Origin of the sequence: Altererythrobacter sp. (assembly GCF_050299635.1) — a bacterium.
Taxonomy (GTDB): Bacteria; Pseudomonadota; Alphaproteobacteria; order Sphingomonadales; family Sphingomonadaceae; genus Erythrobacter.
Genome location: NZ_JBNKWF010000003.1, coordinates 25,237 through 79,908 on the forward strand (window position 1 = coordinate 25,237; position 54,672 = coordinate 79,908).

The window sequence follows — 54,672 nt, forward strand, 5'->3', positions numbered from 1 at the left end:
CGGCTGGCGGAGAGGGCGCAACGCCTCGCGCAATAGGCCGCCCTTGCAAAGAAAAAGGGCCGGCCCATTCGGGCCAGCCCCCAGTTTCTTTCGTGAAAACAGGGCGTGATCAGTTGCCCTGGGATGCTTGTGCCTCAGCAACATCCTGTTCGTCAAAAGGAATGACCTTGATTTCCACACGGCGGTTGAGCGGCTCGTTCACATTGTCGCCGGTCTGAACGCGGAGTTGCGTCTCGCCGAAGCCCTGCCAACGCAGGCGTGCAGATGAAACGCCACGCGAAATCAGGTAGTTGGCAACCGATTGCGCGCGCCGCTCGGACAATTGCTGGTTGAACGATGCCGAACCGACCGTGTCGGTGTGGCCATAGACGTCAACGATCGAGTTGGGATATTTCACCAGGCTGTTCGCGACGGCATCGAGCGCATTCTGGAAATCGGGGCTGATCGAAGCGCTGCCGGTGGCGAAGGTCACATCGGGCAGGTTGACCAGGAATGCGTCGCCGCCATCGACTTCGGTTACATCGACGCCCGAACCTTCGGTCTGCTCTTTGATTTCCTTGATCTGCTGATCCATCTTGTAGCCGACATAGCCGCCAGCGGCTGCGCCGCCGACCGCACCGATGATGCGGCCTGTCTTGCCGCCGATCGCTCCGCCCAGAAGGCCGCCCAGCACGGCACCGCCAACGCCACCCATCGCGGTGCGTGATACCTTTCTTTCGCCGGTGTTGGGGTCGGTGACGCAAGCACTGGTGCCCATCAGTGAAACGGCGGCAACGCTTGCTAGCAAAATGCGGGGTTTTCTCATTCCGGTGTCCTCCTAGGAGTGATCGGACGAAGGGGGTTCGCCCTGTTCATTGGGAAACGAATTCCTGCGTCTCCCAGTCTCAACCAATAGCGCAAGCCTATGTTCCGCCGCAATGAACTTGGATTGCAGTGCCCGATATTCGCCTGCCGAGCTGAATGGCATGTGACTGGCGCGGCTGCACGATTGTGTGCTTGAAAGCTGGCACGGCAGCGCAATTGTGCTAGCGGTTGCCGGGTGACACCATTTCCCTGGACAGATCTGTTCATCATCGCCGGGCTGATCGTGCTCAACGGCGTGTTCGCCATGTCGGAACTTGCGATCGTATCGGCCAGGACTGCGCGGCTGCGGACGGCGCGCGACAAGGGCTCGGCCAGCGCAAGGATTGCACTCGCGCTGGCTGCGGATCCGGGCAAATTCCTTTCGACAGTGCAGATCGGAATTACGCTGATCGGGATCATTGCCGGCGCCTATTCGGGCGCCAGCCTTGGCGGTCCGGTGGGCGAGCGGCTGGCGCTGCTTGGCGTTCCGGCCAGAATGGCGGGCGATTTCGGGTTCGGAACTGTAATCGCGCTCACGACCTATCTCAGCCTGGTGGTGGGCGAACTGGTCCCGAAACAGCTTGCCTTGCGGGCCGCGGTCCCGATTGCGCTGGTCATGGCGCGGCCAATGGCGATCCTTGCCCGCATTGCGGCGCCGCTGGTGTGGCTTCTCGACACCTCCTCGGGCGCGCTAATTCGCCTGTTTGGCGTGCGTCCGGGCGGCCAGTCGAATGTTACCGCCGAAGAGCTGCACATGATCTTTGCCGAAGCCACCCGTTCCGGCGTGATCGAAGCCGAGCAGCACCAGATCCTGGCGGGTGTCGTCCGCCTGGCCGAACGGCCCGTGCGCGAACTGATGACGCCGCGGACCGAGATCGACTGGGTCGACGTCAATGCCAGCGAGGACGAGATCAGAGCGGCGATCGAGAGCAGCCCGCATTCGCTGCTGCCGGTGGCGGATGGTTCGCCCGATACCGTGCTGGGCGTCATCAAGGTTCGCGAGGTACTGGCTCTGTTGGTGGCGGGCAGGCCCGTCTCGCTCACGCAATTGATGCGCAAGGCAGAAGTCGTGCCCGATCAGCTTGACGCGATGGACGCGCTGCGCGTGCTCCAGCAGTCCGAGATTGCCATGGCAGTGGTGCATGACGAATATGGCCATCTCGACGGGATCGTCACGCCGGTCGATCTGCTGACCGCAATCGTTGGTGAATTCGTCAGCGATCAGGACGAACGCGAGGGGCCACAGATCGTCGAGCGCTCCGATGGCAGCCTGCTGGTTTCCGGTGCTCTGTCCGCTGATGCGCTGGCAGACAGGCTAGGCTTTGAATATGCGGAAGACCGCGAATTCGGCACAGCGGCGGGCTATGCATTGTCGGTGTTCAAGAAGCTCCCGATCGAAGGCGAGAGCTTCACTGACCAGGGCTGGCGATTTGAAGTGGTCGACATGGACCGGCGGCGGATCGATAAGTTGTTGGTGAGTAGAGAGTCTTGATCTACGCACGCCCTCCGGCGTGCGATTTCCTCGCTCACGCGACCTGAGGGTCGCATCGCTGCGGGCGCGCAGTCGCGCTTGCGGGCCTTTGGCCCGTTACATTCGCCATAAATTATCGCTGATCCGGTCCGCGACTAGCGGATCGCAAGGCCGACTGGCCGTCGCGGCAACTGCCGAGAAGCCAAGCGCGCCGGATGGCGCGCGCCCGGCGTTTGAGAGTCTAAGACAAATTAGCCTGGAATTACTGCCTGCGCCGCTTGCCCGTCACCTTCAGGTGCTGCGATGATGTCGCGCGTCACGCTGCCCTTGGCGACGACGCTGGTATCCGGATCGCCCACGCTTGAGCGGATGCCGGGAGCGGCACTACCTGCACGATCGAGCGCGCTCGTTTCCACATCGCTGCGCGGGGCGGGGCCGCCGAACAATGCGTCGAGAGCCTGCTCCTGCGCAGTGCCTTCACTGGGACGCGGGGCGCCGGGTGCGGGCGGGACGAGGTTGAAATCGGGCGGAACCACCAGTGGAGCCTGCCGCTGCACGGCGAATTCGTCAGGCCGTTCGCGGTTGAGAATGCCTCCGCTGCCGCAGCCTGCCAGCATGGCACTGGTGGCAAGGATGATGGCGGTCGAAGTCAGTTTACGCATAGCTCAGCTCTCCGCCGGCTGCTGCGCCGGCTGTTCATGGTCGCCGCCCTTTTCGCGCACGAAGAAGGAACGGGCAAGGATAATCACCACGCCGATGGTGATAGCGGCATCGGCCACATTGAAAATGAGGAAAGGGCGGAAATCCCCGATATGGAAATCGGCATAGTCGATGACATAGCCCAGGCCAAAGCGATCTAGGATATTGCCCAGCGCGCCGCCCAGGATCATCGCCAGGCCCAGAATATCGGGCAGTGTCTTCTCGCGGAACATCCACACCAGCACGACCAGCGCGATCATGGCCGTCACTGCCACCAGCAGCCAGCGCATCTCCATTGAAGTCGCTTGCAGCATCCCCAGCGAGACGCCGAAGTTCTCGGTATAGCGCAGGTCGAAGAATGGCAGCAGTTCGATCACGCCCACTTCGCGCAGGCGCAATGGAGCGATCACCAGCCATTTCACGAACTGGTCCAGTCCGAACACCAGCGCGGCGAAAGCCAGGCCGATAATCCGGTTGCGGGTGACCAGCGCATTCATGCGGTGGCATCCAACGTTTCGACCACGCCTTCGCAACGTGCGCAGAGTGCGCCGTCTTCCGAAACCTCGGGAAGCAGGCGCCAGCAACGGCCGCATTTGTGGTCTGTGGACTTGGCAACGATCACCTCGCCGCCTTGCCCGCGCGTGACTGACGCGGTGATGAACAGTTCGGCCAGATCTGCGTCGCTGAAACCTTCGGGCACTGCATCGGCGGGCACAATCACTTCGGCTTCAAGGCTGGAGCGAATGGTCTTTTCGCGGCGCAGCGGCTCGATCGCTTCGTTTACGCGTTCGCGCAATTCGCGCAGCTTGGCCCAGCGTGCACCGTCGGCATTGACGCCGGGCACCGAAGGCCATTCGAGCAGATGCACGCTGCCGCCCTGTTCGCCATCCTCGGGATAGCGCGTGTTCCACACTTCCTCAGCCGTATAGACCAGCACCGGCGCGGCATAGCGCACCAGCGCGTGGAACAGCAGGTCGAGCACAGTACGATAGGCGTTGCGCTTCGCATCGTCCGGCCCGTCGCAATAGAGGCAGTCCTTGCGGATATCGAAATAGAAGGCCGAAAGGTCCTCGTTGCAGAAATCGACCAGCAGCCGCGTGTAGGCGTTGAAGTCGAAATCATCGACCGCCTTGCGCAGCTTGCCGTCGAGATCGGCCAGCAGTGCGAGGACATAGACCTCCAGCTCGGGAATCTCCGCCGCATCGCTCATGTCGCCGACGAAACCGTCGAGCGCACCGAGCAGATAGCGGAAGGTATTGCGCAAGCGGCGGTACTGATCGCCCACGCCCTTCAGGATCTCGTCGCCGATGCGGTGATCCTCGGTGAAATCGACCGACAGCGCCCACAGCCGGATGATGTCCGCGCCGTACTGTTCCATCACCTTGAGCGGATCGACCGTATTGCCCAGGCTCTTGGACATCTTCTTGCCCGCGGCATCCATTGTGAAGCCGTGGGTGAAGACTGCCTTGTAAGGCGCATGGCCGCGCGTGGCGCAGCTTTCCAGCAGCGATGACTGGAACCAGCCGCGATGCTGGTCGGTGCCTTCGAGATAGAGATCGGCTGGCGGGCCTGCATGGTCATCGGGCCGGGTCAGTTCGGGCCAACGCCCGCTTTCGAGAACGAAGGCATGGGTCGAACCCGAATCGAACCAGACGTCGAGAATGTCACTGACCATCTCGTAATCGTCCGGATTATGGTCCGGGCCGAGGAATTCCGCCTTGCGCGCATCTTCCCAGGCATCGACGCCTTCCGCGCTGATGGCCGCGACGATCCGTGCGTTGACTTCGGGGTCCTGCAGATAGGAACCGTCGGGCCGCACGAACAGGGTGATCGGCACGCCCCAGGCGCGCTGGCGCGAGAGCACCCAGTCGGGCCGCCCTTCGACCATCGAACCGATGCGGTTGCGGCCCTTTTCGGGCACGAAGCGCGTTTCGGAGATGGCATTGAGCGCGCGCTGGCGCAGCGTCGAATGGTCCTGGCTGACGAAAGGCGCGACCGCTGCGCCGAGCGGATTGCCGGGCGCGACCTCGAAATCGCCCGTGTCGATTACCTTGTCCATCGGCACGAACCATTGTGGGGTGCAGCGGAAGATCACCTTGGCTTTCGAGCGCCAGCTATGTGGATAGCTATGTTGATAATCTGCGGATGCGCTGAGGAGAGCGCCCGCTCCATTTAGCCATCCGCAGATTGGTCCCTCAGGCGAGTTAAAGGGCTTGTTAATGACACTGCGGCGAAGCTCGTTACCATCGTTGTCAACGCAGTGGCTGCCAAGCCAAGCCCAATCATCGCGATAGCGCCCGTCGTCCATCAATGCGAAAACTGGCTCTATGCCATATTGCTTGCACAGTTCGAAATCGTCCTCGCCATGGTCAGGAGCCATATGGACGAGGCCGGTACCGCTGTCTGTGGTGACGAAATCGCCCGGCAGGAAAGGGCGCGGACGCTGGAAAAACTCGATATTTGCAATTTGCGATTCTGACCAATTTATGGCGGCCATCTTCCATACAGTTGGATCAAAATTCGAGGTTAACTCAATCCAAGCGCTCAAGAACTTCGCCATCGGATGAGCGGCTACGGTGCCGGCGAATTCTGCCCCTCGCCCTTCCCAAATTGTATGATACTCGGCCGAAGGCGCGCCATGAGTGAACGCCTTCTCACGCTCGAAAAACGCCTCAACAAGATTTTTCGCGAGCAGTATTCTAAATGGGCGATCCCGGACGTGATCGTTGCTCCCTGACCCTCCAGACGGTTCATCTAATTTCGTTTTTCCAGCCCGCAGGTATTCAACCAGAACATACTCAACATCCGGCCCATAGGCGAGCGCCTGGTTCACCGGGATCGTCCACGGCGTCGTCGTCCAAATCACCGCATGCGCGCCAACCAGTTCAGGGATCGGACTTTCGGTGATCTCGAACGCCACATCGATCTGCGTCGAGGTGATGTCCTCATATTCAACCTCGGCCTCGGCCAGCGCGGTCTTTTCGACCGGGCTCCACATCACCGGCTTGGCGCCGCGATAGAGATTGCCCGCCTCGACGAATTTCATCAGCTCTGCGACGATGGTGCCTTCGGCCTGCGAATCCATTGTCAGATAGGGCTTGTCCCAATTGCCCAGCACGCCCAGCCGCTTGATCTGTTCGCGCTGCACATCAACCCAATGCTGCGCATAGGCGCGGCATTCGGCGCGGAATTCCTTTGCCGGAACCTCGTCCTTGTTGAGCTTCTTCTTGCGGTACTGCTCCTCGACCTTCCATTCGATCGGCAGGCCGTGGCAATCCCAGCCGGGAACGTAAGGCGCATCCTTGCCCAGCAGGTTCTGCGTGCGGCAGACCATGTCCTTGAGGATATGGTTGAGCGCGTGCCCGATATGCATATCGCCATTGGCGTAGGGCGGGCCGTCATGCAGGATGAACTTCTCGCGGCCTTCGCGCGCTTCGCGCTGCCTGGCGTAGAGGTTAATCTCTTCCCAGCGCGCCAGAATGCCCGGTTCCTTCTGCGGAAGGCCGGCTTTCATGGGGAAGTCGGTCTTCGGCAGGAAGACCGTGTCCCGATAATCTCTTTGAGTGTTGTCGCGCTGTTCAGACATAGGGGAGGGCGCTTAGAAGCCTGCGTGCCTCGGCGCAATCCTTCTCGATTCTGTCGATCAGCGCTTCGAGGCTGTCGAACTTCGCTTCGGGCCGCAGGAAGTGGTGGAAGGACACTTCGATCTCCTGCCCGTAGAGGTCGCCAGAAAAGTCGAAGAAATAGGGTTCGAGCAGTTCCTTGGGCGGTTCGAACTGAGGGCGCACGCCCAGATTGGCCGCTCCTTTCAGCTCCTGACCGGTGGCGAGAATGCGGCCGGTCACGGCATAGACGCCGTATCTGGGGCGCAGATATTTGTCGATTGCGAGATTGGCGGTGGGATAGCCGATGTCGCGCCCACGCTTGTCGCCATGCTCCACGATGCCGCGGATGGCGAAGGGGCGGGAGAGCAGGCGCGCCGCCTCTTGCGGGTCGCCTTCGCGCAAGGCGTCGCGGATGCGGCTGGAGGAGATGACGCCATCGCCATCTTCAACCGCATGGACCACCCGGCTGGCGAGGCCGAGTTCCTCGCCGAGCGATTGCAGCAGATCGACATTGCCAGCAGCGCCCTTGCCGAAGGTGAAATCGCCGCCCGTCACGACGCCATGCGCGGCGAAGCGCTTGACCAGGATCTCGCGGATGAAATCTTCCGCGCTGGTACCAGCCAGCTCGCCATCGAAATGGAACACCAGCATCGCTGTGGCCCCGGCGGCGATGTAGAGTTCCTGCCGCTGTTCCAGCGTGGTCAGGCGGAATGGCGGCACGTCGGGGCGGAAGAAGCGCACCGGATGCGGATCGAAGGTCGCTATGATCGAAGGTCGCCCTTCCTCATGGGCCCAGCGGATCGCTTCGCCTGCGACGGCCTGATGCCCGCGATGGAATCCGTCGAAATTGCCCAGCGCGATCACCGCGCCATGCAGCGCCTCGGGCATGTCCTCGCGATGATCGAGCCAGCGCATCAGCCCTCATCCTCGCCCGCACGGCGATAGGTGACGAAGGAATAGGCGGGCAGGCCGCCCTCCGCTGCCACGTCCTCGCGCGCTTCCACTTCCCATTCGCTGCCGAGCACCGGCATGAAGGTATCGCCTTCATAGTCGGCATGGACATGGGTCAGTTCGATACGCTGGGCGTGATCCATCAGCACGTCATAGATCGCCGCGCCGCCGACCACCGCGATCTCGCCGGTCTCGTTGCCTTCGCGCGCCATCGCCAGCGCTTCCTCGACCGAGCGCGCAACCTCGGCCCCGGTCGAATCCCAGCGCTCGCGCCGGGTCAGCACGATATGGCGGCGGCCCGGCAGCGGCGAGGGAAAGCTCTCGAACGTCTTGCGGCCCATGATCATGGGTTTGCCCATGGTCAGCGCCTTGAACCGCTTGAGATCGGCGGGGATATGCCAGGGCAGCGTGCCGTCCTTGCCGATCACGCCGTTGCTGGCACGAGCATAGATCATGAAGATCTCGTGCATCGTCAGCGTTCGAGGCGCGTCACATGGCCCATCTTGCGGCCTTCACGCGCCTCGCTCTTGCCATAGACATGCACATGGCAATGCGGATCGGAGAGGATCGATGGGCTTTCGAAGATCTGCTCACCGATAAGATTGGTCATCGCGGCGTGCTTTGCCGCCATGCCGCAATCGCCCAGGGGCAAGCCGCAGATCGCGCGAATGTGGTTCTCGAACTGGCTCGTATCCGCCCCTTCGATGGTCCAATGGCCCGAATTGTGCACGCGCGGCGCCATTTCGTTGAAGACCGGGCCGTCTGCCGTGGCGAAGAACTCCAGCGTCAGCACGCCGACATAGTTCAGCGCTTCGGCAACCTTGCGTGCCAGCCTGCGCGCCTTGTCCACATGCGGTGCAACGTGATCGGACGCGGGGACAGACGACTTGATGAGGATGCCGCCTTCGTGGCGGTTTTCGGGGCTGTCCCAGAAGCGGATCTCGCCATCCAGGCCGCGCAGCAGGATCACGGAGAACTCCGCGTCGAATGGTACGTAGCCTTCATAGACGCAAGACCGGCCGGGGAAGCGGACGCTTTCCAGATCGCGGTCCGATTTGAGGCGCCACTGGCCCTTGCCGTCATAGCCTTCGCGGCAGGTCTTGAGGATGCCCGGCGTGCCGATCCGCTCAACCGCCTGCCGGAACTCGCTTTCCGAATCGACCGGGGCATAGGGGGCGGGCGTGCCGCCCAGCCCTTCGACGAAGCGCTTTTCCTTCAGCCGGTCCTGCGCGACCTCGAGTGCACGCGGGTCAGGGTGCAGCAACTGCGGCGGGATCATCTCGACTGCGGACAGCGGAACGTTTTCGAACTCCCAGGTCACCACATCGCATTTGGAAGCAAAGGCGGAGAGCGCGGGCTTGTCACCCCAGCCGTTCTCGAAGAAGTCGTGGCAGACGTCGGCGGCGACATTCTCGCCCGCAGGGGCATAGCCGATGCAGCGATAGCCCAGCTGGGCCGCCGCCATGGCCATCATCCGGCCAAGCTGCCCCCCGCCAAGGATGCCGATGGTTGAACCGGGCTTGATTACAGGTCCTTGCATCAGTCGGTCGGATGCTCCGCAACGGCGGCGCTGCGGGCAGCGCGCCAATCCTGCAGCCGCTCGGACAAGTCTTCGTCCTGCAGCGCCAATATGCTGGCTGCGAGCAGCCCGGCATTGGTCGCGCCGGCTTCGCCAATGGCCAGCGTCCCGGTGGGTACGCCGGCGGGCATTTGCACGATCGAAAGCAGGCTATCGAGGCCTGACAGCGCTTTTGACTGCACCGGTACGCCCAGAACGGGCAGATGCGTCATCGCCGCGATCATGCCCGGCAGATGCGCCGCGCCGCCCGCGCCCGCGATGATGACATCGAAGCCTTCGCCTTCCGCGCCCTTGGCGAATGCGCTCATCCGGTCGGGCGTGCGATGGGCGGAGACGATCCGCGCTTCATGCTCGACCTCGAGCTCTTCCAGCACCTTCGCCGCGCATTTCATGGTCGGCCAGTCCGACTGGCTGCCCATCACGATCGCTACCCTGCCTCCCATCTTCGCCTCGCCCTTCTCAGCTGTCCTTGAGGTAATAGCGCTCGCCCGGCACCATTGCGTCATCGAAGTCATAGATGATCGGCTGGCCTGTGGGAATTTCCAGCCCGGTGATGTCCTCATCCGAGATATTGGAGAGATGCTTCACAAGCGCCCGCAGGCTGTTGCCATGGGCGGAGATGATGACCGTCTCGCCGCTCGACAAGGCCGGAAGGATATCGCTTTCCCAATAGGGCAGCACACGCTCGATCGTCAGCTTGAGGCTTTCAGTCCGGGGAACATCGACGCCCGCATAGCGCGGGTCGGAGGACAGATCGTAGGGGCTGCCCGCGTCAAGCTCGGGCGGCGGGACGTCGAAACTGCGGCGCCAGATATGCACCTGTTCATCGCCATGCTTGTCGCGCGTTTCCTGCTTGTCGAGCCCGGTCAGCCCGCCATAGTGCCGCTCGTTGAGACGGTAGTCCTTGGTCTCGGGGATCCACAGCCGGCCTGCCGCATGCAGCGCCAGATGCAGCGTGCGGATTGCGCGGGTCTGGACCGAGGTGAAGGCGAGCGTCGGCAGCACGCCCTTGTCCTTCATCAGCACGCCGGCCGCCTTGGCTTCCTCGATCCCCTTCTCGGTCAGGTCGACATCCCACCAGCCGGTGAAGCGGTTTTCGAGATTCCACTGGCTCTGGCCGTGGCGAACGAGGATCAGCTTGGGCATTTCGTCTCCGTTTGGCCGGGAGGGGGAGAGGTTGGCGCTCCACCTGCCTCGGCCCCTGCATCAGCGGGCGCATATTGAGCGCGCTTCGTTAGCTATCGCCGCGCCCCTTGGGAAGGGCTTCTCCACGCGAATCGTCGTCTGTTTGCGAGGCCGCGCGTGCTTGCGCCTTCCGGCGGCGCAGATTCTCGCGCAGTTTTGCCGCCAATCTCTCTTCGCGCGACATATTGTTGCTGCTTTCTTCAGACATGCGAAACGCCTTGCCGCTAAAGCCCGTGCGGCTCAAGTGTCGCTTGACATTGCGCGCCTGCGCGACAATAGGCGCGCCACCCGATGAGGCGCTGCTGTAGCTCAGTGGTAGAGCGCACCCTTGGTAAGGGTGAGGTCGGGAGTTCAATCCTCCCCAGCAGCACCAGTTTTCATAACAGGAAACAGTCCGGGGGGACTGTTTTCGATGAAAACTCCCGAGCGCAAGCGAAGGGCAGACAGCAGAAATTCTGTCCGGGGGACAGAAATGGCTGAAAACTCCCAACCGCAAGGGCGGGAGGCGGCACGCACTTCGCATCGGTTTGTCACCAAACTCCCGAGCGCAAGCGAAGGGCAGACAGCTACGCCTCGCCCAGATCCTCGGGCCGGTTCACATTGCGCAGCGGTGGATCGAGCGGGACTTCGCGCGCACCCGCTTCATCGACGAATTCGTAAATCCGCCTGCCGCCTGCCTGCAGGAAGCTGTCGAGCGCCGTACCCAGTTTTGCGGGCCATAGCCCCACGACCTGTTGCCCCGTGACGATCGCGGCACCCTCACCCGAAAGTTGTCCGGCCAGATCATGCGGCAGATTGGGCACGTCGCATGGAGCGGCGAGCACGGCGTCAAATCCATGATCTTGCGCATGATGCAGCGCTGCATTGAGCCCGCCCAGCGGCCCCATGTCCGGACCGGGGCGATCCGGGATGCAGGTAAATCCGGCTTCCTCCCGCCCGCACACCACGATGGCTTCGCATTGCGCGGCGAGCGAAGCGGCAACCCGGTCGATCAGCCGTTCGCCCTCGAAAAGCGCCTGCGCCTTGTCGCTGCCGAAGCGGCGTGCTTGCCCTCCAGCCAGTATAGCCCCGAGAATGCGCATGTTTTTGGCCAAGCGTCGGTTCTCCTGTTTGGCCGTGCTGTGCCCATTTCCGCTTGCTTCGGCAAGTTGTGCTGGCCATGTTTCACAAATGGAGGATGAGACTGAACCAGCGGTTCCGGCCGCACAAGACGATGCACTGACAAATCTGCATCCCAATCATGTGAAGGCCCTGCGCCTCAAGACCATGATCGTCGCTGCCCCTTTTCTGCTGGGCGCGTTGATTTTGGAGGGGGCGAGCGTCTTGCCGCCGGGTCTGATTCTCGGGCCGGTCGCACTGCTCGCGCTCATGGCAGTGCTGCGGCTCCCGCTGCGCCGCCATCTGGCGCGTGGCTATGCCATGGATGCGGACCGGCTTCGCGTAGTACGCGGCATTCTTTTCCGTTCTGACACAGTGGTGCCTTTCGGCCGGGTCCAGCATATCGATGTCAACCAGGGGCCGATCGAACGTTACTACGGCATCGCCACGCTCACCCTGCATACCGCCGGCGTACATAATGCCGCGGTCGACCTGCCGGGGCTGGAGCAGGGATTGGCGCGGGACATGCGCGAGGAGATCAGGGCGCACATCCGGCGCGAGACGCTGTGAGCGAATCCATGCCAACTGGGGATGGCAAGGTGATGCGGCTCGATCCGCGCAGCTTCATCGTCCGTGCGCTCAACATGCTGGGAAGGCTCGGCATTCCCATTGCGATCGGTATCTTCACCGTTTTCGACAAGGGGAAGATGCAGGGGCTGGCCTATCTTGCCCCCTTGGTGCTGGCGGTGATCGGATTCAATCTGGCCGTGGCCTATCTCGGCTGGCGCAAATTCACCTATCTGGTCGGGGCGAACGACATCCGCGTTGAAAGCGGGATCGTATCGCGCGCAGCAAGGTCGGTGCCTTACGAACGCATCCAGGACGTCAGCCTCGAGCAAAAGCTGCTGCCGCGCCTGTTCGGCCTGGTCGAAGTCAAGTTCGAGACCGGTTCGGGCGCGGGGGAGGATCTCAAGCTCGCCTATCTTGCCGAGACGGAAGGGGAGCGATTGCGAGAGCTGGTGCGCGAGCGGCGCGAAGACGATGCCCTGCTCGCCTCGCCGGCTGACACGAATGACGAAGGCGAAGCTCCACTCGCCCCGGCCGAAGCATCGACGGTGCTGTTCGCCATGTCGCCGCAGCGCTTGCTCAAATATGGCTTGTTCGAGTTTTCGCTGGCCATTGTCGCTGTTGTCTTCGGCCTGACGCAGCAGTTCGACTTCCTTCTGCCATTCGACATATGGGATTTCGAAGCCTGGCAAGGGCAATTGGCAGGCCGGGGTGCCTGGCTGGCCAGCCTCGGGTTTGCGGTGCAGGTCATGGGCGGCATTCTGGCGGCGCTGTTCCTGCTGGTCGCGGGCTTTGGCACCGGCATCATCCGGACCTTCACCCGCGAATGGGGATTCCTGCTGGAGAAGACCGCGCGTGGTTTTCGCCGTCGGCGCGGCATGTTCACCCGTACCGACGTGGTGATGCCGCTGCACCGCGTGCAGGCGGTCGAAATCGGGACCCGTTTCCTGCGTTATCGTTTTGGATGGCACGGGCTCAAATTCGTCAGCCTGGCGCAGGATGCAGGTTCATCGAGCCATGTGGTCGCGCCTTTCGCGCAAATGGAAGAGATCGATCCGATCATCCGCGCGGCAGGATTCGAATTGCCGGGCGAGCAACTCGAATGGCAGCGGGCGAGCACGCGCTATCGCACGGACAGCATCGTGTTGAGCGCCTCGTTCTTCCTGCTGGTTGCGCTTGTCGTCGCGATCGTGGCGCCAGTACCTTTTGCGCTGATCCCCCTGGCACTGGCGGCATTCTCGACAGCGGCTGACCTTTATGCGTGGAGCTTCAGGCGTCACGCGCTCAGCCAGGCGCAACTGTTCTCGACCCGCGGGCTGCTCGCGCCGACGACCCAGATCGCCAATCGGGTAAAATTGCAGTCGGTCGAGATCGTGCAGGGGCCGATCGCGCAGCGGCGCGGCTATGCCACGCTTCATCTGGGGTTGGCAGGCGGGAGCTTCTCGATCTCCGGTATCCCGTTGGAGCGTGCGCGCCAGCTACGCGAAGCGGCGCTTGCGAGTATTGCGCAAACCGACTTCTCCAAACTCGATTGAGGCTTGCTCCGGCTTGCGCCGCTGCGTGGGGACATTACAGGCGGTAGCGACATGGCGAACCGCGTACCCTTCCTTTCCGATAATGCCGCGCGCGTGCATCCGCGCGTCTGGGCCGCTCTGCAAGCTGCCGACGAAGTCGATGCACCCTATGATGGCGATGCGCTGAGCCAGGCGCTCGATGATCGCTTCTCCGAACTGTTCGGGCGCGAATGTGCAGCGCTGTGGGTGGCGACCGGTACGGCGGCGAACTGTCTCGCGCTCGCAACAATGGTCCAGCCGCATGGCGGCGTCGTATGCCATGAGGAAGCGCATATCGAGATGGACGAGTGCGGCGCGCCGGGCTTCTTCCTGCATGGAGCCAAGCTGCTGCTGGGGCAGGGCGATGGAGCAAAGCTGACACCCGAGGCTATCCGCGCGGTGATCGACCCGATCCGCGACGATGTGCATCAGGTGCAGCCACACGCGATCTCGCTTACACAGGCGAGCGAATATGGGCGCTGTTATCGGCCAGATGAGTTAACCGCAATCGGCGCGCTGGCGAAGGAACGCGGACTGGGCCTGCATGTGGATGGCGCTCGCTTCGGCAATGCGGTCGCTTTCCTCGAATGCTCTCCATCGGACGCCGTTGGCACTGCCGATGCGCTGAGCTTCGGCTGCGTAAAGAACGGGGCGATGAATGCGGAAGCGATTCTCTTCTTCGATCCCGATCTGGCGGATGTTGCGCGCTATCGCCGCAAGCGCGCGGGCCATTTGCAGAGCAAGGGGCGTTTCCTCGCTGCGCAGCTCATGGCCATGCTTGATGAGCACTTGTGGCTGGACAATGCGCTCGCTGCCAATGCCGCCGCTTCGGCCATAGCGACCGGTGCTGGCGAGCGACTGCTGCATCCGGTCGAAGCCAATGAAGTGTTCCTGCGCTCCACGGTCAATGAGCGCGCTGCGCTGCGCGATCAGGGCTTCGACTTCTACGATTGGGGCGAGGACGCCGCCCGCTTCGTTGCCGCATGGGATACGCCGATTGAAGCGGCGCGGGCGCTCGGCCGGGCCGTGGCCGGGCTGTGAGCGAGCATCGATGAACGTCGAAGTGTCGCCGCATGCGTTGCTGCGTCCGGCGATCGCCATTCCCTTCCTGCTGGTTGCCGCGATCTGGGGTTCGACCTGGTATGTCATCACCGGGCAGATCGATGGAGTGCCTGCGCATTGGTCGGTCGCCTGGCGTTTCACGCTGGCGACGCCTGCGATGTTCCTGCTGGCGCTGGCGATGCGGCGTTCGCTGTTCATGCCGCGCCGCGCGCATCGCCTGGCGATGGCGATGGGGCTGATGCAATTCTGCGGCAATTACAATTTCGTCTATCTGTCGGAGCTGTACCTGACATCGGGCGTCGTCGCATTGATGATCGGGATGATGTTCGTGCCCAATGCCGTGCTGGGCCGCGCCTTGCTGGGGCAGCGGGTTACGCCTCGCTTTTTTGCCGGCAGCGCGGTGGCGCTGGCGGGAATCGCCTTGCTGCTGGTCAATGAAGCGCAGGTGGAGCCGCTCGGCGGCAATGTCCTCTTCGGCGTTGCGCTGGCGTTGCTGGCGATGCTCTCGGCATCCTTCGCCAATGTCATTCAGGCGGGGCCGGCCGGGCAAGGCACTTCGCTGGTCAGCCTGCTCGCCTGGTCGATGCTCTATGGAACGCTAGCCGATTACGGTATCGCCTTTGCCTTGGCGGGGCCGCCCGTCCTGCCCAACGATCCGCATTACTGGGCGGGGATCGGCTGGCTGGCGCTGGCCGGATCGGTGGTGACCTTCCCGCTCTATTACAATCTCGTACGCCAGCTAGGTGCAGGCCGCGCCGCCTATAACGGAGTGCTGGTGGTGGTGATCGCCATGTTCATCTCTACTCTGCTGGAAGGCTATCGCTGGACGCCGCTGGCGATTGCGGGCGGGCTGTTAGCGATGCTCGGTATGATTCTGGCGCTGAGAGCGCGGGAAGTTAAGAGCAGCTAGATCAATCCCGCCAAACCCACTTTGTAGGTCGGGTAGCGGGGCCGCCAGCCAAACACGCGTTTCGCCTTGCCGTTGGCGACACGCCGGTTCTCCAGATAGAAAGCCCGAGCCATTGGGGAGAGATCGGCCTCGTCCAGGCTCTCGAGCGGTGGTGGCGTGACGCCAAGCAGGCGGCAGGCTTCCTCGATCACGGCATTGTTGCTTGCGGGTAGGTCGTCGGCGAGATTGTAGGCGCCGGGCGGCGCATCATGTTTCATCGCCGCGGTCACGCCCGAAACGATATCGTCGACATGAACGCGGCTGAAGACCTGGCCGGGCAGATCGATCCGCCGCGCCTTGCCTTTTCGGACACGGTCGAGCGCGCTTCGGCCCGGCCCGTAGATTCCAGGCAAGCGGAACAGGCGCGCGCCCAGTTCCAGCCATTGCGCGTCCGCTTGCGCCCGCGCCGATCTGCGCCCGGTGCCGGTCGGTGCGCTTTCGTCGGCCCAGGCACCCCTTGTGTCCCCATAGACGCCCGTAGAGGAAAGATAGGCGAGCCACTTCCCACCGAGCGCGCCTCCATAGCGTTCCAGCACCGGGTCTGCCCCACTGTCTCGATCCGGCGGGACGGAGGAGAGCACGTGGTTCGCGCAGCTCAAAGCCGCACGAACCGCACTTTCATCCGCGAAATCGATATTGCCTGCGCTTCCAGTTGCGTCGATCCGCCACCCACGCATCTCGAGTGCCTCGGCGATCCGGCTGGCCGAATATCCCAGGCCGAAAATGAACACTTGCGCCATCCGTTACGTTCTAATCGTTGGACCCCGGGGAAAATCAACCTAAATCGGATCGCATGGACATTGCATCGAAATCGACCACCCCCGAAGGCGACCCCCAACCTGCCGACGCCGCGCCTGCGCCGCATGAACCCCAGATCATCCACCGTTCGGATTACACGCCCTTTCCCTGGCTGGTCCCGGAGATCGCGCTCGATTTCGATCTCGGTCTCGATGCGACTCGCGTGGTCGCGCGGCTCACCGTTACTCGCAATGGTCGAGCCGCGCCGGCTGACAGGATCAGGCTCAATGGTGACGGGCAGGAGCCGCTCTCGGTCAAGCTGGATGGCGAGATGGTCAATAGCTGGGCGATGGACGGGCATGATCTGATCCTGCCGCTTTCCGCCGATGCGCATGAGATTGAAATCGTGACGCAGATCGATCCCAGCGCAAACACGCAGCTCGAAGGGCTCTATGCTTCTAACGGGATGCTGTGCACGCAATGCGAGGCGGAGGGGTTCCGCCGCATCACATTCTTCCCCGACCGGCCCGATGTTCTGTCGGTCTATTCCGTGACAATGCGCGGGCCGAAAGCGCAGTTTCCGATATTGCTGTGCAACGGCAATGAAGTGGCGAGTGGGGAGGATGAAGACGGCACCTGTTGGGCCGAATGGCACGACCCCTGGCCCAAGCCCTGCTATCTCTTTGCGCTGGTCGCCGGTGACCTGGTGGCGAACAGCGGTACATTTACGACAATGGGTGGACGCGATGTCACGCTCAACATCTGGGTGCGCGCAGAAGACTTGCCGCGCACCGACCATGCGCTCGAATCGCTGCGCAAATCGATGAAATGGGACGAGGAGACCTTCGGCCGCGAATACGATCTCGACCTCTACAACATTGTCGCTGTCAGCGATTTCAACATGGGGGCGATGGAGAACAAGGGCCTCAACGTCTTCAATACCAAATATGTGCTGGCCGATCCCGACACGGCGACCGATGCCGATTTCGACGCCATCGAAGGCGTGATCGCGCACGAATATTTTCATAATTGGTCGGGCAACCGCGTGACTTGCCGCGACTGGTTCCAGCTGAGCCTGAAAGAAGGTTTCACCGTGCTGCGCGACCAGCTCTTCAGCCAGGACATGCAGGGCGAGGCGGTCAAGCGGATCGAGGATGTGCGCATCCTGCGCGCAGCGCAATTCCCCGAAGATTCGGGCCCGCTGGCACACCCGATCCGGCCGGACAGCTACCGGGAGATCTCCAACTTCTACACCGCCACGGTCTATAACAAGGGCGCGGAAGTGATCCGCATGATGCGGGTGCTGGCCAATTTCGGATCGGATAGCGACCGCTTCCGGCAAGGCACCGACCTCTATTTCGAACGACACGATGGCGAAGCGGCGACGTGCGAGGACTTCGTCAGCGCGATCGAAGACGGGGCAGGGATTGATCTCAAGCAGTTCCGCTTGTGGTACAGCCAGGCGGGCACCCCGAAAGTGCATGTGAGGACGGCGCACGAAGGCGACACGGTCACTCTCACGCTGAGCCAGCATGTTCCCACGACGCCCGGCCAGGCTGACAAACAGCCGATGGTGATTCCCCTGAAAATTGCGCTGTTCGATCGCGAAGCCGGCACGCATGGGGGCGAATCGCTGATCGTGCTCGACGAGACTGAAAAGAGCTTCAGCTTCAATGGATATGCGGCAAAGCCCGTGCTTTCGATCAACCGCGGCTTTACCGCTCCGGTCACGATCATACGCGACGCCAGCCGCGAAGACCTGGTGCTGCTCGCCGCACATGATGACGATCCATTCGCGCGCTATGAAGCGATGCAGGAACTGGTGGTCGGCCATCTGGTCGCAGCGGCCATGGGTACGCTCGGCGATGGCGAGCGCGCCGCTGGTGAAGATGCGATCGCCACAGCCATGGGAGCCGTGCTCGAAGACTCTCAGCTTGAGGATTCGATGCGGGGCGAGCTGATGATGCTGCCGAGCCAGAATTACCTGATGGAGCAGATCGAACGGGCGGATCCCGGCGCAGTCCATGCGGAGCGCGAAGGTTTGAAAGTCATCCTTGGCACGCGGCTGGCCGATGCCTTCCACGCGCTCTATGACCGCGTCGAGAAAGTGCCATTCGCAGGCGAAGGCGCGCGCGGCGCGCGCAAGGTCAAGACGCAGGTGCTGGCCTATGCTGCCGCGAGCGATCCGCTCAAGGCGGTCGAACTGGCTGCGCTCCAGTATGACAATGCCGACAACATGACCGACCGGCAGGGCGCGCTGATGGCGCTATGCGGCCTCGACAGTGCAGAGCGGACAGGGCGGTTGATCGACTTCTATAACCGCTATCAGGGCAATGCGCTGGTGATTGACAAGTGGTTCACGCTGCAGGCGCTTTCGCTCCACCCCAATGCGCTGGAGCATGTGAAGGCGCTGGCCGGGCACCCCGATTTCACGCTCAAGAACCCCAACCGGGTGCGCGCGCTCTATATGGCCTTCGCTGGCAATCCGCATGCTTTCCACGATCCAAGCGGGGAAGGCTACCGGATGCTTGCCGATCTGATCCTGGCGCTCGACCCGGTCAATCCGCAGACCGCGGCCCGATTCGTGCCCTCGCTGGGCCGCTGGCGCCGGATCGAACCGGCCCGCTCGGCACTGATGCGGGCGGAGCTGGAACGCATTGCCAATGCGCCGAAGCTGTCGCGCGATACATATGAGCAGGTGGCGCGCAGCCTCGATGGCTGATCCTGCTTTTGATATTGCGCGCAGCAATGTGCTGGGATCCGTGCCGCATGGTTTCTTCGGCCACTCGGGCGGGCGCTACCAGTTCGGTTTTGGCGGCGAGGGCGATGAAGGCTCAATTCGTGCGGCGCGAGCAAGTGCTGCCTGCGCGATCCTGCCGGGCGGAGTTCTGGTCGCTCCGCATCAGGTTCACTCGCCAGATGTGCTGGCAATTGTCGAGCCATGGAGCGATACCGCGGTCGGCAGGCCGGTGGCCGATGCGCTGGTGAGCGATCGCCCCGGCATGGTGCTGGGCATCGTCACGGCGGATTGTGCGCCCGTCCTCTTCGCAGACAGCAAGGCGGGCGTGGTGGGCGCGGCGCATGCGGGTTGGCGCGGAGCACATGGCGGCGTGCTGGAAAACACCATCGCCGCGATGGAGGTGCTTGGGGCAGAACCTGCGAATATCGCTGTAGCCATCGGCCCCACCATCGCTCAGGCGAGCTATGAAGTTGACGAGGGATTTCGCAAGGCTTTCACCAGGCAAGAGGCGCGATTCTTCGCGCCGGGCCGTGCCGATCATTGGCAGTTCGACCTGCCAGCCTATGTCGCAAACCGTTTGCGACAGGCTGGAATCAACCAGATCGAGGATCTGGCGCTCGATACTTACTCTCTGGAACGGCGCTATTATTCGTTCCGGCGGGCCACTCATCGCGGTGAGCCGAACTATGGCAGGCAGTTGAGCCTGATAGGACTGCGTTAGTTCTGCGCAGTTCCGACCGAAAACACGGTTGGCTTTGGCGGTCTTTGCGTCTATCAGCGCGCCCAAACCAGGCGTCGGGTGGCTTTCTGCCGCTTTTCCTGGTGAGCTGCTGCGGGGGCTCCAGCTGGATCCTCGCGACAGAATGGGACCGTTCTTTGCCCCTGCCTTTCGGCAATTCGGGGCGTTTGGCTTGAGCAAGGTTGAGGCTGATGGCTGAATCTACTGGCACCGCAACACCCGACCAGATCGCCGATCACGGCGATGACGGGGTGCGGCGGCGCGACTTCATCAATATTGCTGCGATCAGCGCCGCCGGCGTTGGCGGACTGGCGACGATCTATCCGCTGGTCAGCCAGATGGCGCCTTCGGCTGACGTGCTGGCCGAAAGCAGCACTGAAGTGGACATTTCGGCGATCGAGCCGGGACAGGCGATCAAGGCCGTGTTCCGCAAGCAGCCGCTGTTCGTTCGTCGCCTGACGGCAACCGAGATCGAAGAAGCGAATGCAGTCGATGTCGATACGCTGCGCGACCCGCAGACCCTGACCGAACGGACCAAGGAAGGGCATGAAGACATGCTCATCACCATGGGCGTCTGCACTCACCTGGGCTGCGTTCCGCTGGGCGCCGGCGAAGGCGAGGTCAAGGGCGAGTTTGGCGGCTATTTCTGCCCCTGCCACGGTTCGCACTATGATACCGCGGCCCGCATTCGCAAGGGGCCGGCGCCGAAGAACCTTGAAGTTCCCGAATATGAATTCACGTCCGACACGGTTATCCAAGTCGGCTGATTGCTGAGAGACATTCCATGAGCTTTGCCTGGGCACGCCAGTACGAACCGCAAAACGGGTTCATGAAGTGGATGGACGAGAAGCTACCGCTTCCGCGTCTCGTCTACAATGCAGTCGGTGCCGGATATCCGGTGCCGCGCAACCTCAATTACATGTGGAACTTTGGCGTGTTGGCCGGGTTCTTCCTGGTCTTGCAGATCGTCACCGGGATCATCCTGGCGATGCATTACGCATCGGACTCGACGATCGCATTTGCCAAGGTCGAACACATCATGCGCGATGTGAACTGGGGCTGGCTGATGCGTTATGCGCATGCCAACGGCGCCAGCTTCTTCTTCATCGTGATCTACCTGCACATCTTCCGCGGCTTCTTCTACAGTTCGTACAAGGCCCCGCGCGAGATGATCTGGCTGCTGGGCGTCGTGATCTTCCTGCTGATGATGGCGACCGCCTTCATGGGCTATGTCCTTCCCTGGGGCCAGATGAGCTTCTGGGGCGCCAAGGTCATCACCGGCCTGTTTGGCGCGATCCCACTGATTGGCGAGCCACTGCAGATCTGGTTGCTGGGCGGTTTTGCCCCTGACGATGCGGCGCTCAACCGCTTCTTCAGCCTGCACTACCTGCTGCCCTTCGTGATCGCGGCAGTGGTCATCCTGCACATCTGGGCGCTGCACATCCCTGGCTCCTCGAACCCGACGGGCGTGGAAGTGAAGAGCGAGAGCGACACCGTTCCGTTCCATCCCTATTACACCGCCAAGGACGGTTTCGGGCTGGGCGTGGTGCTGCTGTTCTTCGCCGCCATGGTGTTCTTCATGCCCAATTCGCTGGGCCACCCGGACAACTATATCGAAGCGAACCCGCTCTCGACCCCGGCGCATATCGTGCCTGAATGGTATTTCTGGCCGTTCTACGCGATCCTGCGCGCTTTCACGTCGGACTTCATCCTGCCGGCGAAGCTGTGGGGCGTGCTGGCCATGTTCAGCGCGATCCTGGTGTGGTTCATCCTGCCCTGGCTGGACAAGAGCCCGGTACGCAGCGGCCACTATCGTCCGCTGTTCCGCAAGTTCTTCTGGTTCGGCCTGATCCCGGCGATGGCGGTGCTGTTCTATTGCGGCGGCGCCCCGGCGGAAGAGCCCTTCGTGATGCTCAGCCAGATCGCCACGGCATATTACTTCCTGCATTTCCTGGTGATCCTGCCGATCGTCAGCCAGATCGAGAAGCCGCAGCCGCTGCCCTATTCGATTACCGAAGCCGTACTCGGCAAGGACGAGAAGGCGCAACTGGGCGCAAGTGCGGAGAGCGCGGCCTGAGGGCCGGGCGCAAGAGGACGAAAGAAAGATAGCGCAATGATCCGTCTTATCAGCATTGTTATCGGTCTCGGCTTCACGCTCGTCGTGCTGATCGCCTTCGGCACCGGCCTCGCCAACGTGATTTCGGATGGCCAGTTCAAGGAAGCGACGGTCGAGTCCGTATTCCACGAACATGCCCATGGCCCTGAAGGCGGCTTCAGCTTCGAAGGCGCTCTGGGTACCTGGGACAAGCAGCAGCTCCAGCGCGGCTACCAGGTTTACAAGGAAGTCTGCTCGGCCTGTCACAGCCTGAATTATGTCGCGATCCGCGACCTGGGGCAGCTTGGCTATTCCGAAGCGCAGGTTAAGGCGGAAGCGGCCAGCTGGCAGGTTCCCGGCATTGATCCGGCTACCGGCGAGGCCACCACGCGCCCCGGTCTTCCGACCGATCACTTCCCTTCGCCCTATCCGAACAATGTTGCTGCCGCTGCGGCCAACAACAATGCGGTTCCGCCCGATCTCTCGCTGATAACCAAGGCGCGTCACAACGGCCCGAACTATGTTTATTCTCTGCTGACGGGCTTCGAAGAACAGCCGGCCGAATTGCTCGAGCAGTTCCCTGATGCGAAGACCCCTGCGGGCCTGTATTTCAATCCCTATTTCGCCAACCTCAACCTGGCGATGGCGCCGCCGCTGAACAGCGACGGACAGGTAACCTACGCAGAAGGCAATCCGGAACCGACCATCAGCCAGATGTCGGCTGACGTTGCGGCATTCCTGACCTGGACCGCCGAACCCAAGCTGGTGAAGCGCAAGCAGACCGGCTGGGCCGTTCTGGGCTTCCTGCTGTTCGCGACGGTGCTGGCCTATCTGTCCAAGATTCAGGTCTGGTCATCGCTCAAGAAGCGCGACGACGACTGATCCATCGCGCCGATTGCCAAACAAGTGCAACGCCCCTCCATCCACGTGATGCGAGGGGCGTTTTGCTTTTGGGAAAAGAGATATGACGCCTGAAGAACTTCGCTCCCTGATCCGTACCGTTCCCGATTTTCCGCAGCCGGGCATCCAGTTCCGCGACATCACCACGTTGATCGGCCATCCTCAGGGCTTTGCGGCATCTGTGCGTCATCTGGCGGATGCGGCCCGTTCGGTAGGGGCAGAGGCAATCGCGGGGATGGAAGCGCGCGGGTTCATATTCGGGGCGGCGGTCGCTTGCGAACTCGACCTCGGCTTCGTTCCGGTGCGCAAGCCGGGCAAGCTGCCGGTTCCTTCGATCGGGGTGGACTACGCGTTGGAATATGGTTCGGACCGGCTGGAGATCGACCCAGGGGCGGTAGCGAGTGGCGAGAGAGTGGTGATCGTGGATGATCTCATCGCCACCGGTGGCACGGCGCTGGCAGCGGCAGAATTGCTGCGGCGGGCAGGGGCGAGCGTGGATTATGCGCTGTTCGTGATCGACCTGCCGGATCTGGGCGGCGCGCAGAAATTGCGCAATGCCGGGGTCAACGTCCGCACGCTGATCGCCTTCGAAGGCGATTGATCGGGGCATTTCGGCCGGCCGCGAGGGAAAGAATCCCCTTGAGGAGCATTGCCTTGAATGAACGGAGAGGCGAGACTGCCCCGCAGATGTTGACCGGCAAATGATGGAATCGCAGGCTCTTGTAATCGCCGTGATCGGCGTGCTGGGGATCGGTGCGCAATGGCTGGCCTGGCGCACCGGATGGCCGGCGATCGTGTTGATGCTGACTGCCGGGTTCCTGGCGGGCCCGATCACCGGCTTCATCCATCCGGAACAGGCGTTTGGCGATTTGCTTGAACCGATGATCGGTATCGGCGTGGCGCTTATCCTGTTCGAAGGGGGGCTGAGCCTCGACCTGCGCGAGCTCCGGCATTCGGGGGGCGCGGTGATCAGGCTCGCGACGATCGGCGTGCTGGTTGGCTGGGCGCTCGGCTCGCTCGCCGGGTTCTACATAGCGGGGCTCGTCTGGCCGGTCGCGGTGCTGTTCGGCGGCATTCTGATTGTGACCGGGCCCACGGTTGTCATGCCGCTGCTGCGCCAGGCGAATATCGAGCCGCGGCCCGCTTCGATCCTCAAGTGGGAAGGCATCGTCAACGATCCGACCGGCGCGCTCTGCGCGGTGATCGCCTATGAATATTTCCGCAAGATTGCCGAAAGTCCTGGCGCATCGCTGGTTGACGTGGTTCCACCGCTGATCTTTGCAGCGATCCTTTCCGGGTTGATCGGATATGCCGCCGCGAGCGCGATCGCCTATCTCTTCCCGCGCGGCGCGGTGCCGGAGTTTCTCAAGGTCCCCGTGCTGTTCACCGTGGTGGTCGGCGTGTTCGTGATGAGCAACCAGATCGAGCATGAAGCCGGGCTCGTCGCGGTAACGGTCATGGGCGTTGCGCTGGCCAACATGAACGTATCGAGTATTCGCTCGATCCACCCGTTCAAGGAGAATGTCGCGGTGCTGCTGGTATCGGGCATTTTCATTCTCTTGTCGGCCTCATTGCAATGGGAAGAGCTGACCTATCTCCAGACCAGCTGGCGGCCTGCCGCATTCCTGCTGGCGCTGCTGTTCGTCGTCCGCCCGGTTACCGTGCTTGTCAGCCTGCTAGGCAGTTCTGTGCCTTGGAACGAACGCCTGTTTATCGCGTGGATTGCGCCGCGCGGGATCGTGCTGGTTGCAATTTCGGGCCTGTTCGCGCTGCGCATCGGGGACCTGGGGATCGAAGGCGGGCAGTTGCTCACCGGACTGGGCTTTGCCGTGGTCGTAACCACGGTGATAGCACATGGCTTCACAGTCGATCTGGCGGCACGCATATTCGGCATCAAGGGCACTTCGCGCCCCGGTCTTCTGATCGTCGGCTCCACGCCCTGGACGATCGCTCTGGCCAAGGAAATGTCCACGCTCAGGGCGCCGGTCTTGATCGTCGATCCGAGCTGGCAGAGGCTCGCTCCCGCCCGCCGTGAGGGCCTGCCGTTCTATCACGGGGAAATCCTCAACGAAGCGACCGAACACAATCTCGACCTCTCGCCGTTCCAGGTGCTGGTCGCGGCCACTGATAACGAGGCCTACAACACGCTCGTCTGCAATGAGTTCGCTCACGAGGTCGGGCGCGATCAGGTCTTCCAGCTTGGCGAAAGCGTCGAAGAAGGTGACCGCCATGCCTTGCCACCGTCGCTACGCGGCAGGGCTCTGTTCGAATCCGGCTTTGGCGTATCCGACGTCAATGAACGCCAGCAGCAGGGCTGGGTGTTCCGCAAGACCAGGCTATCCGACGAGTTTACTTTCGAGGATGCGCAGAAGAAGTTGCCCGAGAGCGCGCAATTGCTGTTGCTCGTGCGCGCGAGCGGAAGATTGCGCTTCTTTACCCATGCGGCCCGGCCCGAACCACGGTCGGGAGATACGGTAATCAGCTTTTCCCCGCCTCAGCACAGGGCAGCGGCAGAGCCGGGCGCTCGCCGTACGGGCAAGGGCACCGCGCCGGGTGTGGAACCGGCATAGAGAGGAAGGACTCAAAGATGAGCCGCAGACATTGGATCATACTCGGCACGGCAGCACTGCTTGCCGCATGCGGAGATCGCCAGCCGGAAGCACCGGCCGAACCGGCCGCGACGCCGTCGTCAGACCCCTCGACGCCGCCCGTTTCGATCATTCGTGCCGAAGTCGAGGAAGAGGCGGTGCCGCCCCTGCCGATCGAGCCGCTCGCCGTGAAGGTTGGCTTCCCCGATGGAGGGGCCGAACTGAGCGATGCGGCGATGGAAGCGCTGGGCGAAGTGGTCGATTCCCGCCAGTTCAAGGAAGGCGGCGTGATCACGATTTCGGGCCATAGCGATGCGGCCGGCAGCGACGCTGTGAATATGCGGGCATCGCTGGCGCGGGCGGAAGCGGTGAGGGACTGGCTGGTCGAGCATGGCGCCGATGTAGAACGTATGACCGTGATCGGCTTTGGAGAGCAGAACCCTGTCGAGCCCAATGCCCTGCCCGACGGCTCGCCCAACGAGGCAGGCCGTGCCGCCAACCGCCGCGTCGAAGTGCTGATTGCGCCGCCCGAAGGCGATGCTTCAAGCTAGCTCACGCACCAGCTCCAGCACCTTGTCTGCCCATTCCGGGCGGCAGATCAGCAGGTCGGGCAAATAGGTATCCTGCTGGTTATAGACCAGCGGCGAGCCGTCGATTCGCGAACAATGGAGGCCATGCGCCTTGGCCACGGCCACCGGTGCGCAGCTGTCCCATTCGTACTGACCGCCAGAATGGAGGTAGATTTCTGCATCGCCCGTTACCACGGCCATCGCCTTGGCCCCGGCGCTGCCCATGGGAACCAGCTCGCCGCCAAGCCTTTCGGCCACGGCCACAGCTTCCTTTGCCGGGCGAGTGCGGCTGACCAGCAGGCGCGGAGTAGCGGCGGCTTCAGGCAAATCGCGCGGCTGGTCGGAACGCAGCACCGTGCCTCCGTCAAGGCCCGGCAGCGCCACAGCGCCCAGCGTCGCCACGCCGTCGATCGCAAGCCCGACATGCACCGCCCAATCGCTGCGCTCCTCGCCATATTCGCGCGTGCCGTCGACCGGATCGATAATCCAAACCCGGCTGTTGCCCAGCCGTCCGGCATCGTCCTTCTCCTCTTCGGAGAGCAACCCGTCATCGGGGCGCTGCTCGCGCAAAGCGTGGCAAAGGAACTGGTTCGCGGTCTGATCGCCTGCCTTGCCCAGCGGCTTGCCCTCGAACATGCCCGAAGCGCGCACCTCGAGCAGGATTCGTCCGGCATGGTGAGCCAGTTGGGCCGCGAGCTCGGTATCGGTCATCATTACTCCTTTGGAATGCCCCAGCCGACCGTGCTCCACGCCCTCTCGTGGAAGTAATAGAGCACCATCTTGGTCAGCACTTCGGTAGTGGCGATCGCACCTGCAGCCTTGACGTTGTTGGTGAAGAGCCAACTCAGCACGAAAGTGTCGAGGCTCCCCAATATGCGCCAGCTCGCCGCCTTGGCGAACGAACGCCTGTGCGCTTCGCGCCCCTTGAACAGGAACATCAGTTGTCGCCCCCTGCGATTACTTCAGCGGCATGATCTGCCGGATGATGTGCTCAGCGGCCTGTTCTACCGTCATTTCCACCGTGTTGACACGGATTTCGGCATTCTCCGGCTCTTCATAGGGGCTGTCGATCCCGGTGAAATTCTTGAGCTGCCCATCGCGTGCCTTCTTGTAGAGGCCTTTCACGTCGCGCTGCTCGGCCACTTCCAGCGGCGTATCGACGAAGATTTCGATGAACTCGCCTTCGGGTAGCATCTCGCGCACCATCCGCCGTTCGGCGCGGAAGGGGCTGATGAATGCGGTCAGCACGATCAGGCCCGCATCCGCCATCAGCTTGGCCACCTCACCGATCCGGCGGATATTCTCGATCCGGTCAGCCTCGGTAAAGCCCAAATCCTTGTTCAGCCCGTGGCGGATATTGTCGCCATCGAGCAGGAAGGTGTGGCGGTTCATCAAATTGAGTTGTTTCTCGACTTCATTGGCGATGGTCGACTTGCCCGATCCCGAAAGACCGGTGAACCACAGTACGCGCGGCGTCTGGTTCTTCATCGCCGCGTGGCTTTCGCGGCTGATGTCGGTCTGCTGCCAATGCACATTTTCCGCCCTGCGAAGGCTGAAATGAATCATCCCCGCGGCCACGGTGGCATTGGTGAATTTGTCGATCAGGATGAATCCACCGAGCTGGCGGCTCTTGGCATAGGGCTCGAACACGATCGGCTTGTCTGTGCGCAGCTCCGCGACGCCGATGGCGTTGAGTTCCAGCGTCTTGGCCGCGAGATGTTCGAAGGTGTTGACGTCAATCTCGTATTTCGGTTCCGCGACACTTGCGCTGACCAACTGCGATCCGAGCTTGAGCCAATAGCCGCGACCGGGCTTGAGCGGTTCGTCGCTCATCCATACCACGGTGACTTCGAACTGGTCGGAAGCCTGCGGCGGATCGTCGGCGGTGGCAATCACATCGCCGCGCGAGCAATCGATCTCGTCTTCCAGAGTCAGCGTGACCGACTGGCCGGCAACCGCTTCGTCGAGGTCGCCATCAAAGGTCGCGATCGATTTGACCGTGCTGTTCTTGCCTGCTGGCACGACGCGGATCTTGTCGCCCGGCTTGACCGTCCCGTCGGAGATCAGTCCGGTGAAACCGCGAAAATCGAGATTGGGCCGGTTGACCCATTGCACCGGCATGCGGAAGGCGCGCTCTTGCGCAGCGGTGTTGGCCAGTTCAACGTTCTCGAGGTGGTCGATCAGGCTTGTCCCGGCGTAATTGGGTCCGCCATACCAGGGCGTATTTTCCGAAGGCGCAGCAGTGATGTTGTCGCCCTTGAAGCCCGAAATGGGGATCGCGGTGAACCCATCGATGCCGATCTCTTCGGCAAAGGCGCGATAGTCCGCAACGATCTTGTCGAAGACCGCCTGGTCGTAATCGACCAGATCCATCTTGTTCACTGCCAGCACCAGATGCTTGATGCCTATCAGATGCGCCAGGTAGCTGTGCCGCCGCGTCTGTACCAGCACGCCCTTGCGCGCATCGACCAGGATCACGGCGAGGTCGGCGGTGGAGGCACCGGTCACCATGTTGCGGGTGTATTGTTCGTGGCCCGGCGTATCGGCAACGATGAACTTGCGCTTCTCGGTCGCGAAAAAGCGATAGGCGACATCGATGGTGATGCCCTGTTCGCGCTCGGCCGCGAGCCCGTCGACCAGCAGCGCAAAGTCGATTTCCTGCCCCTGCGTGCCGACCTTCTTGCTGTCGCTCTCGAGCGCGGCGAGCTGGTCTTCGAAGATCATCTTAGAATCGTAAAGCAGGCGCCCGATCAGCGTGCTCTTGCCGTCATCCACGCTGCCGCAGGTGATGAAGCGCAGCAGCTGCTTGTTCTGATGCTGCTCGAGATAGGCTCCGATATCCTCGGAAATGAGGGCGTCCGCCTGATATGCCTTATGCTCGGTCATCAGAAATACCCCTCCTGCTTCTTCTTCTCCATGCCGGCGCCGCCCTCATCCTTGTCGATGACGCGGCCCTGGCGTTCGCTGGTGGCGGTGAGCAGGGTTTCCTGCACCACGTCGGCGAGTGTTTTTGCAGTGCTTTCGACCGCGCCGGTCAATGGCCAGCAGCCCAGCGTGCGGAAGCGCACCGAGCGGTTGGTGATTTCGGGCTTCCTGCCCAGCACCTTTTCCAGCCGTTCGGGATCGTCGGCCATGAACAGCTGGCCTTCCCATTCGTAGGTCGGGCGCTCTTCGGCGAAATAGAGTGGCACGATCTCGATGTTCTCGCGCATGATATATTGCCAGATATCCAGCTCGGTCCAGTTGCTGAGCGGGAACACACGAATGCTTTCGCCCTTGGCTTTTCTGGCGTTGTAGAGGTTCCACAACTCGGGGCGTTGGTTCTTCGGGTCCCAGCCGTGGCTCGCGGTACGGAAGGAGAAGACGCGCTCCTTCGCGCGGCTCTTTTCCTCGTCGCGGCGCGCGCCGCCGAATGCCGCGTCAAAACCAAAGTGGTCGAGCGCATCCTTGAGGCCCTGCGTCTTCCACATGTCTGTGTGGAGCGGCCCATGGTCGAACGGGTTGATCCCGCGTTCCTGCGCTTCCTCATTGTGCCAGACGAGCAATTCCATGCCGATCTCGCGCGCCATCTTCTCGCGCAGGTCGTACATCGCCTTGAACTTCCAGGTGGTGTCGACATGCAGCAGCGGGAAGGGCGGCGGCGCAGGGTGGAACGCCTTGCGGGCCAGATGCAGCATCACCGCACTGTCCTTGCCGATCGAATAGAGCATGACCGGCTTTTCAGCCTCGGCCACCACTTCACGCATGATGTGGATGCTTTCGGCTTCGAGCCGGTCGAGATGGGTCAAATTATGCATCTGTTGTGCCGCCATTTTTATCGAACGGGCGGCTCACTGGCATAATCGCCTTGCTCGCGCAGTTCCCAAATGGGATATAGCGCCTATGGCCATCACGATTCTCGCCGGGCAGGACCTTGTTGCCGCGCTGCATCGCGGGACGCTCGGCTCGCCTCCGTGGGAAGAGTTCCTCGATGGATTGCGTCGCCGCACCGGCGCGGATTTCGCCGGGATCCTGTTGTCGCGCGGGCAGGAACAGCCGGAAATCATCGCGCTGGAGGCAGAGCAGGGCCCGGCTCGCTTCCTGGCGCGAGACCAGGTTGATGAGCTCATCGGGGTCGGTCCTTCACGCCGTTCGGCGCTAAGGGCCAAGCGGGTCTATTCTTCTGCCGAACTGACCGGAGGGGGGCAGTCGGACTTCCTCCAGCATTTCATGACGGAGCGCGACCTGACCCAGCTGCGCATCATGCGAATCGCCGATCCAGGCGGCAGCCAGATGTGGGCCATGATCGGCCGCAGGCGCGGCGATTTCACCGGAGCGGACGCATCACTGCTCGGCAGTCTCGCAGATCATTTCGAAATAGCGCTGGGAACCTGGGCTGCGCTGGAGCGCGAGCGGATGCGGGCCGGGATCACGGCCGATGCGATGCGGCGGCTCAATTTCGGCTGGCTGATTCTCGATCCGCAAGGGCGAATCGCGGATCTGAGCGATGAGGCGGAGGTGATGTTGCAAGGAGGCGGTGCGCTGCAGCGCGCGCCCGATGGCAGGCTGCGGCCTGTCTCGCGCGAGGCGCAGGCCGGACTGCGGCGGTTTCTCGAACATGCCAATAGGGGCGAGCAGCTTTCGCGTGCGGTGCATCTCTCGGACGAGCCCTGGCTCGACATGCTGCTGACAACCTCGCCCGGCGCGATGCGCGAACGGGCGCATGGCACGATCATCGTCGCATTCGTCCATGGCGAGCAGCCGGGCAGCGAAGAGCGCAGCGTCCAGTTGGCCGAATTGTTCGGCCTCACCGCGCAGGAATCGCGACTGGCGCTGCTGATAAGCCGCGGCGTCAAGATTGCAGAAGCGGCGCAGACCTTGGGCATCACCGTCGAAACCGCGCGGCTCTATTCCAAGCGGATTTACGCCAAGACGGGGACGCGCGGGCAGGCCGATCTGGTGCGGCTGATCCTCGCGAGCATCGTAGCGCTCAGCTGAATGGTCACGCGGGATATTGACGAGACCCGCCTCGCCGTGGCAATTGCGCGCGCCTGTTGCCGATCGGCATGAGCGGGCGGGTATAGCATAGTGGTAATGCTCTAGCCTTCCAAGCTAGCTAGAGGGGTTCGATTCCCCTTACCCGCTCCAGCCGACCTTGCGGCGATCTGCGTCACTGGGAGGCCTTCGAAGGCCGTATCGCGTGATAGATTCTTTCGCCAAATTGTCAGCGCATGGCTTGTTCGCCGAACAATTCGGCGCCAGAGTTGATCTGGATCAAGGGCTCGTTCTGGCAAGCTAACTGTGTAGCGAGAAAGCAAAAAACCGGACGCGCCAGATTTCTGGCTACGCCCGGTTGAACCCGAAGGACTCTAGCAGTCCGTCTGGCATGGCCTTTAACATTCTTGTAACATTATTGCTTGTCCCTCAATTGAGGGTCGCTTCCGAATTCAGGTTTTCCAACGCACCCGATGCGCTGCTTGCTTGCTGTGCTTTCCGGTAGCGATCAGCCCCAACGCAACCGCGCGAACGGCAGCGGCCGTTCGGTCTGACACGCCAAGTTTCGCGAAGATTCGCTTCACATAGCTATCGACCGAATTCTTGGTGATGCCCAGGATGTCGGCAATAACCGCGTTGCTCTTGCCCTCTCCGATCCACCGGATCACGTCGAGTTCCCGCTGCGACAAATCGGGCGGCTGTTCGTAATGCGAACCGGCAATCTCGCAATAACGCTGGAAGCAAAGCTGTGCTGCGACCTGAACCTTTCGAACCAGAGCATCGTCGAGATCCGGGTTCTTCGGCCGCGCGACGCCGACAAAGCCGGCACGGGCGTAAGGCCCGGTGCAATGGACTGCAACGCCTTCGCCCAACTGTTCCAGGAAGGCTCTTTGCCGGTTATCCAGCTTGGTAAGGCGCGGCGCGTCCGAAAAGCGGAAGGCATTGGTTCGATTGAGCGCGATATCGGGGAGCGGATCGGTCTTCCAACCGGCCTTCTTGTACAAGGCTTCGAGTTCGCGCGGGAAACCGATATTCCACACAACACGTCCGATCCGGCGGTCGGCGACAACCGGAGCGAGAAAGTAAAGCGCGTCGAACTCTATCGCATCGAGGATTGAATGGATCGCCCTGCGAAATGGGACCCACCTGCTCGCACGTGATGCTTCGTCGAGCGCTTCCCAATATTTTTCATGCGTTGCAGTCATAGTAATCCGCCAGCGCATTTCTGTGTAATTACAACACTATATTTACGGCCATTTGAAGGCAAGTCGAGGGCCGAAGCATGCTGGATCACGTTACTGCCATATTGTCGATCAAACGCGTTCCGCCAATCCGGGCCGCAACCAGCAGCCGGGCTGGCCCCGAGCTGCGCGTATCGAGCCGTTCCAGGCTGCTGGCGTCTGCCAGTTCGGCATAGTCCACCCGGTCGAAACCGGCGCCCAGCAACTCGTCTTCCAGCGCGGCGAGCGTGCGTGTCACGTTCTGTCCGTCCTCGATCCGGGCGATGGCTTCCTGCATGGCGCGCGGCAAGGTCGCGGCGCGTTCGCGATCTTCGGGCGTAAGGTAGCGGTTTCGGCTCGACATCGCGAGCCCATCGGCCTCGCGCACAGTCGGCACGCCGACGATGGCATCGGCGTGGGGAAAGGTGAGGTCGAGATCCCGCGCCATCGTGCGGATCACCGCCAGTTGCTGATAGTCTTTCTCACCAAAGAATGCCTTGTCGGGCTGCACCTGATTGAACAGTTTGCAGACAACGGTTGCGACCCCATCGAAATGGCCGGGCCGGTCTGCACCGCAGAAACCCTCGCTCACCTTGCTGACCGAGATGCTGGTGGCGAAGCCCTTCGGATACATTTCCTCCACCGTTGGGGCCCAAAGCAGTGAGACACCCTCGGATTCGAGCATGGCGGAGTCTTCCGCCAGTTGGCGTGGGTAAGCGTCCAGATCTTCGTTCGGGCCGAATTGCGTAGGATTGACGAAGATCGATGCAACCACATGATCACAGGCACTTTTTGCATCGCGCATCAGCGTCAAATGCCCTTCGTGGAGTGCACCCATCGTGGGAACCAGTGCGATGGTGCCCCCTTCGTTGCGCAACGCGCCTAACGATCTTCTCAACATCTTGAGCGTGCTGGCAGTTTGCACGGATTTGGCCCCTTGGATATGTTCGGCACCATTCCTAGCCCGCACGAAGCGGGTCGCACAAGCCGATCGAAAGAGCTTCATAGTGTCCGACATTCGCCCGCATCGAATTGTGTTCGCCAACGAGAAGGGCGGCACTGGCAAATCGACCACAGCCGTGCATGTGGCGGTGGCGCTTGCCTATCGCGGTGCGCGCGTGGCGGCGATCGATCTCGACCCGCGCCAGCGCACCTTTGCGCGCTATCTGGAAAACCGTGCAGAGACGGCGGAACGGCGCAGGATCGACCTGCCGACTGCCAGTTTTGCGGTCTATCAGGGCGACGTTGGCGGGATGGAAGAGCTTGTGGGTGAGCTCGGCAAGGGCTGCGACTTCGTGGTATTCGACACGCCGGGGCGCGATGACGAACTGGCCCGCCATGCCGCCACCGAGGCCGATACGCTGGTTACGCCAATGAATGACAGTTTCGTCGACTTCGACCTGATCGGCCAGGTCGAAGGCGAAACTTTCAAGGTCAAGCGGCTGAGCTTCTATGCCGAACTGATCTGGGAAGCGCGGATCAAGCGCAGCCGCGCAACGATCGAACAGCAGCGACGCGAAATGGACTGGGTGGTGGTGCGCAACCGCACCGGCCATGTCGAGGCGCGCAATATGGCGCGCATCGAGCAGGCGCTGAGCGAGCTTTCCAAGCGCGTCGGTTTCCGAGTGGCGCAGGGGCTTAGCGAGCGCGTGATCTATCGCGAGCTGTTTCCTTCAGGTCTGACCTTGCTCGACAAGGGGCATCTGGGCGAACTCGGCACCAGCCACCTGGTCGCGCGGCAGGAGCTTCGCCAACTGGTTCAGGCGCTCAAGCTTCCCGACTTCATGCGGAAAGAACCGCAACTGGAGCTTGCTTGAGCAATGATACGGCTGCCTGAATCATGATCAGACTGATTGTCATTGCCGCGCTGGTGTGTTTCGCCGTCAAGACGATCTTTGGCCGCTGGCCATGGGAATATCTGAACCCTCAATCCACGCGCAGCCAGGCTCTGTTCCGCGCACGCAAGCTGTTGGGCGTGCGCGCCGATGCCGGCCATGGCGAGATTGTCGATGCACATAAGCGCTTGATTGCACTGGTTCATCCCGATCGCGGCGGCACCAATGACCAGGTTCATGAAGCCAATGCCGCGCGCGATCTGCTGCTTGACGAACTGCCCGACCGCAACTGAAACAATTTGCCTTCACACAGTGCTTCAACACCGCCTAAAGCGGTGCGACACGACGCGTAGTAGAGCGAGACAAGAGGCAGACCTCCCGAAATGAACCACCAGTTTCACGAAACCGTCCTGCGTGAATATGACATTCGCGGCATCATTGGCGAAACGCTTGGGCCGGACGATGCGCGCGCGATCGGGCGCGGCTTTGCCACCTTGCTGCGTCAGGCAGGCGGCAGCAAGGTCGCGGTTGGATATGATGGCAGGGTCAGCTCGCCCATGCTCGAACATGCGCTGATCGAAGGGCTCACCGCCAGCGGTTGTGACGTGGTGCGGGTGGGCATGGGCCCCACGCCGATGCTTTATTATGCGGAAGCCTCAAGCGAAGAGGTGCATGGCGGCATTCAGATAACTGGCAGCCACAATCCCGCCAATTATAATGGCTTCAAGATGGTATTTCAGGGGCGCCCTTTCTTCGGCTCCGATATCCAGAAGCTGGGCCGGATCGCTGCTGCTGGCGAATGGGCCGACGGAACGGGCGAGGTCGAATCGCGCGATATCCTGGACGAATATGTCGACCGGCTCCTGCGCGGTCTCGACGGGATCGATGCCGATGCCCTGTCCGGTCTGCGCGTTGGCTGGGATGCGGGGAACGGTGCCGCCGGCCCCGCGCTCGAGAAGCTTGCCGCTCGCCTTCCCGGCGAACATCACCTGCTGTTTACCGAAGTAGATGGCGAGTTTCCCAATCATCATCCCGATCCAACCGTTGAAGCCAATCTGGAAGATCTGCGCGCACTCGTCGCGGCAAAGCAGCTCGATTTCGGAGTGGCTTTTGACGGCGATGGCGACCGGATCGGTGCGATCGACGGTGAAGGCCGCGTGATCTGGGGCGACCAGCTGCTGATGATCTATGCCGAAGATCTGCTCAAGACCCGCGAAAATGCGACGATCATCGCCGATGTGAAGGCATCGCGCGCACTGTTCGATCATGTCGCGGCCTGCGGCGGCACGCCCCTGATGTGGAAGACGGGCCACTCGCTTATTAAGTCCAAAATGAAGGAAGTTTCCTCTCCGCTGGCTGGCGAGATGAGCGGTCACGTCTTCTTCGCCGACACCTATTACGGTTTCGACGATGCGCTTTATGCCGGTGTGCGGCTGATCGCGGCATCGGCCAGGCTGGGCAAATCGGTGACCGAGCTGCGCAGTGCCATGCCGCAAATGCTCAATACGCCGGAAATGCGCTTCCAGGTCGATGAGAGCCGCAAGTTCGCCGCGATCGATGAGGTCAAGGCGCGGCTGGCTGGCAGTCCGGCAGAGGTCAACGACACCGATGGCGTGCGCGTCACCAATGATGACGGCTGGTGGCTGCTGCGCGCCTCCAACACGCAGGATGTGCTGGTCGCGCGCGCCGAGAGCGACAGCGAGGAAGGGCTTCAGCGGCTGATCGCGCAGATCGACGGGCAGCTCGAGGCGTCGGGCCTCGAACGCGGCGAAAGCGTGGGCCATTGAAACCGAATTTCCTGAAGGAGGATACCTGCATGATCCGCAAGACAATCTTTTCTCTCGGCGTAGGCCTGGCTTTACTGGCACAGCCGGTGGCGGCGCAATCGGACCAATCCGGTGCCCAAGCTGCTGCCGCGATGCAGGAATTGTTCAAGGCCGATCCGCTGACCGGCGAACAGGAAGCGCGCCTGCCTGCCGCCAAGGCCGTTGTCGGCAAGATCTTCCCTGCCGGCACCTATATGAAGATGATGAACGACACGATGCGCCCTGTGATGGATAGCGTCATGGGCCAGGTTTCGCAGATGCCGCCCAAGTCGCTCATCGCCATGGCCGGGCTCCCCCAGGAAAAGGTCGACTCGCTCGGCGATGGTACGCTGTCCGAGCTTATGCAGATCATGGATCCAGCCTATGGGCAGCGACAGAAAATCGCGTCAGGCGTGATGATCGATTGGATGACGCGGCTGATGGATCAGATGGAGCCGAGCGTGAGGGCGGGCCTTACGCGCGCCTATGCAGTGCGCTTCTCCCAGTCCGAACTGTCCGATCTCAACGCCTATTTTGCGACCCCGACAGGCAGCAAATACGCCAGCGAATCTATGCTGATCATGACCGATCGGCAGGTGCTGGCCGCGATGGGAGAGATGATGCCCGCCATGATGGAGATGATGCCTGAAATGGCAAAGGCGATGCAGGAACGCATGGCCGAACTTCCGCCGCCGCGCGAGACGAAGGACTTGAGCGATGAGGAAAGGGCGCGCATTTCCGAATTGCTCGGGATTTCGCCTGACCGTCTCGGCGCTGATGACTAGGGCACCAGATCCGGTCGGGCGGGACGAGCCGCTTGAGTAACCTCGCTGCCTATTGCGCGCGGATTGGCTGGGAACCGCCGGCGCATTTCGATGCAGAGGCGCTGGCAGCGATGCAGCTCGCCCACCGCACGGCGATCCCGTTCGAGAATCTCGATATCCCACTCGGGCGCGGCATTGCGATCGACAGCGAAAGTGTGTTCGGCAAGCTCGTCACGGCGCGGCGCGGCGGATATTGCTTCGAACAGAACCGGCTCTATTCCGACATGCTCTCGCAGCTGGGCATCGCCCACAGGTCGCTGCTGGCGCGGGTGCGTTTCGGGCCGCCCGATCCGGTGCCGCCCCGCACGCATATGCTGCTGCTGGTGGAACTTGGGGGAGAGGCATGGATCGCCGATGCGGGCTTTGGCGGTTCCTATGCTCCGCCGCTGCTGCTGGCCGACGGCGCCAGATCCGCTTCGCCCGATGGCATGCTGCACCGCTTGCGGCAGCAGGCAGGCGGGCTCGAAGGCGAATGGTTGCTTGAACGCGCTGCGCCGGGCGCAGGCGATGACGGGTGGCAGAAGCAGTACACATTCGATCTGGCGGAAGTCGCACAGGAAGATCTGGAGCAGGCCAATCACTGGACTTCTACTCGCCCCGATACGCGCTTCACCACTCTCCATATCGCCAGCATCGCGCTGGTGGACGGGTTTGCCGCTTTGACCGATCAGCAACTGAACGTGACGCGCGGGATGGAGACCGAGACAAGCGAACTGCTCGACGCGGCGAGCTGGCGGCAGGCCTTGGCCGAGATCCTCACGATCGAGCTCAGCGAAACTGAGGTAGCGCGCCTGCCACTCTTCGCGGGCTGATTCCTCCCGCGCCTTTTGCCAAATGATCGGTTAGGGTCGGCCGATGCAGCGCGCCGCGATTCCCGCCGAGATTGCAGCCTGGTTTGATGGGCGCGGCTGGCGCGTGCGGCGGCACCAGGCGGAAATGCTCGAGGCGGCGATTAGCGGCAAGCACGCGCTGCTGGTGGCCGATACCGGTGCGGGCAAGACGCTGGCGGGCTTCCTTCCCACGCTGGCCGATTTCGCGCCATCCACGCTCGAAGGCAGCGAACCGCATGATGGGCTGCACACGCTCTATGTCTCGCCTCTGAAGGCGCTGGCGCATGACGTGCAACGTAATCTTCTGGCCCCGATCGGGGAGATCGGCCTGCCAATCCGGGTCGAAACGCGCAGCGGCGATACGCCGTCCGACCGCAAGAAGCGCCAACGCGCCCGCCCGCCGCATGTGCTGCTGACCACGCCCGAGAGTCTCTCGCTGCTGCTATCCTATCCCGACAGTTTCGAACTGTTCCGAGGGTTGAAACGCGTGGTGGTGGACGAGGTGCATGCCTTTGCCACCGGCAAACGCGGCGATCTGCTGGCGCTCAGCCTCGCGCGGTTGCAAGCGATTGCACCGGATATGCAGCGCGTGGCGCTTTCGGCCACCCTTGCCGATCCAGAAGGTTTCAAAGCGTGGCTGGCACCCTGGGGTGATCTGGATTCGGTGGAGCTGGTCGAAGGCGAAAAGGGGGCCGCGCCCGAAGTCGAAATCCTGCTGCCTGAAGAAGAACGCGTCCCCTGGGGCGGCCATGCCGGACGCTGGGCAATCCCGCAGCTCTACGAAGAAATCCGCCGCAACAAGACCACGCTGATCTTCACCAACACGCGTTTCCTGGCCGAATACATCTTCCAGATGCTGTGGGATGTGAATGACGACAATCTGCCCATCGGTATCCATCACGGCTCGCTGGCAAAGGAAGCGCGGCGCAAGGTCGAAGGGGCGATGGCACGCGGCGAATTGCGCGCGCTGGTGTGCACGGCCAGCCTCGATCTCGGAGTCGACTGGGGCGACATCGATTGCGTGGTGCAGATGGGTGCGCCCAAGGGCTCCAGCCGCCTGTTGCAGCGGATCGGGCGTGCCAACCACCGGCTCGACATGCCGAGCCGGGCGATCCTGGTGCCCGGCAATCGCTTTGAGTTCCTCGAAGCGACGGCAGCGAAGGATGCGGTCGATGACGGGCAGCGCGATGGAGAGGACTTCCGCCCCGGCGGGCTCGACGTGCTGGCGCAGCACGTCATGGCCTGCGCCTGCGCCGGCCCATTCCGTGAGGACGAGCTGCTGGCCGAGGTTCGAAGTTCGCTCGCCTATGCCTGGGTCGAGCAGGAGGATTGGCAGCGCGTGCTCGGATTTGTCGCCGATGGCGGATACGCCTTGCGTGCCTATGACAAGTTCAAGCGGATCACGCGCGACAAGCATGGCGTGTGGCGGCTGACCCATCCCGAACACGCCCAGCGTCACCGGATGAACGCCGGGATCATCGTCGATAGCGAAATGCTCACCGTGCGCTTCCGTAACGGGCGCAACCTTGGCAAGGTCGAGGAGCGCTTTGCGGCGACGTTAAGCCCCGGCGATACCTTCTTCTTCGCCGGGCTGAGCCTGGAAGTCGAACAGCTCAAGGATATGGACGTGGTGGTGCGCGCGGCGAAGAAGAGCGCCACCATTCCCAGCTATGGCGGGCAGCGCCTGCCGATCAGCACACATCTGTCAGGCCGGGTGCGTGAAATGCTGGTCGATCGCGCCGGCTGGGGGCGCTTCCCCGACGATGTGCGCGAATGGCTGGAAGTGCAGGATTGGCGCAGCGAGTTGCCGGGGCCGGGAATGTTGCTGGTCGAGAGCTTCCCGCATCACCGCAAGCACTATACCGCTTACTATACGTTTGAAGGCTGGAACGCGAACCAGAGCCTGGGGATGCTGATTACGCGGCGGATGGAGGATCGCGGCCTGCAACCGGGCGGCTTCGTCGCCAATGACTATTCGCTCGCGGTCTGGGGATTGAAACCGGTCAAGGATCCGGCACCGCTCCTTTCACCGGATATTCTGGCGCATGAATTCGTCGAATGGGTGCAGGATTCCTACCTGCTCAAACGCGCCTTTCGCGAAGTGGCGGTGATCAGCGGGCTGGTCGAGCGGCAGCATCCGGGCAAACGCAAGACCGGCAAGCAAGTCACCTTCTCGACCGATTTGATCTACGACGTGCTGCGCAAATACGAGCCCGACCATGTGCTGCTTGAAGCAGCCTGGGCCGATGCCCGCGCGCGGATGACCGATGTTGGGCGGCTTGCAGACCTGTTGGAGCGATCGGAACGAGAACTGGTCCATGTCGAACTCGACCGGGTCAGCCCGCTGGCGGTGCCGGTGATGACGATGATCGGGCGCGAGGCTGTGCCGCAGGGCGCGGTCGATGAGGAACTGCTGCTCGAGGCTGAGACGCTGGCGGCTGAGGCCATGCGGGTGGATGCGCTGGCGGAGGAGTAGTTCGAGCCGGAAGGGTGGGGGGATGTCCCTTCCGGCCCGATCACCGGTTAGCGCTCAAATTCCCGATATTTGTAATTCCCGGCGAAGGCGAAGTTCTTGATGCCCGAATCCTTGATCAAGGCGATGGTCCTGGCGCTCATGTCATAGCTGGCGAGCGCGTCTGGTTCGAAACGGACGACGGGATCGTCTGGCAGTTTGGCTGCGCTGGCGAGCTGGTTGAGCAGTTCCTGCCGCCCGATGGCCTGACCGTTCCAGAACAGGTGGTCCTGCGCATCGATCGACACGGTGTTGGTGTCGCGGAATTCGTAGGTTCCCCGTGCGGTCGGCAGCGGAATGTCGAGCGAGTGGGTGGCGATCGGCACCACCATGATCAGCATGATGATGAGCACCAGCAGCACGTCGATGAAGGGGGTGACGTTCATGTCCGACATTGGACGCGAGGCCACTTTGGGGCGGAACGGGCTATAGCGTCTTGCAACATATGCCATCGTCAATCTCCCGAAGAGCGAGCGCGAATGTTGGGATGATATAGCATCACATAGACTGTGGCAAGGTGCGTATCGTGAACTGCCTGGAACCGGGTTGGGGACGGTCCCGGCAAGAAGGGCATAGCGTGAAGGGCCTGATGGGAAGGCCTCGGGGCAAGGGATTGGTGGGCGAAAACTGGTATTGTGGCCCAGCCAACGAAAAAGGGGCGGATCGCTCCGCCCCTTCTCGATGTTTTCAGCTTCGTCCCGGTTGCTATTGCGAGCCGGACGCTCCGAAGACGCGATACTTCTCGTTGCCGACGAAACCGAACTTGGTCACGCCCGATGCCTTGATGATATTAAGCACCTTGGCCGAAAGGTCGTAGCTCGCGAGTGCTTCAGGTTCGAACTGCAGCTCGGGTTCCGGGTTCATCTGGGTCGATTCCTGCAGCAGCGTCACAAGCTGCCCCTGGTTGATCGGCTCTGCGTTCCACAGGATCTGGTTGTCCTGGGTCAGCACGAGCTTGTTCTTGACCGGATCGAGAACCACGTCGAGCGGGGTGTCCGAAGGCGCTGGAAGATCGATATCGACCGAGTGCGTCGCAACGGGAATGGTGATGATGAACATGATGAGGAGCACGAGCAGGACGTCGATCAACGGCGTCATGTTCATTTCCATCATCGGCGAGCCATCATCCTTGCCGCCTGCCATTGCCATGGTGTGTTACTCCTGTATCTCTTGCGGCCGGATCAAGCGTTCGGATCCACCGGGTTCGAAATGAAGCCGACCGTAGGATAGCCAGCAGCCTGCACGTTGTAGATCGTGCCGGCGACGCAGCGCCACGGTGCATTCACGTCACCGCGAATGTGCACCTGCGGAATCATTTCCGGGTTTTCCATGATCGCTTCCGGCCCACCTGCGCGCTGCACGATCGCATCGAGCCGTTCGAAGGCCTGATCGTAGAGCTCTTCCGAGTTCACCGGAGTGATGTTGTTGAAGTAAACCCGGCATTCGCCCTGGCGCGATGCGCCTTCGAATCCCGGATCACCCGCACTGCGTCCAGCCGCATCGGTGGTGCTCACGGTCAGCAGCAGGTTTTCAACCTTGTCCTTCGATTCGGCCGATTCCATGATCGGAATCTGAAGCTTCTCGATCGTCTGGATCGCCACCGGAACCGCGATGAGGAAGATGATCAGAAGCACCAGCATCACGTCCACAAGTGGCGTGGTGTTGATGTCTGACATCGGGGTTTCGTCCCCGCCTCCCATCTGAATCGCCATTAGATCATCCTATCCGTAGTATGTGCCATTGGTCGGAATGGAGGGCGCCCGCGAGCGCCCTCCGATCGCGATAATCAGGCGGGCTTGGCGGGCGCAGCGGCCGGCTTGGCCGGTGCCTTGGCAGGCGCAGCCATGGTGGCCGGCTTAACCGAGCCATTCGAGCTGAGGTAAGCCAGGATGTCCGTCGAGAACGCGCCCAGCAGTTCGCCGATGCGGCGGTTGCGGCTCTGCAGCCAGTTGTAGGCAAGCACGGCAGGCACAGCCACGAGCAGGCCGATGGCGGTCATGATCAGTGCTTCACCAACCGGGCCCGCGACCTTGTCGATCGAAGCCGAACCGGCGAGGCCGATGTTGATCAGGGCGCGGTAGATACCGATAACCGTACCGAGCAGACCGACGAACGGAGCGGTTGCACCGACGGTAGCGAGGAACGGCAGGCCGCCGGCGAGGACCGAATTGATCGAATCCTGCGAACGCTGGAGCGAACCGTGCATCCAGTCATGCGCTTCCATCGAATCGGTCATCTTGCCGTGCTCGTCGTCAGCCTTGATGGCGTCGTCGACGATCTGGCGCCATGCGCTGTTCTTCTCGAGCTTGGTTGCGCCTTCCTTGAGCGAACCCGCACGCCAGAACTGGGTGCGAACTGCCTTGAGCTGGCGCAGGATCTTGTTCTGGGCGAGCAGCTTGGTGATCAGGATGTAGAACGAGCCGACCGACATAATGACCAGCACGGTCAGGATCGACCAGGCGATCGCGCCGCCCTGTTCCATGGCTTCCATGAAACCAAACTTGGTATCCGGGGCTGCTTCAGCTGCAGCAGAAAGAAGTTCGATAATCATTGCGAATAGTCCTCTTGAAAGTTTGTCCTAGCGAGGGTCCGGGCCCAGCCTCTCTCGGGCCCTTCCCTTAGTTCAACTGGTAGGTAATCCTGGTCGACCAGCTTCCCGAAACCGGGTTGCCGGCATCGTTCAGCGCAGGGTCGAAACGGGCGTAGCGTTGCATCCCCTTGCAGGCAGCATCATCGAGAATGCTCGAGCCGCTCGATGCGGTAACACTGCAGGAGCTGACGCGGCCGTCTGCACCGACCGTGACGCGAACGCCGACGGTACCCTGGATTTCCTCACGCAATGCGCGCGACGGATAGTTCTCCTGAATCCGGCGAGCCCAGCGCGACTGACCCTTGGGCGAAACCCCTCGCGCCTGGGAAGGCGCTGGTGGCGGAGCCGGTGGGGCCGGCGGCGGCACGATCAGCGCTGGTGGCGCTGGCGGCGGAATCGTCGGCTGTGTCTGGATCGGAGGTGGCGCCGGCGCGATATTAATCGGCGGTGGCGGAGCGACCGGGGGCGGCGGAGCGTCAGGCTCCGGCGGCGGCGGCTCATCCGGTTCTTCGGGTGGAGGCGGTTCATCAATATCGACGGTGGTTACGCGCTCAACAACTTTCTTGGCCGCCTCATAGGCAAGACCACTGATGAGCACGTAGCCGATCGCCACATGAATCAACGCCACGATGATCAGAGCAACAACGCGATTGCCGCTCATTTGTTGGTCAGCGTAGGCCATCCAGTCGCTTTCTCTCCATCTACTTCACTGGGGCAATGCCCAAACAACCGGGAAACGCAAACCGTAATTTGCGCGACCCGCAAACTTCAAGTCCTCCCTGACCGAGCGTTGGCAAGGTCGCCCGGATGGACCGCGGTCCTACACTTCGGCAGATCCGCAACCGGACCGGAGTTACACTTGCCCCCTCAACCCAGTCCTTCAGGCCGCTTTAACGAGCAAGCGGACCCCAAGCAATCGCTTTTCCGGTTAATTGGTGATTCAGCCGTTCCCCTATGAAATCATGATAAGGCCCATTAGTTTTCAGAGATCGGGCGGATGGATTGGACCGATCCATCCTGGCAAAGACAGAAGGACGAGCATGGAAATCCGAAAAAACATTAGTAAATCCAGATATTTGGCGGCATCGCTTGCCGTTCTGCTCGCCGCTTCCATGGCTCCCACACCGATTGCGGCCCAAGATGCACCGGTTCAATTGTCCTACGCCGATCTGGCCGATCTGGGGGATTCCTCGGAACTGGTCATCCGTGCACAGATCCAGCGCCAGATCGTTGTCGAACCCGAGCGAGCACCTGGCCTCTCACCCGGATTCGCAAGACTCTATATAGAGGCGCGCACGCTCGCGCTGATGACGGGCTCGGCACCGATCGGCGAATCGCTGCGCTACCTCGTTGACGTTCCGCTCGATTCGAAAGGCAAGGTGCCCAAGCTCAAGAAGCAGGAAGTCCTGCTGTTTGCCCGGACGGTTTCAGACAGGCCGGGTGAAGTGCAACTGGTCGGGCCCGAAGGGCAGCTCGCCTATTCGCCGGAACTGGAGGCGCGCGTGCGGCCCGTGCTGGCGGCGCTCGCCTCGCCCGAGGCTCCTCCAACCATTACAGGCGTGCGCGATGCCCTGTCCGTCGCCGGCAATCTGGCTGGCGAATCGGAGACCCAGATCTTCCTCGAAACGCGCGACCGATCGCCCGTCTCGCTCACCGTGCTGCGGCGCCCTGGTCGTGAACCGGTGTGGGGCGTGTCATGGGGCGAGATCATCGATCAGGCCGCACGCCCTCCTGAGCCGAACACGCTGGCCTGGTATCGGCTCGCCTGCGCTCTCCCGCAGCGCCTGCCTTCGAGTGCGAACCTCTCGCGCGTTCCGGCAGAGCGCGCGCAGGCGCAGCGCGACTATGCATTCGTGCTGGCATCGCTGGGGCCTTGCGTACGCAGCATACGCCGGGACTAGCAACCAGGCCCCGGCCCGGCTCAATCAAGCCGAACTAGCCTTGCTGCAAGACAAAGTGGTTCCCTCGCGTCCATCGCTCGCGCTAGGGGCGTGAGACCATGCCCGAAACCTTCAGCCATTCCTTTCGCGTTCGCTATGCCGAGGTCGACCCGCAATCGGTCGTCTTCAACTCGCGCTATCTCGAATATGCCGACCTGATCATCACCGAATACTGGCGCGAATGCGGACTGCATTTCACAGGAGAGGGCGCGCTGGAGTTCCACGTCGCGCGCGCGGAGGTCGATTTCGTGAAACCGATCCGCGCGGATGAGATCGTGGAAGGCCGGGCGCGCACCGCGCGAATTGGCAGAACGAGCGTGGAAACCCGGATCGAGTTCTATGGTGCGCAGGGTCCGGAGGATCTACGCGCTCGAATTATGCTGGTGCATGTCCATGTCGATCTGGACAGCGGGCAGCCGGTTGTAGTGCCCGAAGCTGCGCGCAAGGCGCTGGGCCGGAACGAGGAGAATGAAGTTGTCTGATTCGCCTGCCGCGAAACCCCTGCGCATTGCGCTTGCCGGGCTCGGTACGGTCGGGGCGGGCGTGATCCGCCTGCTCGAAACCAATCGGGACTTGCTGACAGCGCGGGCGGGCCGCCCGCTCGAAGTGGTCGCGGTAAGCGCGCGGGACCGGACAAAGGATCGCGGCGTCGATCTCTCCCGCTTCGATTGGGTCGACGACATGGCGGCGATGGCCCAGCGCGAGGATGTCGACGTAGTGGTCGAGCTGGTCGGCGGATCGGATGGACCGGCTCTGGCGCTGGCCCGCGCTGCGCTAAAAAAGGGTAAGCCGCTAGTTACCGCCAATAAGGCGATGATTGCGCATCACGGCCTGGCGCTGGCCGAACTGGCCGAGGCGAGCGATGTGGCGCTGAAGTTCGAAGCCGCTGTCGCGGGCGGTATCCCGGTGGTGAAGGGGCTGCGCGAAGGCACTGCGGCCAATGCCCTTGAGCGAATCTATGGCATCCTCAACGGCACCTGCAATTATATTCTCTCCACCATGGAAGACACCGGCGCGGACTTTGGCGAGACGCTGAAGCAGGCGCAGCTGCTGGGCTATGCCGAAGCCGATCCGACTTTCGACATCGAAGGCGTGGATGCCGCGCACAAGCTGGCGATTCTGGCCGCAATCGGATTCGGAGCGAAGGTCGATTTCGATTCGGTGCGCGTGACCGGCATCACCAGGGTTCAGGCCGCCGATATCGCACAGGCGGATACGCTGGGCTATGTCATCCGTCTGATCGCGATGACCGACATCGAGCAGGGTGACGGCAGCGAACCCACGCTGCTGCAGCGGGTGCGGCCTTGCCTCGTCTCGCGCGAACATCCGCTCGCTTCGGTCGACGGACCGACCAATGCGGTTGTGGCGGAAGGCAATTTCTCCGGCCGTTTGCTGTTCCAGGGCGCGGGCGCGGGCGATGGCCCGACCGCCAGCGCCGTCGTCGCAGATCTGATCGATATTGCGCGCGATGAAGTGGGCGCGCCTTTCTCGATTCCCGTCGCGCAGCTCAAATCCATGCCGCCGACTGAATCTGGCCACCGGATGGAGCGCACCTATATCCGCTTTACCGTGGCTGACCGGCCCGGCGTGCTGGCAGAGATTACCGCGGCCATGCGCGATGCAGGCGTTTCGATCGAGAGCCTGATCCAGAAGGGGCGCGAGGATGACGGCGGCGAAGTGCTGGTGGCTATGGTGACGCACGAAGGGCCCGAACGCAGCGTACGCGAAGCATTGGCTTTGCTGGAGGGCTCGGAAAGCCTTACCGCTCCGCCTCTGGTTCTGCCGATTCTGCGCGACTGACGGTCTCTTCTCGATCTGCGGGCGCAGGAGGCAGTCCGAGCACGCCCGGATTGGCGGGCGCGCCAGTGACCGATCCCTTGTCATTTCCGATTGGAGGCAATCCGCGCGCGATGCGGTCTGCGTCCGAACCTGGCGGTGCCTCGGGCAGCGCAGTAACGTCGATAATGAGCGCTGGCGGCGGCGGGCATTTCTGCAGCCCGGGTATGCACATGCTGCCGATGGTCGGTTCGCCCTTGAAGATGCCGCAGTTGGGTCCGCAAGGGTCGGGAGTCGCTGGCGCGTCGCGAAATGCGGTTTCTTCGGCGTAGCGCCGCTCTGCCGCTTCGCGGTCGCTGTAATATCGTTCGGATCTGTCCGTCAGCTCGCGGCAGACCACGATCTCGCCCGAGATTCGCGCAGCATCGTCCTGCCGCTCGCATTCTTCGACCAGGCGCGGGTCTATCTCGCCTTCGGGCCGCTCGATCAGGATATCGATCACTTCGCTCGCTTCTCTCGTCGTGCGCGCGGGGTTGGTCGATTCGCCTGCATTGTCTTGCGCCTGCACGCTCACCGGGCTGGCCAGAATCGCGAACATCCACCACACAGCGGAGATCCTGCCCCCAACAGCCGAAGCCAAGCTCGACAAATGCATCTCCTGTTGTCAAAGCGCTTGCGCCACACACAGCTTGAGGACTGAATTGCTCATGAATACCGAAAATGCGCTCGACCGGGTCCTCGTCCTGGAAATGGTTCGCGTGACCGAGGCAGCGGCAGTTGCGGCCTCCAGCCTTGTCGGCCGCGGAGACGAAAAGGCTGCCGATGCGGCTGCGGTAGAGGCGATGCGCAAGGCCTTCGACGATCTTTACATCGATGGCACTGTGGTCATCGGCGAAGGCGAGCGCGACGAGGCGCCGATGCTCTTTATCGGTGAGAAGGTAGGCGGCGCGCCGGGCAAGGGCCCGAAGATCGACATTGCGCTGGACCCGCTGGAAGGCACCACCATTACCGCCAAGGCCGGGCCCAACGCGCTGGCGGTGCTGGCGGCGGCCGAACAGGGCAATCTGCTCAATGCGCCCGATGTCTATATGGACAAGCTGGCGGTTGGCCCCGGATATCCCGACGGGATCATCGATCTGGCCAAGAGCCCGAGCGATAATGTGAAGGCCGTGGCTGCGGCCAAGGGTGTCGAGCCCGGCGACATCATCGTCTGCGTGCTCGACCGTCCGCGCCATGCCGATCTGATTGCGGAGCTGCGCTCGCTCGGCTGCGGCGTCGTGCTGATCGGCGATGGCGATGTAGCCGGCGTGATCGCAGTGACCGACGAAGATACCACGATCGACATGTATATGGGGCAGGGCGGTGCACCCGAAGGCGTGCTGGCGGCAGCCGCGCTGCGCTGCGTCGGCGGCCAGTTCAACGGGCGGCTGGTGTTCCGCAACGAGGATGAGAAGGCGCGCGCGCGCAAATGGGGGATCGACGATCTCGACCGCATCTACAAGCTGGAAGACCTGGCCAAGGGCGACTGCATCTTTGCTGCCACCGGCGTGACGTCGGGCTCGCTGCTCGATGGCGTGAAGCGCAAGCGTGGCGGCGTGATGACGACCGAAAGCGTGGTCATGCGCGCTTCTTCGGGCACCGTGCGCTGGATCAAGGGCGAACACCGCTCGGTTTGATTTGCTTGAGGGAAGCGGGCTTTCCTCCGCGTGACGGTCCTGCGCGCGCACAAACCGGAACCAGCGCTGGATCAAGGGGAATATCGGATCGGTCGACCGAGCCGGTTTTTGCACGGTTTACTCCCGACCCGGCACTCCCCGTCCGGGACCTATTGCGCGGCAATCATCGCTTCTGGGCCGCCTTCCGGCATTTCCGCAAAGGAGGGAATGCTTTCGTCAAGAATAGCCCATGCGGGCGCACGCGACGTATAGACGTTCGCTGTCGGAGAAATCGCGTCGGGGTTGTCGAGACTCGACGCGCGCAGGAAGGCCAGTCCCGGCATTCCGTCGTTATGCGACAGCACCGCTGATCCGCACTTCGGGCAGAAGCTGCGGCGGACAATATTTCCGCTATCGGCGGGTCGATCGTAACATGACAGATCCCCGGTAAAACTCACCGCATCTTCAGGCATGACGAGGTGGGTGGCATGGCTGGTCGCGCTGGTCTTGCGGCAATCGACGCAATAGCAATGTCCCACCATCATTGGCTCGGCATTGGCGCTGTAACGCACCGCGCCGCACAGACAGCCACCTTTCAAGACTTCCGACATTTCTTCCCCTTTCAACTGGCGAACAACTGTAAGTCGGAAATGCCATGCACTAGAGACTTGCATTTTGCAAGTCGCTATATGGGTGACATAGGGATGAGTATGGGAAACAAGCAAGACCAAACGCGTTCAGGATGTCCGATCGCCTGTTCCCTCGATATCTTCGGGGATCGCTGGACACTCGTGATCCTGCGCGACCTGCTGACTGGCAAATCGCGCTATTCCGAGTTCCTCGAATCGCCGGAGCGAATCACGACCAATATTCTGGCTGACCGCCTGGCGCGTATGGAAGAAGCGCAGCTGATCACTCGCGAGCCTTACCAGGCACGCCCACCGCGCTATGCCTATCGTCTTACCGAGCGCGGTCGCGACCTGCATCCGCTCCTGCGCGAGATGTCGCGTTGGGCAAATCGCCATTATCCGGAGACGTGGATCCCGCCTGACTGGTTTATGGAGGAGTAGACGGCGCGGAGCTGCGGTGCCGGTTCACTTCGGGCTGGAAAACCCCAATTAGCCTCTGTTGCAATCGCATGACGGTCGGCTAAGCCCGCCGCAACAATTGCTGGGGGCGAGTCGCCCGTCTGAAGGCCAAGGGAAGCAGCACAATGAAGATCATGTCGGGCAATTCGAACCTGCCGCTCGCACGCGCGATTGCCGGTTATCTCGAACTGCCGCTTACGGACGCAAGCGTAAGGCGCTTCGCCGACGAGGAAGTGTTCGTCGAGATCCACGAGAATGTGCGCGGCGAGGATGTGTTCATTATCCAGCCGACCAACTTCCCGGCCAACGACAATCTGATGGAATTGCTGATCTGCATCGATGCGCTCAAGCGCGCTTCGGCCAAGCGGATCACGGCAGTGGTGCCCTATTTCGGTTATGCGCGGCAGGATCGCAAACCCGGCCCGCGCACGCCGATCTCTGCCAAGCTGGTCGCGAATCTCATCACCGAGGCAGGCGCCGATCGCGTACTGGCGGTGGACCTCCACGCCGGGCAGATCCAGGGCTTCTTCGATATCCCGACCGACAATCTCTATGCCGCGCCGGTCATGGCCGCCGATATTCAGGCGCGCTATGGCGATGAGGACCTGATGGTCGTCAGCCCCGATGTTGGCGGCGTGGTGCGCGCCCGTGCTCTGGCCAAGCGGCTCGACAACGCCCCGCTGGCAATCGTCGACAAGCGCCGCGATCGCCCCGGCGAAAGCGAAGTGATGAACATCATCGGCGATGTCACCGGGCGGCATTGCATCCTGATCGACGACATTGTCGATTCGGGCGGCACGCTCTGCAATGCGGCGGAGGCACTGCTGGAACAGGGTGCGGCGAGCGTCGCGGCCTATATCACCCACGGCGTGCTTTCGGGAGGCGCGGTGGCGCGGGTGGATGGCTCCAAGCTCAAGGAACTGGTCATCACCGATTCGATCCGCCCGACGGAAGCTGCGGAGGCATCGGAACGGATCCGTACGCTCACCATCGCGCCGCTGATTGGCGAAGCGGTGCGCCGCATCGCGGACGAAAGCTCGGTTTCCAGCCTGTTCGACTGATCGCGCTTGCGCTAGCTTCCCTGCGAAACAGGGAGGACGCGATGCGCAGACTATCTCTTGCGGTTGCTACGCTGGGCCTCAGTCTGGGCCTCGCGGCCTGCGACCAGGCGAGCAAACCCGATCCTGACGCCGAAATCGCATCGGCCATGCAGGTTCACGTGCCGGCGGGCCTAGAGCCAGGATCGAACGAAATGCTTCGGTCGGCACTCAAGAGCGATCCCGATCACGAAGTGCTGATCTCCGACGTCATCATCCCGCCGGGTGCCGAAGTGCCGCGCCATTTTCACCCGGGCGAGGAGTTCGTCTATGTGATCGAAGGCTCTGCCGTGCATGTCGAAGAGGGCAAGCCGGACAGGCTGATCAAGGCGGGCGATGCAATGGTGATCCCGCCCGAAGCGGTCCACGCGCCGCGTGGCGGGCCTGAAGGCGCACGCGCCATCGTTTTCCGCGTCCATGTTGCCGGTCAGCCGGAGCGTATCCCGGTTCCCGGGACCTAGGTTTCGTCCGCCGCGTACCAGGGCAGGTGGCTGCCCGGTTCGATCCGCTTTAGTTCCTCCAGCCTGCGGGCCTGTCTCTGCTCAAGCGTGAGTGCCAGCAGCGGACGCGGTTGAGCGCGGAACTTCTGCGGCGTGACGCCGAAGAAGCTGGCGAACTCGCGGATCACATGCGACTGGTCGAAGAAGCGCAGCATCATCTCTTCCTCTTCCTCCTGGTCCGCCACCCCGCACAGCAGTGCCCCCAGGTCGAGCGCGCGGGCCCTGCGCATGACGGTGCGCGGCGTAAGGCCGAAGTCCCGCTTCACCATGCGTTCCAGCTTTCTGATGCTGATGTTGTGCATCTCGGCGAAGTCGCTGAGCGACTGCGTCGGGTCTTCGAAGGCGGCCATTTCAAACGCCGCAGATATCGGATCGGGGGGATCGGGCTGTACGCGCGCAATATAGCGGCGCAGCACTTCTTCAAGGGCGAGGTTCCATTGGATGGGAGTATATTCGTCGCAGAACACATCGCGCAGATCATCCGCCAGAATGCCGAATATGTCCTGCCGCTCGATCCGGTCGACAATGTCATGCGCAGGCCTGCCGGTAAGGGTGTAGAACGCCCCTGCGCGAAGCCCGAATCCGGCAGACATGACGTCACCAGTGCAGGTAAGCGGCATGAACTTCGAATGTTGCCCGAACAGCAGCACCTCATTGCCATAGGCGTCATGCCCGTCGGCGGACATTGCGGTCCAGCGGCCATTGAAGATGTAGCGGGTATAGATCAGGTCGTTGCACATCCCGCAGGCGATCACCGAACCGGGTTCGTTGACCGACTTGGCGGAAACGATGCGGGCGACCCAGGGCGAAAGATCTTCAGGGGGCGCGCGGTTTGTGGAAAGCGGCATTCCGTCGCGCCCAATGCCCGACAGCGGCGACATGTTTCGCCTCAAGGCTTCGCTATCCGGGCGTTCAGTCATTGCTCGCGGCCCCCGCTTCCCCTTTACTTCGCGACGTGAAGCCGGGGAATTCTGTTTCTATTCTACGCTGTTGCGCCTTCACCGCCAAGGTGGAACTGGCTGATCGGGCAGAGCCCGGCCTGTTCCGGCCTCGGCGTATCACGCGTTTTCAGCGTCAACGTCACCAGCGGTTGGATTTCGTTATTGACCGGGTGCAGAACGCAGCCTGGTTTTCGACCCCTGATGTTCGCCATTATGGGCCACTCAAATGGGTTGCCCTCTTCCATCAACCATCGCATGGGCATTGGGTTCCAAACTCAGACAGTAGCATTTGACCGGGAAGCCGCGCATGAATCCGTCCGATATCGACCTTGCCAACCGCCTTGCCGATGCAGCGGGTGCTGCGATCAGGCCGCTGTTCCGGGGCGACTGGCAGGCCGAGGTCAAGGCCGATCACAGCGCCGTGACCGAGGCGGACCGTGCTGCCGAGGCCGCGATGCGCGCGATTATCGAGGCCGAACGGCCCGATGACGGTATCATCGGTGAGGAATATGGCTCGCGTAATGAAGGTGCGGGCCGGCAATGGGTGCTCGACCCGATCGACGGCACGCAAAGCTTTGTTGCAGGCCGCGCGATCTTCGGCACGCTGATCGCGCTGTGTCAGGATGGCTGGCCGGTATTGGGTGTGATCGACCAGCCGATCCAGAAGGAACGCTGGGTAGGGCGCATCGGAGAGGGCACGACCTTCAACGGCAGGCCGGTACGCACGCGTGCCTGCCCCGCCTTCGAAGGCATGTCGGTCGCCACCACCAGCCCGCACTGCTTCAGCGAGGAAGAGGCCGACGCTTACCTGCGCGTCGTTTCCGCCGCCTATCCCGAACGGCCGTGGCCGGTCTATGGCGGCGATTGCTACAACTATGCGCTGCTGGCGAGCGGGCATATCGACTGCGTGCTCGAAACCGGCCTCAAGCTACACGACTACGCCGCGCTGGTGCCGGTGGTCGAAGGGGCGGGCGGCATGATGAGCGACTGGCAGGGCCACCCGCTCGACGCCGGGTCTGACGGCCGGGTTATCGCGCTGGGCGATCCGGCAAGGCTGGAGGATGTGCTGGAAGCGATGGGGTAAGTCTACTGACTGTCCGCCAGTGGGTGGTTAGCTGACGAAGTGATTCCACGTCGTGCAACCCTTGTCGGTCGCTCGATACGTAAAGCTCTGCACCGCGCCGGGAGTAACGTAGCCTACGGTGCAGATTTGCTCACTTCCAGATGCGTAGCGAAGGATAATGCGCCCGCTCCCTTCGCAATCGATCGTTTTGCTAACGGAAAGCCGCCCGCCAATCCTTCGAAGGGGCGTTTCTTCACCGCAGAGTAGCAGCGTAGCCTCAACCACGGCTTGCTCTTCGTCTTCGATCGCAAAGGTGTTCTCCACTTTTGAACAGGCGAAAAGGGCAAGTGTAATCGAGATGGCGAGCCACTTCATAATACTGATATGAACGCTGGGTCCAACGACCGCAATGGGGTCGCTAGCGGACAATCATCTGTGTCATCCCCGCCTCCGCGGGAATGACGCCCGCGCTTTCCTACTCGTATCGCCGCGCGCTAGATTTGGGGCTATGCCAACGCTCTCACGCCTATTCTTGCGCCGCCTTACGCGCTCCAGGGCCATACCCGTCCGAAGGTCACACTTTTTGCCCCCACAGTAATACAATGGCGCTTTTTGCCTTTGGACCGTGTTCCATGTGTTCCATCCTGTAGGATTTTGCGGGGGAAGGAGGTTGGAGGAAACGGCGCCAAAGGCGCCGCAAGGGCGACTGCCCGCCCGCAGCGACCGAAGGGAGCGAGGAAAGCCAAACGAGCGGAGGCGAGCGCCGGCGCTTGAGGCCAAACAAACTTGCATTCCGCCGCAAATCCGCTATCTGCGCGCCCTTCAACGACACGAATCAAGCGACCTGCCTGGCTGAAAGGGCTGCCAGGGCCGGTTCAAGCGTGTCTCTGACAAGGAGATGAAAATGCCCAAGCTGAAGACCAAGAGCGGTGTGAAGAAACGCTTCAAAATCACCGCAAACGGCAAGGTCAAGCATGGTGTCGCAGGCAAGCGCCACCGCCTGATCAGCCACAATGCGAAGTATATCCGCCAGAACCGCGGTACTTCCGTGCTCTCCGAAGCCGACGTGAAGCACGTGAAGAAGTGGGCGCCCTACGGGCTCGACTGATCGCGAATTAAGGAGAATCTGATATGCCTCGCATCAAACGCGGCGTGACCACGCGCCAGAAGCACAAGCGGCTGCTCGACCAGGCCAAGGGCTATCGCGGTCGCCGCAAGAACACCATCCGCATTGCGCGCCAGGCGGTCGAAAAGGCCGGCCAGTACGCCTATCGCGACCGCAAGGTTAAGAAGCGTAACTTCCGCGCGCTGTGGATCCAGCGCATCAATGCGGCGGTGCGCGCCGAAGGGCTCACCTATTCGCAGTTCATGCATGGCGCGAAGCTCGCCGGCATTGAGCTCGACCGCAAGGTGATGGCCGATCTCGCCATGAACGAAGGCGCGGCCTTCAAGGCGATCATCACTCAGGCCAAGGCGGCTCTGCCCGCCTGAACCATTGCCGGTAACGGACAAGCGAGGGCGCTGGAGAGCATATCTCCGGCGCCCTTGTTGCTTTCTGCGGGGCCGGTTCCGGGTGGTCGAGGCCAATTGTAAGTTCACGACAATTGCGTCATTAGGGCGCCATGAATGAACGGGCTTTGCAATCGGGAGGGCGAGAGCGCTATCGGGTTCACAGCCGCTTCTACTCACCCCCGGAAGAATTCGACGGCTGCTTCACCAGCTTCTACCAGCTCCGCCTCGAAGTGGAGGATGGCGGAGCGGTTTGCGACCACCTCCAGCCCGAATGGGGCAATATCCGTTTCTTCGGCGGTTCTGCGCCATGGGTCCAGATCCCGGGCGGCACCGCGCTCTCGGGCGCGCATTTCACCGGAACGGGCCCGAGTTCGCTTCCCGCGAAATTCGAACTGGGCCCCGTCAAGATGTGGGGGATCGGCCTTCTCCCGCTTGGATGGGCGCGCTTCATGGATGTGGAAGCGCGCGCTCTGGCGAATATGGTGGTGGACGGGGCGCAACATCCCGCCTTTCGCAAGTTCGGCGTGCTCTGCGAAATACTGTGCGACGAGAGCTGCAGCGACGAGGAACAACTGGCTG

Annotated in this window: 59 protein-coding genes and 2 tRNA genes (1 of these 61 only partly in view); 33 read left to right on the top strand and 28 right to left on the bottom strand. The window is 62.2% G+C overall.

Features of this window, described 5'->3' with window-relative positions; genetic code table 11:
• Positions 1 to 109: 109 nt before the first annotated feature.
• Complete coding sequence (locus ACQY6C_RS01915; protein WP_427964045.1) at positions 110 to 805, bottom strand: OmpA family protein; 696 nt, start codon at positions 803 to 805, stop codon at positions 110 to 112.
• Positions 806 to 1,039: 234 nt separating this feature from the next.
• Between ACQY6C_RS01915 and ACQY6C_RS01920 the strand changes: the two genes are divergently transcribed.
• On the top strand, positions 1,040 to 2,335 hold the full coding sequence (locus tag ACQY6C_RS01920) for a hemolysin family protein (RefSeq protein WP_427964047.1): 1,296 nt from the start codon (positions 1,040 to 1,042) through the stop codon (positions 2,333 to 2,335).
• Positions 2,336 to 2,565: 230 nt separating this feature from the next.
• Here ACQY6C_RS01920 and ACQY6C_RS01925 read toward each other — a convergent pair whose 3' ends face one another.
• The 9 genes from ACQY6C_RS01925 to ACQY6C_RS01965 all read right to left on the bottom strand — a co-directional run bounded on the left by ACQY6C_RS01925 (position 2,566) and on the right by ACQY6C_RS01965 (position 10,541).
• The gene (locus ACQY6C_RS01925) at positions 2,566 to 2,976 is read right to left on the bottom strand and encodes a DUF3035 domain-containing protein (RefSeq protein WP_427964049.1); all 411 of its coding nucleotides are present in this window, start codon (positions 2,974 to 2,976) and stop codon (positions 2,566 to 2,568) included.
• Between the two features lie 3 nt (positions 2,977 to 2,979).
• On the bottom strand, positions 2,980 to 3,510 hold the full coding sequence (lspA, locus tag ACQY6C_RS01930; protein ID WP_427964051.1) for a signal peptidase II: 531 nt from the start codon (positions 3,508 to 3,510) through the stop codon (positions 2,980 to 2,982).
• On the bottom strand, positions 3,507 to 6,599 hold the full coding sequence (gene ileS / locus ACQY6C_RS01935; protein WP_427964052.1) for an isoleucine--tRNA ligase: 3,093 nt from the start codon (positions 6,597 to 6,599) through the stop codon (positions 3,507 to 3,509). Before ileS ends, lspA begins: the two co-directional genes overlap by 4 nt.
• Complete coding sequence (locus tag ACQY6C_RS01940) at positions 6,592 to 7,533, bottom strand: bifunctional riboflavin kinase/FAD synthetase (protein WP_427964054.1); 942 nt, start codon at positions 7,531 to 7,533, stop codon at positions 6,592 to 6,594. Before ACQY6C_RS01940 ends, ileS begins: the two co-directional genes overlap by 8 nt.
• The gene (locus ACQY6C_RS01945) at positions 7,533 to 8,024 is read right to left on the bottom strand and encodes a dihydrofolate reductase (protein WP_427964056.1); all 492 of its coding nucleotides are present in this window, start codon (positions 8,022 to 8,024) and stop codon (positions 7,533 to 7,535) included. Before ACQY6C_RS01945 ends, ACQY6C_RS01940 begins: the two co-directional genes overlap by 1 nt.
• 17 nt (positions 8,025 to 8,041) lie before the next feature.
• Positions 8,042 to 9,109, bottom strand: coding sequence for a 5-(carboxyamino)imidazole ribonucleotide synthase (locus ACQY6C_RS01950; protein WP_427964058.1), 1,068 nt, complete (start codon positions 9,107 to 9,109; stop codon positions 8,042 to 8,044).
• Positions 9,109 to 9,591, bottom strand: a complete 483-nt coding sequence (gene purE / locus ACQY6C_RS01955; RefSeq protein WP_427964059.1) for a 5-(carboxyamino)imidazole ribonucleotide mutase — start codon at positions 9,589 to 9,591, stop codon at positions 9,109 to 9,111. Before purE ends, ACQY6C_RS01950 begins: the two co-directional genes overlap by 1 nt.
• Before the next feature lie 16 nt (positions 9,592 to 9,607).
• Entirely contained in the window at positions 9,608 to 10,294 is a 687-nt protein-coding gene (gene gpmA, locus ACQY6C_RS01960) for a 2,3-diphosphoglycerate-dependent phosphoglycerate mutase (protein ID WP_427964060.1), read from the bottom strand.
• 88 nt (positions 10,295 to 10,382) lie between these two features.
• Entirely contained in the window at positions 10,383 to 10,541 is a 159-nt protein-coding gene (locus tag ACQY6C_RS01965; protein ID WP_427964062.1) for a hypothetical protein, read from the bottom strand.
• Between the two features lie 90 nt (positions 10,542 to 10,631).
• On the opposite strand from ACQY6C_RS01965, the gene ACQY6C_RS01970 reads away from it, so the two are divergent.
• Positions 10,632 to 10,706 (top strand) — tRNA-Thr (locus ACQY6C_RS01970).
• Between the two features lie 193 nt (positions 10,707 to 10,899).
• Here ACQY6C_RS01970 and mobA read toward each other — a convergent pair.
• Positions 10,900 to 11,415 carry a molybdenum cofactor guanylyltransferase gene (gene mobA, locus ACQY6C_RS01975; RefSeq protein ID WP_427964322.1) on the bottom strand — a complete coding sequence of 172 codons (516 nt, stop codon included), beginning with the start codon at positions 11,413 to 11,415 and terminating at the stop codon, positions 10,900 to 10,902.
• Between the two features lie 88 nt (positions 11,416 to 11,503).
• Between mobA and ACQY6C_RS01980 the strand changes: the two genes are divergently transcribed.
• The 4 genes from ACQY6C_RS01980 to ACQY6C_RS01995 are packed head-to-tail and all read left to right on the top strand — an operon-like array spanning position 11,504 to position 15,523.
• On the top strand, positions 11,504 to 12,001 hold the full coding sequence (locus ACQY6C_RS01980; RefSeq protein WP_427964064.1) for a PH domain-containing protein: 498 nt from the start codon (positions 11,504 to 11,506) through the stop codon (positions 11,999 to 12,001).
• A gap of 8 nt (positions 12,002 to 12,009) precedes the next feature.
• On the top strand, positions 12,010 to 13,533 hold the full coding sequence (locus ACQY6C_RS01985) for a PH domain-containing protein (RefSeq protein WP_427964066.1): 1,524 nt from the start codon (positions 12,010 to 12,012) through the stop codon (positions 13,531 to 13,533).
• 51 nt (positions 13,534 to 13,584) lie between these two features.
• A complete protein-coding gene (locus ACQY6C_RS01990; protein ID WP_427964325.1) occupies positions 13,585 to 14,592 on the top strand; it encodes a threonine aldolase family protein in 1,008 nt (335 codons plus the stop codon).
• Positions 14,593 to 14,602: 10 nt separating this feature from the next.
• Entirely contained in the window at positions 14,603 to 15,523 is a 921-nt protein-coding gene (locus ACQY6C_RS01995) for a DMT family transporter (protein ID WP_427964068.1), read from the top strand.
• Here ACQY6C_RS01995 and ACQY6C_RS02000 read toward each other — a convergent pair.
• Positions 15,520 to 16,302, bottom strand: a complete 783-nt coding sequence (locus tag ACQY6C_RS02000) for an SDR family NAD(P)-dependent oxidoreductase (protein WP_427964069.1) — start codon at positions 16,300 to 16,302, stop codon at positions 15,520 to 15,522. The two genes, ACQY6C_RS01995 and ACQY6C_RS02000, sit on opposite strands and share 4 nt — an antisense overlap.
• 53 nt (positions 16,303 to 16,355) lie before the next feature.
• On the opposite strand from ACQY6C_RS02000, the gene pepN reads away from it, so the two are divergent.
• The 8 genes from pepN (at position 16,356) to ACQY6C_RS02040 (ending at position 25,913) form a co-directional block, all read left to right on the top strand.
• On the top strand, positions 16,356 to 19,022 hold the full coding sequence (gene pepN, locus ACQY6C_RS02005; protein WP_427964071.1) for an aminopeptidase N: 2,667 nt from the start codon (positions 16,356 to 16,358) through the stop codon (positions 19,020 to 19,022).
• Positions 19,015 to 19,761 carry a peptidoglycan editing factor PgeF gene (gene pgeF, locus ACQY6C_RS02010; RefSeq protein WP_427964073.1) on the top strand — a complete coding sequence of 249 codons (747 nt, stop codon included), beginning with the start codon at positions 19,015 to 19,017 and terminating at the stop codon, positions 19,759 to 19,761. Before pepN ends, pgeF begins: the two co-directional genes overlap by 8 nt.
• Positions 19,762 to 19,970: 209 nt before the next feature.
• Positions 19,971 to 20,546: a ubiquinol-cytochrome c reductase iron-sulfur subunit gene (gene petA, locus ACQY6C_RS02015; RefSeq protein WP_427964075.1), complete on the top strand. Its 576-nt coding sequence runs from the start codon at positions 19,971 to 19,973 to the stop codon at positions 20,544 to 20,546.
• Positions 20,547 to 20,563: 17 nt separating this feature from the next.
• On the top strand, positions 20,564 to 21,856 hold the full coding sequence (locus tag ACQY6C_RS02020) for a cytochrome b (protein ID WP_427964077.1): 1,293 nt from the start codon (positions 20,564 to 20,566) through the stop codon (positions 21,854 to 21,856).
• A gap of 36 nt (positions 21,857 to 21,892) precedes the next feature.
• Positions 21,893 to 22,756: a cytochrome c1 gene (locus tag ACQY6C_RS02025; RefSeq protein ID WP_427964079.1), complete on the top strand. Its 864-nt coding sequence runs from the start codon at positions 21,893 to 21,895 to the stop codon at positions 22,754 to 22,756.
• Positions 22,757 to 22,838: 82 nt separating this feature from the next.
• Positions 22,839 to 23,375, top strand: coding sequence for an adenine phosphoribosyltransferase (locus ACQY6C_RS02030; RefSeq protein ID WP_427964080.1), 537 nt, complete (start codon positions 22,839 to 22,841; stop codon positions 23,373 to 23,375).
• A gap of 103 nt (positions 23,376 to 23,478) precedes the next feature.
• On the top strand, positions 23,479 to 25,344 hold the full coding sequence (locus tag ACQY6C_RS02035) for a cation:proton antiporter (RefSeq protein WP_427964328.1): 1,866 nt from the start codon (positions 23,479 to 23,481) through the stop codon (positions 25,342 to 25,344).
• A 17-nt stretch (positions 25,345 to 25,361) separates the two neighbouring features.
• Entirely contained in the window at positions 25,362 to 25,913 is a 552-nt protein-coding gene (locus tag ACQY6C_RS02040) for an OmpA family protein (protein ID WP_427964082.1), read from the top strand.
• Here ACQY6C_RS02040 and ACQY6C_RS02045 read toward each other — a convergent pair.
• From ACQY6C_RS02045 to cysD, 4 genes are read right to left on the bottom strand one after another with little or no spacing between them, the layout of a single operon-like run.
• Complete coding sequence (locus tag ACQY6C_RS02045) at positions 25,905 to 26,642, bottom strand: 3'(2'),5'-bisphosphate nucleotidase CysQ (protein ID WP_427964331.1); 738 nt, start codon at positions 26,640 to 26,642, stop codon at positions 25,905 to 25,907. The genes ACQY6C_RS02040 and ACQY6C_RS02045 overlap by 9 nt on opposite strands.
• 2 nt (positions 26,643 to 26,644) lie before the next feature.
• Entirely contained in the window at positions 26,645 to 26,869 is a 225-nt protein-coding gene (locus tag ACQY6C_RS02050; protein WP_427964084.1) for a DUF2061 domain-containing protein, read from the bottom strand.
• Positions 26,870 to 26,888: 19 nt separating this feature from the next.
• The gene (gene cysN / locus ACQY6C_RS02055; RefSeq protein WP_427964085.1) at positions 26,889 to 28,817 is read right to left on the bottom strand and encodes a sulfate adenylyltransferase subunit CysN; all 1,929 of its coding nucleotides are present in this window, start codon (positions 28,815 to 28,817) and stop codon (positions 26,889 to 26,891) included.
• Positions 28,817 to 29,743, bottom strand: coding sequence for a sulfate adenylyltransferase subunit CysD (cysD, locus tag ACQY6C_RS02060; RefSeq protein WP_427964087.1), 927 nt, complete (start codon positions 29,741 to 29,743; stop codon positions 28,817 to 28,819). The genes cysN and cysD overlap by 1 nt, the downstream gene beginning before the upstream one ends.
• 70 nt (positions 29,744 to 29,813) lie before the next feature.
• Between cysD and ACQY6C_RS02065 the strand changes: the two genes are divergently transcribed.
• Together ACQY6C_RS02065 and ACQY6C_RS02070 are read left to right on the top strand one after the other, a co-directional pair.
• Entirely contained in the window at positions 29,814 to 30,908 is a 1,095-nt protein-coding gene (locus ACQY6C_RS02065; RefSeq protein WP_427964089.1) for a helix-turn-helix transcriptional regulator, read from the top strand.
• 76 nt (positions 30,909 to 30,984) lie between these two features.
• Positions 30,985 to 31,058: transfer RNA gene (locus tag ACQY6C_RS02070), tRNA-Gly, on the top strand.
• A gap of 299 nt (positions 31,059 to 31,357) precedes the next feature.
• On the opposite strand, the gene ACQY6C_RS02075 is transcribed toward ACQY6C_RS02070, so the two are convergent.
• Both ACQY6C_RS02075 and panC read right to left on the bottom strand, forming a co-directional pair.
• Entirely contained in the window at positions 31,358 to 32,110 is a 753-nt protein-coding gene (locus tag ACQY6C_RS02075) for a helix-turn-helix transcriptional regulator (RefSeq protein ID WP_427964091.1), read from the bottom strand.
• A gap of 85 nt (positions 32,111 to 32,195) precedes the next feature.
• Entirely contained in the window at positions 32,196 to 33,050 is an 855-nt protein-coding gene (panC, locus tag ACQY6C_RS02080; protein WP_427964093.1) for a pantoate--beta-alanine ligase, read from the bottom strand.
• 82 nt (positions 33,051 to 33,132) lie between these two features.
• Here panC and ACQY6C_RS02085 point away from each other — a divergent pair, with 82 nt between their 5' ends.
• The 6 genes from ACQY6C_RS02085 to ACQY6C_RS02110 all read left to right on the top strand — a co-directional run bounded on the left by ACQY6C_RS02085 (position 33,133) and on the right by ACQY6C_RS02110 (position 39,895).
• The gene (locus ACQY6C_RS02085) at positions 33,133 to 33,942 is read left to right on the top strand and encodes a division plane positioning ATPase MipZ (protein ID WP_427964095.1); all 810 of its coding nucleotides are present in this window, start codon (positions 33,133 to 33,135) and stop codon (positions 33,940 to 33,942) included.
• Between the two features lie 23 nt (positions 33,943 to 33,965).
• Positions 33,966 to 34,253 (top strand): molecular chaperone DnaJ, encoded by a 288-nt coding sequence (locus ACQY6C_RS02090; RefSeq protein ID WP_427964096.1) that lies wholly within the window; start codon positions 33,966 to 33,968, stop codon positions 34,251 to 34,253.
• 90 nt (positions 34,254 to 34,343) lie between these two features.
• Entirely contained in the window at positions 34,344 to 35,747 is a 1,404-nt protein-coding gene (gene pgmG / locus ACQY6C_RS02095; protein WP_427964098.1) for a phosphoglucomutase/phosphomannomutase PgmG, read from the top strand.
• 29 nt (positions 35,748 to 35,776) lie between these two features.
• A complete protein-coding gene (locus tag ACQY6C_RS02100) occupies positions 35,777 to 36,550 on the top strand; it encodes a DUF2059 domain-containing protein (protein WP_427964099.1) in 774 nt (257 codons plus the stop codon).
• A 32-nt stretch (positions 36,551 to 36,582) separates the two neighbouring features.
• Entirely contained in the window at positions 36,583 to 37,401 is an 819-nt protein-coding gene (locus ACQY6C_RS02105) for an arylamine N-acetyltransferase family protein (RefSeq protein ID WP_427964101.1), read from the top strand.
• Positions 37,402 to 37,444: 43 nt separating this feature from the next.
• Positions 37,445 to 39,895 carry a ligase-associated DNA damage response DEXH box helicase gene (locus tag ACQY6C_RS02110; RefSeq protein ID WP_427964102.1) on the top strand — a complete coding sequence of 817 codons (2,451 nt, stop codon included), beginning with the start codon at positions 37,445 to 37,447 and terminating at the stop codon, positions 39,893 to 39,895.
• Positions 39,896 to 39,942: 47 nt separating this feature from the next.
• On the opposite strand, the gene ACQY6C_RS02115 is transcribed toward ACQY6C_RS02110, so the two are convergent.
• From ACQY6C_RS02115 to ACQY6C_RS02135, 5 genes are all read right to left on the bottom strand, one after another.
• Positions 39,943 to 40,341 carry an ExbD/TolR family protein gene (locus ACQY6C_RS02115; protein ID WP_427964104.1) on the bottom strand — a complete coding sequence of 133 codons (399 nt, stop codon included), beginning with the start codon at positions 40,339 to 40,341 and terminating at the stop codon, positions 39,943 to 39,945.
• Between the two features lie 295 nt (positions 40,342 to 40,636).
• Entirely contained in the window at positions 40,637 to 41,080 is a 444-nt protein-coding gene (locus ACQY6C_RS02120; protein ID WP_427964106.1) for an ExbD/TolR family protein, read from the bottom strand.
• Positions 41,081 to 41,112: 32 nt separating this feature from the next.
• A complete protein-coding gene (locus tag ACQY6C_RS02125; protein WP_427964107.1) occupies positions 41,113 to 41,643 on the bottom strand; it encodes an ExbD/TolR family protein in 531 nt (176 codons plus the stop codon).
• Positions 41,644 to 41,717: 74 nt separating this feature from the next.
• Positions 41,718 to 42,482, bottom strand: a complete 765-nt coding sequence (locus ACQY6C_RS02130; RefSeq protein ID WP_427964109.1) for a MotA/TolQ/ExbB proton channel family protein — start codon at positions 42,480 to 42,482, stop codon at positions 41,718 to 41,720.
• A gap of 67 nt (positions 42,483 to 42,549) precedes the next feature.
• A complete protein-coding gene (locus ACQY6C_RS02135) occupies positions 42,550 to 43,203 on the bottom strand; it encodes an energy transducer TonB (RefSeq protein WP_427964111.1) in 654 nt (217 codons plus the stop codon).
• Between the two features lie 430 nt (positions 43,204 to 43,633).
• On the opposite strand from ACQY6C_RS02135, the gene ACQY6C_RS02140 reads away from it, so the two are divergent.
• The 3 genes from ACQY6C_RS02140 to ACQY6C_RS02150 all read left to right on the top strand — a co-directional run bounded on the left by ACQY6C_RS02140 (position 43,634) and on the right by ACQY6C_RS02150 (position 46,261).
• On the top strand, positions 43,634 to 44,422 hold the full coding sequence (locus ACQY6C_RS02140) for a hypothetical protein (RefSeq protein ID WP_427964113.1): 789 nt from the start codon (positions 43,634 to 43,636) through the stop codon (positions 44,420 to 44,422).
• 98 nt (positions 44,423 to 44,520) lie between these two features.
• Positions 44,521 to 44,943 (top strand): acyl-CoA thioesterase, encoded by a 423-nt coding sequence (locus tag ACQY6C_RS02145; protein ID WP_427964115.1) that lies wholly within the window; start codon positions 44,521 to 44,523, stop codon positions 44,941 to 44,943.
• Positions 44,936 to 46,261 (top strand): homoserine dehydrogenase, encoded by a 1,326-nt coding sequence (locus ACQY6C_RS02150; protein WP_427964116.1) that lies wholly within the window; start codon positions 44,936 to 44,938, stop codon positions 46,259 to 46,261. Before ACQY6C_RS02145 ends, ACQY6C_RS02150 begins: the two co-directional genes overlap by 8 nt.
• On the opposite strand, the gene ACQY6C_RS02155 is transcribed toward ACQY6C_RS02150, so the two are convergent.
• Positions 46,221 to 46,844, bottom strand: coding sequence for a hypothetical protein (locus tag ACQY6C_RS02155; protein WP_427964118.1), 624 nt, complete (start codon positions 46,842 to 46,844; stop codon positions 46,221 to 46,223). The genes ACQY6C_RS02150 and ACQY6C_RS02155 overlap by 41 nt on opposite strands.
• A gap of 100 nt (positions 46,845 to 46,944) precedes the next feature.
• On the opposite strand from ACQY6C_RS02155, the gene glpX reads away from it, so the two are divergent.
• Entirely contained in the window at positions 46,945 to 47,913 is a 969-nt protein-coding gene (glpX, locus tag ACQY6C_RS02160) for a class II fructose-bisphosphatase (RefSeq protein WP_427964119.1), read from the top strand.
• A 149-nt stretch (positions 47,914 to 48,062) separates the two neighbouring features.
• On the opposite strand, the gene ACQY6C_RS02165 is transcribed toward glpX, so the two are convergent.
• A complete protein-coding gene (locus tag ACQY6C_RS02165; protein WP_427964121.1) occupies positions 48,063 to 48,503 on the bottom strand; it encodes a GFA family protein in 441 nt (146 codons plus the stop codon).
• Positions 48,504 to 48,602: 99 nt separating this feature from the next.
• Between ACQY6C_RS02165 and ACQY6C_RS02170 the strand changes: the two genes are divergently transcribed.
• The 3 genes from ACQY6C_RS02170 to ACQY6C_RS02180 all read left to right on the top strand — a co-directional run bounded on the left by ACQY6C_RS02170 (position 48,603) and on the right by ACQY6C_RS02180 (position 50,538).
• Positions 48,603 to 48,962, top strand: coding sequence for a winged helix-turn-helix transcriptional regulator (locus tag ACQY6C_RS02170; protein ID WP_427964123.1), 360 nt, complete (start codon positions 48,603 to 48,605; stop codon positions 48,960 to 48,962).
• A gap of 143 nt (positions 48,963 to 49,105) precedes the next feature.
• Positions 49,106 to 50,041 (top strand): ribose-phosphate pyrophosphokinase, encoded by a 936-nt coding sequence (locus ACQY6C_RS02175; protein ID WP_427964125.1) that lies wholly within the window; start codon positions 49,106 to 49,108, stop codon positions 50,039 to 50,041.
• 41 nt (positions 50,042 to 50,082) lie between these two features.
• Positions 50,083 to 50,538, top strand: coding sequence for a cupin domain-containing protein (locus tag ACQY6C_RS02180; RefSeq protein WP_427964127.1), 456 nt, complete (start codon positions 50,083 to 50,085; stop codon positions 50,536 to 50,538).
• Here the strand turns inward: ACQY6C_RS02180 and ACQY6C_RS02185 are convergent.
• Both ACQY6C_RS02185 and ACQY6C_RS02190 read right to left on the bottom strand, forming a co-directional pair.
• Entirely contained in the window at positions 50,535 to 51,497 is a 963-nt protein-coding gene (locus ACQY6C_RS02185; RefSeq protein WP_427964129.1) for a helix-turn-helix domain-containing protein, read from the bottom strand. The two genes, ACQY6C_RS02180 and ACQY6C_RS02185, sit on opposite strands and share 4 nt — an antisense overlap.
• A gap of 62 nt (positions 51,498 to 51,559) precedes the next feature.
• The gene (locus tag ACQY6C_RS02190) at positions 51,560 to 51,730 is read right to left on the bottom strand and encodes a hypothetical protein (protein ID WP_427964131.1); all 171 of its coding nucleotides are present in this window, start codon (positions 51,728 to 51,730) and stop codon (positions 51,560 to 51,562) included.
• 95 nt (positions 51,731 to 51,825) lie between these two features.
• Here ACQY6C_RS02190 and ACQY6C_RS02195 point away from each other — a divergent pair, with 95 nt between their 5' ends.
• Positions 51,826 to 52,602, top strand: a complete 777-nt coding sequence (locus ACQY6C_RS02195; RefSeq protein ID WP_427964133.1) for an inositol monophosphatase family protein — start codon at positions 51,826 to 51,828, stop codon at positions 52,600 to 52,602.
• A gap of 27 nt (positions 52,603 to 52,629) precedes the next feature.
• On the opposite strand, the gene ACQY6C_RS02200 is transcribed toward ACQY6C_RS02195, so the two are convergent.
• Positions 52,630 to 52,956 carry a hypothetical protein gene (locus ACQY6C_RS02200; protein ID WP_427964135.1) on the bottom strand — a complete coding sequence of 109 codons (327 nt, stop codon included), beginning with the start codon at positions 52,954 to 52,956 and terminating at the stop codon, positions 52,630 to 52,632.
• A gap of 529 nt (positions 52,957 to 53,485) precedes the next feature.
• On the opposite strand from ACQY6C_RS02200, the gene rpmI reads away from it, so the two are divergent.
• From rpmI to ACQY6C_RS02215, 3 genes are all read left to right on the top strand, one after another.
• Positions 53,486 to 53,689, top strand: a complete 204-nt coding sequence (rpmI, locus tag ACQY6C_RS02205) for a 50S ribosomal protein L35 (protein WP_427964137.1) — start codon at positions 53,486 to 53,488, stop codon at positions 53,687 to 53,689.
• A gap of 23 nt (positions 53,690 to 53,712) precedes the next feature.
• The gene (gene rplT, locus ACQY6C_RS02210; protein WP_427964139.1) at positions 53,713 to 54,072 is read left to right on the top strand and encodes a 50S ribosomal protein L20; all 360 of its coding nucleotides are present in this window, start codon (positions 53,713 to 53,715) and stop codon (positions 54,070 to 54,072) included.
• 131 nt (positions 54,073 to 54,203) lie between these two features.
• Positions 54,204 to 54,672 carry the 5' portion of a helix-turn-helix domain-containing protein gene (locus ACQY6C_RS02215; RefSeq protein WP_427964140.1) on the top strand. It continues 431 nt past the right edge of the window, so the window shows 469 of its 900 coding nt (coding positions 1–469); its start codon is at positions 54,204 to 54,206; the stop codon falls past the right edge of the window.

Coding starts and splice junctions, on each gene's coding strand:
- ACQY6C_RS01915 (WP_427964045.1), bottom strand. CDS start 805: ATGAGAAAACCCCGCATTTTGCTAGCAAGCGTTGCCGCCGTTTCACTG.
- ACQY6C_RS01925 (WP_427964049.1), bottom strand. CDS start 2,976: ATGCGTAAACTGACTTCGACCGCCATCATCCTTGCCACCAGTGCCATG.
- lspA (WP_427964051.1), bottom strand. CDS start 3,510: ATGAATGCGCTGGTCACCCGCAACCGGATTATCGGCCTGGCTTTCGCC.
- ileS (WP_427964052.1), bottom strand. CDS start 6,599: ATGTCTGAACAGCGCGACAACACTCAAAGAGATTATCGGGACACGGTC.
- ACQY6C_RS01940 (WP_427964054.1), bottom strand. CDS start 7,533: ATGCGCTGGCTCGATCATCGCGAGGACATGCCCGAGGCGCTGCATGGC.
- ACQY6C_RS01945 (WP_427964056.1), bottom strand. CDS start 8,024: ATGATCTATGCTCGTGCCAGCAACGGCGTGATCGGCAAGGACGGCACG.
- ACQY6C_RS01950 (WP_427964058.1), bottom strand. CDS start 9,109: ATGCAAGGACCTGTAATCAAGCCCGGTTCAACCATCGGCATCCTTGGC.
- purE (WP_427964059.1), bottom strand. CDS start 9,591: ATGGGAGGCAGGGTAGCGATCGTGATGGGCAGCCAGTCGGACTGGCCG.
- gpmA (WP_427964060.1), bottom strand. CDS start 10,294: ATGCCCAAGCTGATCCTCGTTCGCCACGGCCAGAGCCAGTGGAATCTC.
- ACQY6C_RS01965 (WP_427964062.1), bottom strand. CDS start 10,541: ATGTCTGAAGAAAGCAGCAACAATATGTCGCGCGAAGAGAGATTGGCG.
- mobA (WP_427964322.1), bottom strand. CDS start 11,415: ATGCGCATTCTCGGGGCTATACTGGCTGGAGGGCAAGCACGCCGCTTC.
- ACQY6C_RS01980 (WP_427964064.1), top strand. CDS start 11,504: ATGGAGGATGAGACTGAACCAGCGGTTCCGGCCGCACAAGACGATGCA.
- ACQY6C_RS01985 (WP_427964066.1), top strand. CDS start 12,010: ATGCCAACTGGGGATGGCAAGGTGATGCGGCTCGATCCGCGCAGCTTC.
- ACQY6C_RS01990 (WP_427964325.1), top strand. CDS start 13,585: ATGGCGAACCGCGTACCCTTCCTTTCCGATAATGCCGCGCGCGTGCAT.
- ACQY6C_RS01995 (WP_427964068.1), top strand. CDS start 14,603: ATGAACGTCGAAGTGTCGCCGCATGCGTTGCTGCGTCCGGCGATCGCC.
- ACQY6C_RS02000 (WP_427964069.1), bottom strand. CDS start 16,302: ATGGCGCAAGTGTTCATTTTCGGCCTGGGATATTCGGCCAGCCGGATC.
- pepN (WP_427964071.1), top strand. CDS start 16,356: ATGGACATTGCATCGAAATCGACCACCCCCGAAGGCGACCCCCAACCT.
- pgeF (WP_427964073.1), top strand. CDS start 19,015: ATGGCTGATCCTGCTTTTGATATTGCGCGCAGCAATGTGCTGGGATCC.
- petA (WP_427964075.1), top strand. CDS start 19,971: ATGGCTGAATCTACTGGCACCGCAACACCCGACCAGATCGCCGATCAC.
- ACQY6C_RS02020 (WP_427964077.1), top strand. CDS start 20,564: ATGAGCTTTGCCTGGGCACGCCAGTACGAACCGCAAAACGGGTTCATG.
- ACQY6C_RS02025 (WP_427964079.1), top strand. CDS start 21,893: ATGATCCGTCTTATCAGCATTGTTATCGGTCTCGGCTTCACGCTCGTC.
- ACQY6C_RS02030 (WP_427964080.1), top strand. CDS start 22,839: ATGACGCCTGAAGAACTTCGCTCCCTGATCCGTACCGTTCCCGATTTT.
- ACQY6C_RS02035 (WP_427964328.1), top strand. CDS start 23,479: ATGGAATCGCAGGCTCTTGTAATCGCCGTGATCGGCGTGCTGGGGATC.
- ACQY6C_RS02040 (WP_427964082.1), top strand. CDS start 25,362: ATGAGCCGCAGACATTGGATCATACTCGGCACGGCAGCACTGCTTGCC.
- ACQY6C_RS02045 (WP_427964331.1), bottom strand. CDS start 26,642: ATGACCGATACCGAGCTCGCGGCCCAACTGGCTCACCATGCCGGACGA.
- ACQY6C_RS02050 (WP_427964084.1), bottom strand. CDS start 26,869: ATGTTCCTGTTCAAGGGGCGCGAAGCGCACAGGCGTTCGTTCGCCAAG.
- cysN (WP_427964085.1), bottom strand. CDS start 28,817: ATGACCGAGCATAAGGCATATCAGGCGGACGCCCTCATTTCCGAGGAT.
- cysD (WP_427964087.1), bottom strand. CDS start 29,743: ATGGCGGCACAACAGATGCATAATTTGACCCATCTCGACCGGCTCGAA.
- ACQY6C_RS02065 (WP_427964089.1), top strand. CDS start 29,814: ATGGCCATCACGATTCTCGCCGGGCAGGACCTTGTTGCCGCGCTGCAT.
- ACQY6C_RS02075 (WP_427964091.1), bottom strand. CDS start 32,110: ATGACTGCAACGCATGAAAAATATTGGGAAGCGCTCGACGAAGCATCA.
- ACQY6C_RS02090 (WP_427964096.1), top strand. CDS start 33,966: ATGATCAGACTGATTGTCATTGCCGCGCTGGTGTGTTTCGCCGTCAAG.
- pgmG (WP_427964098.1), top strand. CDS start 34,344: ATGAACCACCAGTTTCACGAAACCGTCCTGCGTGAATATGACATTCGC.
- ACQY6C_RS02100 (WP_427964099.1), top strand. CDS start 35,777: ATGATCCGCAAGACAATCTTTTCTCTCGGCGTAGGCCTGGCTTTACTG.
- ACQY6C_RS02110 (WP_427964102.1), top strand. CDS start 37,445: ATGCAGCGCGCCGCGATTCCCGCCGAGATTGCAGCCTGGTTTGATGGG.
- ACQY6C_RS02120 (WP_427964106.1), bottom strand. CDS start 41,080: ATGGCAATGGCAGGCGGCAAGGATGATGGCTCGCCGATGATGGAAATG.
- ACQY6C_RS02125 (WP_427964107.1), bottom strand. CDS start 41,643: ATGGCGATTCAGATGGGAGGCGGGGACGAAACCCCGATGTCAGACATC.
- ACQY6C_RS02130 (WP_427964109.1), bottom strand. CDS start 42,482: ATGATTATCGAACTTCTTTCTGCTGCAGCTGAAGCAGCCCCGGATACC.
- ACQY6C_RS02135 (WP_427964111.1), bottom strand. CDS start 43,203: ATGGCCTACGCTGACCAACAAATGAGCGGCAATCGCGTTGTTGCTCTG.
- ACQY6C_RS02140 (WP_427964113.1), top strand. CDS start 43,634: ATGGCTCCCACACCGATTGCGGCCCAAGATGCACCGGTTCAATTGTCC.
- ACQY6C_RS02145 (WP_427964115.1), top strand. CDS start 44,521: ATGCCCGAAACCTTCAGCCATTCCTTTCGCGTTCGCTATGCCGAGGTC.
- glpX (WP_427964119.1), top strand. CDS start 46,945: ATGAATACCGAAAATGCGCTCGACCGGGTCCTCGTCCTGGAAATGGTT.
- ACQY6C_RS02165 (WP_427964121.1), bottom strand. CDS start 48,503: ATGTCGGAAGTCTTGAAAGGTGGCTGTCTGTGCGGCGCGGTGCGTTAC.
- ACQY6C_RS02170 (WP_427964123.1), top strand. CDS start 48,603: ATGGGAAACAAGCAAGACCAAACGCGTTCAGGATGTCCGATCGCCTGT.
- ACQY6C_RS02175 (WP_427964125.1), top strand. CDS start 49,106: ATGAAGATCATGTCGGGCAATTCGAACCTGCCGCTCGCACGCGCGATT.
- ACQY6C_RS02180 (WP_427964127.1), top strand. CDS start 50,083: ATGCGCAGACTATCTCTTGCGGTTGCTACGCTGGGCCTCAGTCTGGGC.
- ACQY6C_RS02185 (WP_427964129.1), bottom strand. CDS start 51,497: ATGACTGAACGCCCGGATAGCGAAGCCTTGAGGCGAAACATGTCGCCG.
- ACQY6C_RS02190 (WP_427964131.1), bottom strand. CDS start 51,730: ATGGCGAACATCAGGGGTCGAAAACCAGGCTGCGTTCTGCACCCGGTC.
- ACQY6C_RS02195 (WP_427964133.1), top strand. CDS start 51,826: ATGAATCCGTCCGATATCGACCTTGCCAACCGCCTTGCCGATGCAGCG.
- ACQY6C_RS02200 (WP_427964135.1), bottom strand. CDS start 52,956: ATGAAGTGGCTCGCCATCTCGATTACACTTGCCCTTTTCGCCTGTTCA.
- rpmI (WP_427964137.1), top strand. CDS start 53,486: ATGCCCAAGCTGAAGACCAAGAGCGGTGTGAAGAAACGCTTCAAAATC.
- rplT (WP_427964139.1), top strand. CDS start 53,713: ATGCCTCGCATCAAACGCGGCGTGACCACGCGCCAGAAGCACAAGCGG.